Annotated in this window: 51 protein-coding genes (1 of these 51 cut by a window edge); 27 read left to right on the top strand and 24 right to left on the bottom strand. The window is 70.8% G+C overall.

The window, feature by feature from the left end:
* Positions 1 to 184, bottom strand: partial view of a hypothetical protein gene (locus tag BMY97_RS28100; RefSeq protein ID WP_177231586.1) — the start only. It extends 206 nt beyond the left edge of the window; only the first 184 of its 390 coding nucleotides appear in the window; the start codon lies at positions 182 to 184; its stop codon lies beyond the left edge, outside the window.
* 135 nt (positions 185 to 319) lie between these two features.
* Here BMY97_RS28100 and BMY97_RS28095 point away from each other — a divergent pair, with 135 nt between their 5' ends.
* Entirely contained in the window at positions 320 to 1,291 is a 972-nt protein-coding gene (locus BMY97_RS28095) for a tetratricopeptide repeat protein (RefSeq protein ID WP_091622099.1), read from the top strand.
* Between the two features lie 173 nt (positions 1,292 to 1,464).
* On the opposite strand, the gene BMY97_RS28090 is transcribed toward BMY97_RS28095, so the two are convergent.
* Positions 1,465 to 2,919: a neutral zinc metallopeptidase gene (locus BMY97_RS28090; protein ID WP_091622524.1), complete on the bottom strand. Its 1,455-nt coding sequence runs from the start codon at positions 2,917 to 2,919 to the stop codon at positions 1,465 to 1,467.
* Between the two features lie 190 nt (positions 2,920 to 3,109).
* On the opposite strand from BMY97_RS28090, the gene glgP reads away from it, so the two are divergent.
* Positions 3,110 to 5,653 carry an alpha-glucan family phosphorylase gene (glgP, locus tag BMY97_RS28085; RefSeq protein ID WP_091622096.1) on the top strand — a complete coding sequence of 848 codons (2,544 nt, stop codon included), beginning with the start codon at positions 3,110 to 3,112 and terminating at the stop codon, positions 5,651 to 5,653.
* Between the two features lie 21 nt (positions 5,654 to 5,674).
* Here the strand turns inward: glgP and BMY97_RS28080 are convergent, their stop codons facing one another.
* Entirely contained in the window at positions 5,675 to 6,070 is a 396-nt protein-coding gene (locus BMY97_RS28080) for a rhodanese-like domain-containing protein (protein WP_091622093.1), read from the bottom strand.
* Complete coding sequence (locus tag BMY97_RS28075; RefSeq protein ID WP_091622090.1) at positions 6,067 to 6,609, bottom strand: cysteine dioxygenase; 543 nt, start codon at positions 6,607 to 6,609, stop codon at positions 6,067 to 6,069. Before BMY97_RS28075 ends, BMY97_RS28080 begins: the two co-directional genes overlap by 4 nt.
* A 317-nt stretch (positions 6,610 to 6,926) precedes the next feature.
* Between BMY97_RS28075 and BMY97_RS28070 the strand changes: the two genes are divergently transcribed.
* The 4 genes from BMY97_RS28070 to BMY97_RS28055 are packed head-to-tail and all read left to right on the top strand — an operon-like array spanning position 6,927 to position 10,713.
* The gene (locus BMY97_RS28070) at positions 6,927 to 7,739 is read left to right on the top strand and encodes an ABC transporter ATP-binding protein (RefSeq protein ID WP_091622088.1); all 813 of its coding nucleotides are present in this window, start codon (positions 6,927 to 6,929) and stop codon (positions 7,737 to 7,739) included.
* Between the two features lie 52 nt (positions 7,740 to 7,791).
* The gene (locus BMY97_RS28065) at positions 7,792 to 8,571 is read left to right on the top strand and encodes an enoyl-CoA hydratase/isomerase family protein (RefSeq protein WP_091622086.1); all 780 of its coding nucleotides are present in this window, start codon (positions 7,792 to 7,794) and stop codon (positions 8,569 to 8,571) included.
* The gene (locus BMY97_RS28060) at positions 8,568 to 9,533 is read left to right on the top strand and encodes a class I SAM-dependent methyltransferase (protein WP_091622084.1); all 966 of its coding nucleotides are present in this window, start codon (positions 8,568 to 8,570) and stop codon (positions 9,531 to 9,533) included. The genes BMY97_RS28065 and BMY97_RS28060 overlap by 4 nt, the downstream gene beginning before the upstream one ends.
* A 1-nt stretch (position 9,534) precedes the next feature.
* Positions 9,535 to 10,713 carry a class I SAM-dependent methyltransferase gene (locus BMY97_RS28055; protein ID WP_091622081.1) on the top strand — a complete coding sequence of 393 codons (1,179 nt, stop codon included), beginning with the start codon at positions 9,535 to 9,537 and terminating at the stop codon, positions 10,711 to 10,713.
* A gap of 169 nt (positions 10,714 to 10,882) precedes the next feature.
* On the opposite strand, the gene BMY97_RS28050 is transcribed toward BMY97_RS28055, so the two are convergent.
* From BMY97_RS28050 to BMY97_RS48665, 4 genes are all read right to left on the bottom strand, one after another.
* On the bottom strand, positions 10,883 to 11,875 hold the full coding sequence (locus BMY97_RS28050) for a chitinase (protein ID WP_091622078.1): 993 nt from the start codon (positions 11,873 to 11,875) through the stop codon (positions 10,883 to 10,885).
* Positions 11,876 to 12,146: 271 nt separating this feature from the next.
* Entirely contained in the window at positions 12,147 to 12,938 is a 792-nt protein-coding gene (locus tag BMY97_RS28045; protein ID WP_091622076.1) for a hypothetical protein, read from the bottom strand.
* Positions 12,939 to 13,603: 665 nt separating this feature from the next.
* A complete protein-coding gene (locus BMY97_RS48670) occupies positions 13,604 to 14,233 on the bottom strand; it encodes an SAM-dependent methyltransferase (protein WP_245787528.1) in 630 nt (209 codons plus the stop codon).
* A 1-nt stretch (position 14,234) separates the two neighbouring features.
* Positions 14,235 to 15,251 (bottom strand): NAD(P)/FAD-dependent oxidoreductase, encoded by a 1,017-nt coding sequence (locus BMY97_RS48665; protein ID WP_091622073.1) that lies wholly within the window; start codon positions 15,249 to 15,251, stop codon positions 14,235 to 14,237.
* A gap of 91 nt (positions 15,252 to 15,342) precedes the next feature.
* Between BMY97_RS48665 and BMY97_RS28030 the strand changes: the two genes are divergently transcribed.
* Positions 15,343 to 15,939: a helix-turn-helix domain-containing protein gene (locus tag BMY97_RS28030; RefSeq protein WP_091622071.1), complete on the top strand. Its 597-nt coding sequence runs from the start codon at positions 15,343 to 15,345 to the stop codon at positions 15,937 to 15,939.
* Positions 15,940 to 16,116: 177 nt separating this feature from the next.
* Positions 16,117 to 16,857, top strand: coding sequence for an SDR family oxidoreductase (locus BMY97_RS28025; RefSeq protein ID WP_091622068.1), 741 nt, complete (start codon positions 16,117 to 16,119; stop codon positions 16,855 to 16,857).
* Between the two features lie 55 nt (positions 16,858 to 16,912).
* On the opposite strand, the gene BMY97_RS28020 is transcribed toward BMY97_RS28025, so the two are convergent.
* Positions 16,913 to 17,779 carry a TIGR03564 family F420-dependent LLM class oxidoreductase gene (locus BMY97_RS28020; RefSeq protein ID WP_091622065.1) on the bottom strand — a complete coding sequence of 289 codons (867 nt, stop codon included), beginning with the start codon at positions 17,777 to 17,779 and terminating at the stop codon, positions 16,913 to 16,915.
* 94 nt (positions 17,780 to 17,873) lie between these two features.
* On the opposite strand from BMY97_RS28020, the gene BMY97_RS28015 reads away from it, so the two are divergent.
* The gene (locus tag BMY97_RS28015; protein ID WP_091622062.1) at positions 17,874 to 18,749 is read left to right on the top strand and encodes a LysR family transcriptional regulator; all 876 of its coding nucleotides are present in this window, start codon (positions 17,874 to 17,876) and stop codon (positions 18,747 to 18,749) included.
* A 47-nt stretch (positions 18,750 to 18,796) separates the two neighbouring features.
* On the opposite strand, the gene BMY97_RS28010 is transcribed toward BMY97_RS28015, so the two are convergent.
* On the bottom strand, positions 18,797 to 19,510 hold the full coding sequence (locus BMY97_RS28010) for an MBL fold metallo-hydrolase (protein WP_091622059.1): 714 nt from the start codon (positions 19,508 to 19,510) through the stop codon (positions 18,797 to 18,799).
* Positions 19,511 to 19,600: 90 nt separating this feature from the next.
* Between BMY97_RS28010 and BMY97_RS28005 the strand changes: the two genes are divergently transcribed.
* Positions 19,601 to 20,152, top strand: a complete 552-nt coding sequence (locus tag BMY97_RS28005; protein WP_091622056.1) for a TetR/AcrR family transcriptional regulator — start codon at positions 19,601 to 19,603, stop codon at positions 20,150 to 20,152.
* A 10-nt stretch (positions 20,153 to 20,162) separates the two neighbouring features.
* On the opposite strand, the gene BMY97_RS28000 is transcribed toward BMY97_RS28005, so the two are convergent.
* Positions 20,163 to 20,996, bottom strand: a complete 834-nt coding sequence (locus BMY97_RS28000; protein WP_091622052.1) for a helix-turn-helix transcriptional regulator — start codon at positions 20,994 to 20,996, stop codon at positions 20,163 to 20,165.
* A gap of 122 nt (positions 20,997 to 21,118) precedes the next feature.
* Here BMY97_RS28000 and BMY97_RS27995 point away from each other — a divergent pair, with 122 nt between their 5' ends.
* The 3 genes from BMY97_RS27995 to BMY97_RS27985 are packed head-to-tail and all read left to right on the top strand — an operon-like array spanning position 21,119 to position 22,925.
* Positions 21,119 to 21,379, top strand: a complete 261-nt coding sequence (locus tag BMY97_RS27995; protein WP_091622049.1) for an Atu4866 domain-containing protein — start codon at positions 21,119 to 21,121, stop codon at positions 21,377 to 21,379.
* On the top strand, positions 21,376 to 22,143 hold the full coding sequence (locus tag BMY97_RS27990; protein ID WP_091622046.1) for an SDR family NAD(P)-dependent oxidoreductase: 768 nt from the start codon (positions 21,376 to 21,378) through the stop codon (positions 22,141 to 22,143). The genes BMY97_RS27995 and BMY97_RS27990 overlap by 4 nt, the downstream gene beginning before the upstream one ends.
* A gap of 26 nt (positions 22,144 to 22,169) precedes the next feature.
* On the top strand, positions 22,170 to 22,925 hold the full coding sequence (locus tag BMY97_RS27985) for an SDR family NAD(P)-dependent oxidoreductase (RefSeq protein ID WP_091622044.1): 756 nt from the start codon (positions 22,170 to 22,172) through the stop codon (positions 22,923 to 22,925).
* A gap of 153 nt (positions 22,926 to 23,078) precedes the next feature.
* Here the strand turns inward: BMY97_RS27985 and rox are convergent, their stop codons facing one another.
* The 3 genes from rox to BMY97_RS27970 form a co-directional block, all read right to left on the bottom strand.
* The gene (gene rox / locus BMY97_RS27980; RefSeq protein WP_091622041.1) at positions 23,079 to 24,542 is read right to left on the bottom strand and encodes a rifampin monooxygenase; all 1,464 of its coding nucleotides are present in this window, start codon (positions 24,540 to 24,542) and stop codon (positions 23,079 to 23,081) included.
* Positions 24,543 to 24,923: 381 nt separating this feature from the next.
* Entirely contained in the window at positions 24,924 to 26,009 is a 1,086-nt protein-coding gene (locus tag BMY97_RS27975) for a C40 family peptidase (RefSeq protein ID WP_091622518.1), read from the bottom strand.
* A gap of 941 nt (positions 26,010 to 26,950) precedes the next feature.
* Complete coding sequence (locus BMY97_RS27970) at positions 26,951 to 27,904, bottom strand: nucleoside hydrolase (protein ID WP_091622038.1); 954 nt, start codon at positions 27,902 to 27,904, stop codon at positions 26,951 to 26,953.
* Between the two features lie 53 nt (positions 27,905 to 27,957).
* On the opposite strand from BMY97_RS27970, the gene BMY97_RS27965 reads away from it, so the two are divergent.
* Entirely contained in the window at positions 27,958 to 28,713 is a 756-nt protein-coding gene (locus BMY97_RS27965) for an acyltransferase (protein ID WP_091622035.1), read from the top strand.
* Positions 28,714 to 28,829: 116 nt separating this feature from the next.
* On the opposite strand, the gene BMY97_RS27960 is transcribed toward BMY97_RS27965, so the two are convergent.
* Together BMY97_RS27960 and BMY97_RS27955 are read right to left on the bottom strand one after the other, a co-directional pair.
* Entirely contained in the window at positions 28,830 to 30,164 is a 1,335-nt protein-coding gene (locus BMY97_RS27960; RefSeq protein WP_091622033.1) for an APC family permease, read from the bottom strand.
* Positions 30,161 to 31,042 carry a carbon-nitrogen hydrolase family protein gene (locus tag BMY97_RS27955; protein WP_091622516.1) on the bottom strand — a complete coding sequence of 294 codons (882 nt, stop codon included), beginning with the start codon at positions 31,040 to 31,042 and terminating at the stop codon, positions 30,161 to 30,163. Before BMY97_RS27955 ends, BMY97_RS27960 begins: the two co-directional genes overlap by 4 nt.
* Before the next feature lie 76 nt (positions 31,043 to 31,118).
* Here BMY97_RS27955 and BMY97_RS27950 point away from each other — a divergent pair, with 76 nt between their 5' ends.
* From BMY97_RS27950 to BMY97_RS27940, 3 genes are all read left to right on the top strand, one after another.
* Positions 31,119 to 31,832: a FadR/GntR family transcriptional regulator gene (locus BMY97_RS27950; protein WP_091622030.1), complete on the top strand. Its 714-nt coding sequence runs from the start codon at positions 31,119 to 31,121 to the stop codon at positions 31,830 to 31,832.
* A gap of 847 nt (positions 31,833 to 32,679) precedes the next feature.
* Positions 32,680 to 34,134: an alpha/beta fold hydrolase gene (locus BMY97_RS27945; protein ID WP_091622028.1), complete on the top strand. Its 1,455-nt coding sequence runs from the start codon at positions 32,680 to 32,682 to the stop codon at positions 34,132 to 34,134.
* A gap of 36 nt (positions 34,135 to 34,170) precedes the next feature.
* Positions 34,171 to 34,515 carry a nuclear transport factor 2 family protein gene (locus tag BMY97_RS27940; RefSeq protein WP_091622025.1) on the top strand — a complete coding sequence of 115 codons (345 nt, stop codon included), beginning with the start codon at positions 34,171 to 34,173 and terminating at the stop codon, positions 34,513 to 34,515.
* 107 nt (positions 34,516 to 34,622) lie between these two features.
* On the opposite strand, the gene ilvA is transcribed toward BMY97_RS27940, so the two are convergent.
* Together ilvA and BMY97_RS27930 are read right to left on the bottom strand one after the other, a co-directional pair.
* Positions 34,623 to 35,879 (bottom strand): threonine ammonia-lyase IlvA, encoded by a 1,257-nt coding sequence (gene ilvA / locus BMY97_RS27935; RefSeq protein WP_091622023.1) that lies wholly within the window; start codon positions 35,877 to 35,879, stop codon positions 34,623 to 34,625.
* Positions 35,880 to 35,931: 52 nt separating this feature from the next.
* Positions 35,932 to 37,356, bottom strand: coding sequence for a short-chain fatty acyl-CoA regulator family protein (locus BMY97_RS27930; protein WP_091622019.1), 1,425 nt, complete (start codon positions 37,354 to 37,356; stop codon positions 35,932 to 35,934).
* A 228-nt stretch (positions 37,357 to 37,584) separates the two neighbouring features.
* Between BMY97_RS27930 and aceA the strand changes: the two genes are divergently transcribed.
* Together aceA and aceB are read left to right on the top strand one after the other, a co-directional pair.
* Positions 37,585 to 38,871: an isocitrate lyase gene (gene aceA / locus BMY97_RS27925; RefSeq protein ID WP_091622016.1), complete on the top strand. Its 1,287-nt coding sequence runs from the start codon at positions 37,585 to 37,587 to the stop codon at positions 38,869 to 38,871.
* Positions 38,872 to 38,950: 79 nt separating this feature from the next.
* Complete coding sequence (aceB, locus tag BMY97_RS27920) at positions 38,951 to 40,558, top strand: malate synthase A (protein WP_091622013.1); 1,608 nt, start codon at positions 38,951 to 38,953, stop codon at positions 40,556 to 40,558.
* Positions 40,559 to 41,139: 581 nt separating this feature from the next.
* Here the strand turns inward: aceB and BMY97_RS27915 are convergent.
* Positions 41,140 to 41,673, bottom strand: a complete 534-nt coding sequence (locus BMY97_RS27915; RefSeq protein ID WP_091622011.1) for a TetR/AcrR family transcriptional regulator — start codon at positions 41,671 to 41,673, stop codon at positions 41,140 to 41,142.
* 91 nt (positions 41,674 to 41,764) lie between these two features.
* On the opposite strand from BMY97_RS27915, the gene BMY97_RS27910 reads away from it, so the two are divergent.
* Together BMY97_RS27910 and BMY97_RS27905 are read left to right on the top strand one after the other, a co-directional pair.
* Positions 41,765 to 42,223, top strand: a complete 459-nt coding sequence (locus BMY97_RS27910; RefSeq protein WP_091622008.1) for a nuclear transport factor 2 family protein — start codon at positions 41,765 to 41,767, stop codon at positions 42,221 to 42,223.
* A gap of 71 nt (positions 42,224 to 42,294) precedes the next feature.
* Positions 42,295 to 43,080, top strand: coding sequence for a class I SAM-dependent methyltransferase (locus tag BMY97_RS27905; protein ID WP_091622005.1), 786 nt, complete (start codon positions 42,295 to 42,297; stop codon positions 43,078 to 43,080).
* An 809-nt stretch (positions 43,081 to 43,889) separates the two neighbouring features.
* Here the strand turns inward: BMY97_RS27905 and BMY97_RS27900 are convergent.
* A complete protein-coding gene (locus BMY97_RS27900) occupies positions 43,890 to 45,143 on the bottom strand; it encodes a glycosyltransferase family 4 protein (protein ID WP_091622002.1) in 1,254 nt (417 codons plus the stop codon).
* Positions 45,144 to 45,222: 79 nt separating this feature from the next.
* On the opposite strand from BMY97_RS27900, the gene BMY97_RS27895 reads away from it, so the two are divergent.
* Positions 45,223 to 47,055, top strand: coding sequence for a glycoside hydrolase family 2 protein (locus tag BMY97_RS27895; protein ID WP_091622513.1), 1,833 nt, complete (start codon positions 45,223 to 45,225; stop codon positions 47,053 to 47,055).
* A 436-nt stretch (positions 47,056 to 47,491) separates the two neighbouring features.
* Here the strand turns inward: BMY97_RS27895 and BMY97_RS27890 are convergent, their stop codons facing one another.
* From BMY97_RS27890 to BMY97_RS27880, 3 genes are read right to left on the bottom strand one after another with little or no spacing between them, the layout of a single operon-like run.
* Positions 47,492 to 47,986 (bottom strand): glutathione peroxidase, encoded by a 495-nt coding sequence (locus BMY97_RS27890; protein ID WP_091622000.1) that lies wholly within the window; start codon positions 47,984 to 47,986, stop codon positions 47,492 to 47,494.
* Between the two features lie 32 nt (positions 47,987 to 48,018).
* A complete protein-coding gene (locus tag BMY97_RS27885) occupies positions 48,019 to 49,545 on the bottom strand; it encodes a 1,4-alpha-glucan branching protein domain-containing protein (RefSeq protein ID WP_091621997.1) in 1,527 nt (508 codons plus the stop codon).
* Positions 49,542 to 50,312: a class I SAM-dependent methyltransferase gene (locus tag BMY97_RS27880; RefSeq protein WP_091621994.1), complete on the bottom strand. Its 771-nt coding sequence runs from the start codon at positions 50,310 to 50,312 to the stop codon at positions 49,542 to 49,544. The genes BMY97_RS27885 and BMY97_RS27880 overlap by 4 nt, the downstream gene beginning before the upstream one ends.
* Before the next feature lie 53 nt (positions 50,313 to 50,365).
* On the opposite strand from BMY97_RS27880, the gene BMY97_RS27875 reads away from it, so the two are divergent.
* Complete coding sequence (locus BMY97_RS27875) at positions 50,366 to 50,791, top strand: hypothetical protein (RefSeq protein ID WP_091621990.1); 426 nt, start codon at positions 50,366 to 50,368, stop codon at positions 50,789 to 50,791.
* Here the strand turns inward: BMY97_RS27875 and BMY97_RS27870 are convergent.
* Positions 50,769 to 51,608, bottom strand: coding sequence for a DegV family protein (locus BMY97_RS27870; RefSeq protein WP_091621987.1), 840 nt, complete (start codon positions 51,606 to 51,608; stop codon positions 50,769 to 50,771). The genes BMY97_RS27875 and BMY97_RS27870 overlap by 23 nt on opposite strands.
* 243 nt (positions 51,609 to 51,851) lie before the next feature.
* On the opposite strand from BMY97_RS27870, the gene BMY97_RS27865 reads away from it, so the two are divergent.
* The 4 genes from BMY97_RS27865 to BMY97_RS27850 form a co-directional block, all read left to right on the top strand.
* The gene (locus BMY97_RS27865) at positions 51,852 to 52,637 is read left to right on the top strand and encodes an electron transfer flavoprotein subunit beta/FixA family protein (protein ID WP_091621984.1); all 786 of its coding nucleotides are present in this window, start codon (positions 51,852 to 51,854) and stop codon (positions 52,635 to 52,637) included.
* Positions 52,638 to 52,664: 27 nt separating this feature from the next.
* Positions 52,665 to 53,624 (top strand): electron transfer flavoprotein subunit alpha/FixB family protein, encoded by a 960-nt coding sequence (locus tag BMY97_RS27860; RefSeq protein WP_091621981.1) that lies wholly within the window; start codon positions 52,665 to 52,667, stop codon positions 53,622 to 53,624.
* Positions 53,625 to 53,775: 151 nt separating this feature from the next.
* Positions 53,776 to 54,558: a GNAT family N-acetyltransferase gene (locus BMY97_RS27855; protein ID WP_091621979.1), complete on the top strand. Its 783-nt coding sequence runs from the start codon at positions 53,776 to 53,778 to the stop codon at positions 54,556 to 54,558.
* Positions 54,555 to 55,549, top strand: a 995-nt coding sequence (locus tag BMY97_RS27850; protein WP_143086313.1) for a lysophospholipid acyltransferase family protein, incomplete at its 3' end; no start/stop codon positions are given. The genes BMY97_RS27855 and BMY97_RS27850, both read left to right, overlap by 4 nt.

Below are 55,549 nucleotides of genomic sequence, written 5' to 3'. Positions count from 1 at the left end.
CGCCCGAGCCGGGGTAGTTCAGCAGGTCGCCGAGTGCGTTCGCGTCGTGGGCGGTCAGGGCCGAGGCCAGCTCGTCGCGCAGGGCGGCGGGGGAGGGGGCGCCGGGGTCGGGCTGGCGGGCGATGAGGATGGTGACCGTCCCCATCCACACGACCACCGCGGCGACCGCCAGGGTCACCGTCATCCTTCGCCGGCTCATCACGTCCGCCGCCACCTCCTGCCCATTCCCGGCTGAGCTTGCCCGAGCCGGGTGCGCCGTGCCGGGCCGGGGCGGGCACCGGCGGTGAAATGCCGAGGGCAGACGTGCCAGGATGGCAGGGTGACACACCCACGCGGATCTGCAGCGAACTCGGCGGCGATGTCCGCCGCACTGTCCGGCGCGGTCGACCTGTCCGCGCTCAAGGCCCGGGCCGAATCGTCCCGGAACCAGCCCCCGGCGCCGCCCGCGGGCGCGCCCCCGGCGAGTGGCTCGGCGCCGCCGTCCGGCGCGGTCTTCGAAGTCACCGAGGCCACCTTCCAGGCCGAGGTCGTCGAGCGCTCGCTGAACCAGCTCGTCGTGGTGGACCTGTGGGCCGAATGGTGCGGTCCGTGCAAGCAGCTCAGCCCGGTGCTGGAGCGCCTGGCCGCCGAGGCCGGCGGCGCCTGGGTGCTCGCGAAGGTCGACGTGGACGCGAACCCGCGCATCGCGCAGCTGTTCGGCGCCCAGTCGATCCCGACCGTCGTCGCGATCGGCGGCGGCCAGCCCGTGGACGCGTTCTCCGGCGCCCTGCCGGAGCCCGAGATCCGCAAGTGGCTCAGCGCCCTGCTCGACGCGTTGCGCGACCGCCTGCCCGGCATCAGCGCCGCGGAGCAGGAGAACGGCGGCCCGGTCGAGGAGCCGGAGGACCCGCGTTTCACCGAGGCGGAGGACGCCTTCGAGCAGGGTGACTTCGCCGCCGCGCAGGCCGCCTACGAGCGCATCCTCGACGCCGAGCCGGCCAACGAGCTGGCCAAGAACGCGTTGGCCCAGGTCAAGTTCACCGCCCGCGCCGAAGCGGCCGACCCGAACGCCCGCGCGAAGGCCGACGCCGACCCCACGGACCTCGAAGCCCAGCTCGCCGCCGCGGACCTGGACATCGCCGAACAGGACGTGGACGCCGCCTTCACCCGCCTCGTCGACGCGGTCCGCCGCACGGCGGGCGACGAGCGCAACCGCGTCCGGGAGCACCTGGTGGCGCTGTTCGAGCTGTTCGACCCGGCTGACGAGCGGGTCATGAAGGCCCGCCGCAATCTGGCGAGTGCCTTGTTCTGAGCCGTTCCACCGGCGAAAGCCCCCGTCCGCAGGCATTCGCGGACGGGGGCTTTCGTCGTTCCCGGATCAGCCCAGCGTCAGGAAGCCGACGCTGATCCAGCCGGACACGCCATGGTGCGTAACGAAAAGCGGCCACGCGGTCAATCGCCTTTCGGCGGTCCGGAGGACCAGCGTCACGGGTACCTCTGCGAACACGAAGACGAGCCCTGGAGGTAGCCGCTCTGCATCGCCTGGATCCGGTCGAAACCGACGGCCGGGGCGGTGCCGTTGACGTCCGTCGTGATCACGCTGCCCTGGCGCAGCACCTCGGCGATGGCCTCGTCGAGGTCGCCCGCGGACAGCCGCAGCTGCGGTCCCGGGGCCGCGTCGGCCTGCTTCTGGCTGGCGACTTTCGCCCAGGCGCCCACCAGGCAGGTGGTCCGCAGCCCGGCGTTCGCGTTGTCCAGCGAGGCGCCGACACCCTTCTGAATCCCCATCGCGTAACGCGAGGCCACCTCGGCGAACGCCGCGAAGTCGCCGAGGCCGCCGCTGTCCTTGCCGGCCTGCTCGGCCTGCGGGTCGGACGGCTGGGCCAGCTGGGTGAGCCGGTTCAGGTCGATGTTCACGGTGTTGTCGGCCGGGCAGTACGAAGCGGGCGGGGTGCTCGGCCCGCCGGAGCAGCTCCCGTTGCCCGGCACGATCTCCGGCGCGGCCACCCCCGCGCCCTTGAACGCCGAGTCGAGGCTTTCCTTGAGCAGCTTCAGCGTGCTGTCGTTGAGCTTCGCGTCGCCCTTGCCGGTGTCCTTCTGGTCGAACGGCCGCTCGGTGAGCCGCGCCTGCACGTTCTGCGTGTTCATCCCGGCGCACTCCGTCGGGCCCTTCTCGAACCCGGACTGGAAGGCGAAGGTGCGGTCGAACGCCGTGCCGTGCGCCTGCCGGTCGGTGGCGCTGGTGCCCGCCTGGTCGCGGATGAAGAACATCGCGGCCATGACCTGGTCGAGGCCCTCGGCGGTGGACACCTGGTAGAACTTGCTCTTGCCCTCGGCCACCCAGCGGAAGTAGCTGCCGGCGAAGCAGTCGGCCTGCTGCTCCTTCACGACGGTCGGGGTGCTCTTGGTGATGCCCGCCTTGTCACCGAGCCGGTACTGGATCGCGTGGCCGAACTCGTGCGCCAGCACGGTGACCACCGACATCGGCCCGAAGCGCTGGCGCAGCATCGGCAGCAGCACGCCGCGGTCCCACGCCACCGAGTCGTCCTCCGCGCAGTAGAACGCGTTCACCAGCTTCTTGACGCTGCCGCAGGCGGTGTCCTCGGTGTCGGAGTTCGAGTCGTAGGACAGCAGCGACGTGACGGGCTTGAACTTCAGGCCGCCGAAGTCCGCGGGCAGGGTGGCGTCCCAGTACGCCTCCACGTCGGCGATCGCGGCGGTGGCGAGCTGGTCGTCCTGGCCGCCGTCGGCGTTCTTGACGTCCAGCCCCGGCGCGGGCGCGCCGGGCTTGAGCCCGCTCTCGAAGTGCGTCACCGGCAGGCCCGCGACGTTGCCCGCCCCGGCCGTGACCGGTGCCGAAGACCCGTTGCCGCACGCGGCCACCCCGAGCGCCGCCACCAGCGCGAGCGCCACCAGCGCCCGGCCTCCCCCTTGGCTCATCTTCACTCGTTCCACTCTTCGGCCCACCGGACCGGGTCGACAACGGCCAGGCAGGACCCTACTAAGCGGTTACGCCGGATGCGCGGGTTATCCCCGAAGCCGCGCGATGCCGTCGGAGAAGCGGCCGCGTCACGGTGCCGGCGGAACTGGCCCGCGCGCCCGCCGCCGCGGCCCGATATGGTCGCTGGTCATGCGCGCAGTCCGCCGGTTCACCGTTCGCGCCAGCCTGCCCGAGTCGCTCGCCGGGCTCGGGGCGCTGGCCACCAACCTCCGCTGGACCTGGCATCCGCCGACCCGCGACCTGTTCGCGTCGATGGACGCGGAGCTGTTCAACGCCATCCGCGACCCGCTGCGGATGCTCACCGCGCTGCCGCCGGAACGGCTGTCCGAGCTGGCCGTGGACGAGGACTTCCTGCGCCGCACCCGGGAAGCGGCCGCCGACCTGGAGCGTTACCTCACGGAGCCGCGCTGGTACCAGCGGCGCACGGACGAGGGCCTGCCCGGCGCCGTCGCGTACTTCTCGATGGAATTCGGCGTCACGGAGGCGCTGCCGAACTACTCCGGCGGTCTCGGCGTGCTGGCGGGCGACCACCTCAAGGCGGCGTCCGACCTCGGCGTGCCGATGATCGGCGCGGGCCTGCTGTACCGGTCCGGCTACTTCCGCCAGGCGCTCTCGCTGGACGGCTGGCAGGTCGAGCACTACCCGGTGATCGACCCGAACGCGTTCCCGCTGGAGCTGGTCACCGACGGCGGCCGCCCGGTGCTGGTCGAGGTCGCCATGCCCGGCGGGCGCGAGCTGCGCGCGCAGATCTGGCGGGCCCGCGTCGGGCGGATCCCGTTGCTGCTGCTCGACTCCGACATCGAGGACAACGACGAGGACCTGCGCCCGGTCACCGACCGGCTCTACGGCGGCGACGCCGACCACCGCATCCGCCAGGAGATCCTGGCCGGCATCGGCGGCTTCCGCGCGGTCCGGAAGTTCTGCGAGCTCACCGGGCACCCGCAGCCGCTGGTGTTCCACACCAACGAAGGCCACGCCGGCTTCCTCGGCCTGGAGCGGGCGCGCGAGATCATCCAGGCCGACGGGCTGGCCTTCGACGAGGCGCTGCCCGCCGTCCGCGCGGGCACGGTGTTCACCACGCACACGCCGGTCAGCGCGGGCATCGACCGGTTCCCGGTGGACCTCGTGCAGCGGTACTTCACCGACGGCAGGCTGGTCCCCGACGTCGACCCGCGGCGCGTGCTGGCGCTCGGCGCCGAGGACAACCCCGGCCTGTTCAACATGGCGCACATGGGTTTGCGGCTCGCCCAGCGCGCGAACGGCGTCTCGCAGCTGCACGGCCGCGTCACCCGCCGGATGTTCTCCCGGCTGTGGCCCGGTTTCGACGAGGACGAGGTGCCGATCTCGTCCATCACCAACGGCGTGCACGGGCCCACGTGGGTCGCGCGCGAGCTGAGCGCGCTGCTGGGCGGCAACCACGACGAGTTCGGCCACGAGGGCCGGACGCCGGGCAGCTCGCTGCGTGACGGCGTCACGGACGAGCAGCTGTGGGGCTTGCGCCGCGAGCTGCGCGAGAAGCTCGTCGGCGAGGTCCGGCGACGCGTGCGCGCGGCGTGGGTGCAGCGCGGCGCCTCGGCGCTGGAGCTGGGCTGGACCGATCGTGTTTTCGACCCGGACGTGCTGACGGTCGGCTTCGCCCGCCGCGTGCCGACGTACAAGCGGCTGACGCTGATGCTGCGCGACCCGGACCGGCTGCGCGCGCTGCTGCTCGACGAGCGGCGGCCCATCCAGATCGTGATCGGCGGCAAGTCCCACCCGGCCGACGACAACGGCAAGCAGCTGATCCAGCAGATCGTGCGGTTCGTCGACGACCCGGCCGTGCGGCACCGGATCGTCTTCCTGCCGGACTACGACATGTCCATGGCCCGCTACCTCTACCGCGGCTGCGACGTGTGGCTGAACAACCCCGTGCGGCCGCTGGAGGCGTGCGGCACGTCGGGCATGAAGTCGGCGCTCAACGGCGGCCTCAACCTGTCCATTCGCGACGGCTGGTGGGAGGAGTGCTACGACGGCAGCAACGGCTGGGCCATCCCGACCGCCGACGGCATCACCGACCCGCTGCGCCGCGACGACCTCGAGGCCGCCGCGCTGTACGACCTGCTGGGCCAGCAGATCGCGCCGCTGTACTACGACAACGACGCGGCGGGAGTGCCGTCCGGCTGGCTGTCGATGGTGTGGCACACGCTGGAGACGCTGGGCCCGTTCGTGCAGGCGTCGCGGATGGTGCGGGAGTACGTGGACTCCGGCTACCTGCCCGCGTCGCGCACCGTCGCCGCCGCGACCGGCGACGGCTACCGCGGCGCCCTGTCGCTGGCCGACTACCGCACCAAGCTCGAGGTCGCGTGGCCGCGTGTGCGGATCTTCGACTCGGAGCTGCTCTACGACCACGCCGAACGGCTGGTGGTCGGCACCGAGGTCACCGTGCGCGCCCGCATCGACCTGGCCGGGCTCGATCCGTCCGAAGTGGACGTTCAGGCCGTCGTCGGCCAGGTGGGCGACGCCGACGAGCTCACCGAAACCAGCACGGTCCCGATGCGCGGCGACGGCATCGGCGCGTTCGCCGCTTCGCTCACCCTGCCGCGCGCGGGCTCGGTCGGCTACACCGTGCGCGTGCTGCCGAAACACGACCTGCTGGCCAGCCCGGCCGAGCTGGCCCGCGTCGTCCTCGCCTGACCCTGCGCTTGACCGCAGGGGTCAGGGAACCGCGGGCGACCCACCCGGCGTGACGGGCAGCCCGGCCGCCGCCCAAGCGCGAAACCCGCCCGCCAGGTCGGTCGCGCCAGGCAGCCCGAGGCGCTGGAGATCGGCAGCGGCGAGACTCGACGAGTAACCCTCGTTGCACACCACGATCGCGACAGTCCCCGTCGTGACGCCCGGCAGTTTCCACTCGCTGTCCGGCGCCAGGCGCCATTCCAGGTGGATCCGCTCGACGATCACCGAGCCGGGGATCTCGCCCTCGTCGAGCCGGTTCGCGTGCGGCCGGATGTCCACGATCAGCGCGCCGTCGGACTGCAGCCGCTGCGCGCGCACCGGGTCCACGCGGTCCAGCGAGGACCGGGCGCCGTCCAGGAGTTCGTCGATCGCGCTCATCGGCCGAGTATGGCCGGGAGCGGCGGGATCTCCGCGGGCACGTCCGCGAGGGTCCGGTAGTCCCGGGTCGCCACCAGCGGCGGCGAGTACGCGTGGACGCTGGCCGCCGGCCGCTCGCCGAGGCCGGTGACCTGGTGCGCGCGCCCGGCGCCGAAGCCGATGCCCTCGCCCGCGGAGTGCGTGCGGCGGCGGATCGGCCCGCCGGGATAGCGGTACTCCTCGCCGATTTCGCCCTGCAGCACCGTGAACGAGCCGGACGCGCCCCCGTGGTCGTGCGGCTTCGTCCGCTGGCCGGGCAGCCACGAAAGCAGCCACAGCTCGACGCCGTCGGTCAGCGCGAGCCGCGCCCACCACCGGGAGTCCTCGTCGAAGTGCAGCAGCCCGCGCAGGCCGGCGGTCAGCTCGGTGGTGACGGTCCTGGTCAGCTCGGCCAGCTCGCGCGGCGTCCACAGCAGCCTCGACGGGTGCAGCAGCTGCGGCAGCAGCGGGTCGGTCAGCTGGGGGTGGATCTCGACGTCAGGGGTGATCGACGTGGTCAACGGGGGCGCTCCTCGTTCGAAGGTGACGGCTGGGGTGACACAGCGCGGCACGCGAGAACGCGGGGCGTCCTCGGCTTTCAGCGGGCGTGCCGCGCGGGCGTACACCCGGCGGAAGCCACGAGGAGCAGGTCGATCGCGCGACGTCGCCAGAACGATCCCCGGGTGACGGGGGCGACGGCGGGCGCGGGCCTGGACATGCCTCGATCCTGCCACAGTCCGGCGGGTCCGCTGTGGTCCGTCCCACCGGCTGGACGTCCACGGGGCGAACAAACCCGGGCGGGTGCGAACGCGCGCGCGAGGGCGGCCACAATGGGCTTGTGAGCGAGCCGACCCTGCCCAGCGACCTTGACGATCTCGTGGTGCGGATGGCCGGTGTCGGCGTCCGACGGAGCGGAAACGACCTGCTCGCCGGCCTCGACTGGAGTGTCGAGCTGGACGAGCGCTGGGTCGTGCTCGGCCCGAACGGCGCCGGCAAGACCACCCTCCTGCGGCTGGCCGCCGCCGAGCTGCACCCGACCGCCGGCACCGTCGACCTGCTCGGCGACCGCATCGGCCGGGTCAACGTCTTCGAACTGCGCCCCCGCATCGGGTTCACCTCCGCCGCGATCGCCCAGCGCGTCCCCGGCGACGAGCTGGTGCGAGACGTCGTGGTGAGCGCCGGCTACGCGGTGATGGGCCGCTGGCGCGAGGCGTACGACGCGCTGGACACCAACCGCGCCGCCGAGCTGCTGGGCACGCTCGGCATCGCGCACCTGGCCGAGCGCACGTTCGGCACGCTGTCCGAGGGCGAGCGCAAGCGCGTGCTGATCGCGCGCTCGCTGATGACCGATCCCGAGCTGCTGCTGCTCGACGAGCCGGCGGCCGGCCTGGACCTGGGCGGGCGCGAGGACCTCGTCGCGCGGCTGTCGGACCTCGCGCTGGACCCGGACGCGCCGGCCATGGTGCTCGTCACGCACCACGTGGAGGAGATCCCGCCCGGCTTCACCCACGCGTTGCTGCTCAAGGACGGCCACGCCGTGGTCTCCGGGCTGGTGGACGACGTGATCACCGGCGAGAACCTGTCGAAGACGTTCGACCAGGACCTGGTCCTGCAGCGGTCGGGCGAGCGGTTCTTCGCCCGTCGGCGGTAGCTTGTCCTTACCGGTCGGTAGCCTGGTTTTCCGTGAACGAGGAGGAAGTCGCGTGGGAGAGTTCGTAAGCCTCGAGGTCGAGGACGGGGTCGGCACGATCCGGCTCGACCGGCCGCCGGTCAACGCGCTGAACAACCAGGTGCAGGCCGAGCTCGCCGAGGCGGCGCGCGAGGCTTCGGACCGCGAAGACGTCCGCGCGGTGATCCTGTACGGCGGCGAGAAGACCTTCGCCGGCGGCGCGGACATCAAGGAGATGGCCAGCCGCACGTACCCGGAGATCGCCAAGTTCGGCGCCGAGCTGACCGCTTCGCTCGCGCGCCTCGCGAACATCCCGAAGCCGGTCGTCGCGGCCATCACCGGCTACGCCCTGGGCGGCGGCCTGGAGCTGGCGCTGACCGCGGACTGGCGGGTCGCGGGCGACAACGTCAAGGTCGGCCAGCCGGAGATCCAGCTCGGCATCATCCCCGGCGCCGGCGGCACGCAGCGGCTGTCGCGGCTGATCGGCCCGAGCAAGGCCAAGGACCTGATCTTCACCGGCCGGTTCGTGAAGGCCGAAGAAGCACTCAAGCTGGGCATCCTCGACGAGGTCGTGGCCCCGGACGACGTGTATGCCGCCGCTCGCAAGTGGGCCGCGCAGTTCGCGAACGGTCCCGCCGTGGCGTTGCGCGCCGCCAAGACCGCGATCGATTCGGGCCTCGACGTCGACCTCGCCACGGGCCTCAAGATCGAGACCCAGCTGTTCACCGCCCTGTGGGCGACCGAGGACCAGGCGAACGGCATGAAGTCGTTCATCGAGAACGGCCCGGGCAAGGCCGCTTTCGAGGGGAAGTGACCAGCGTGACCGATCCCGCGCCGAACCCGCACGCCACCGCCGAAGAGGTCCAGGCGGCCTACGGCGACCCGAAGCTCGCGAACGTCCTCTACCACGACTGGGAAGCCGGGACGTACGACGAGAAGTGGTCGATCTCCTACGACGAGCGCTGCATCTCCTACGCCACCGACGTGTTCAACGCCGTCGCGGGCGAGGACGGCCAGCCGTACCAGCACGCCATGGAGCTGGGCAGCGGCACCGGTTTCTTCCTGCTGAACCTGATGCAGGGCGGCGTCGCCAAGAAGGGCTCGGTCACCGACCTCTCGCCCGGCATGGTGCAGGTCGCGCTGCGCAACGCCGAGGGCCTCGGCCTCGACGTGGACGGCCGGGTCGCCGACGCCGAGCGGATCCCGTACGAGGACAACACGTTCGACCTCGTGGTCGGGCACGCGGTGCTGCACCACATCCCGGACGTCCGCGCGGCGTTCGCCGAGGTGCTGCGGGTGCTCAAGCCCGGCGGCCGGTTCGTCTTCGCCGGCGAGCCGACGAAGGTGGGCGACTTCTACGCCCGCAAGCTCGGCCAGTTCACCTGGTTCCTGACCACGCGGGTGACCAAGCTGTCCGCGCTGAGCGGCTGGCGCCGTCCGCAGGAAGAGCTGGACGAGTCCTCGCGCGCCGCGGCGCTGGAGGCCGTGGTGGACATCCACACCTTCGACCCGTCGGAGCTGGAGGCCATGGCTCGTGGCGCCGGCGCCCAGGACGTGCGCGCGGTCACCGAGGAGTTCTCGGCGGCGCTGGCGGGCTGGCCGATCCGGACGTTCGAAGCCGCTGTGCCGCAGGAGAAGCTGACGGTGCGGTGGCGGCTGTTCGCCTACCACCTGTGGCTGCGACTGTCCGCTTTGGACAAGAAGGTGCTCTCGAAGGTGCTGCCGCGCGAGCTGTTCTACAACGTGATGATCACCGGGACCAAGCGGCCGTCCTGAATTGGCCTACGGTTTCACGTCCGAAGACGTCGCCTTCCTGCGCTCCGGCGCGGGACGGGCGGCGTTGCTCGCGGCGTCCGCGCTGCCGCTGACCGACGCCACCCGGATCTCCGACGTCGGCGCCGTGCGGCGTTCGGCGGGTGAGCCGCACGCCGCCGCGGTGCTGGAAACCGTGGTGCTGCGCCGGAAATCGGCCGCGAAGCTGGCGGGCGCGGACGAGTGGCTGTTCACCGGCGACGCGCTCCAGCAGGCGAGCGCGACGCCGGTGGCCCGGCACCGCGCCACCCGGCTGGCCGGTCTCGACGTGCATGACGTCACGTGTTCGGTGGGCGCGGACCTGGTGGAGCTGGCCAGGGTGGCGCGCCGGGCGTTGGGGTCCGATGTGGACGCCGTACGACTGGAGATGGCGCGGCACAACGCTTCCGTCGCCGGGGTCTCGCCCGGCATCGTCCGGGCGGACGCGCTGGCGCCGGTCAGCCGCGGCACCGTGGTGGTCGCGGACCCGGCCCGGCGCGACTCGGCGGGCCGCCGCACCTGGAAGCCCGCCGACTTCCTGCCCCCGCTCGACGGCCTGGTGGACGCCTACCCCGGCCGCCCGCTGTCGATCAAATGCGCGCCCGGCCTGGACTTCGCGATCGCGCCGTGGGCCGAAGAGGTGGAGCTGGTCTCGCTCGACGGCGCGGTCCGCGAAGCCTGCCTCTGGCGAGGCCTCTCCGAAGGTGTCTCCCGGCGGGCGACCGTGCTGCGTTCGGGCGGTACACAGTGGACGCTCACGGACGCCGCGCCGGACGAGATTCCGGTGCGGGAGCCGGGAAAGTGGATCATCGACCCGGACGGTGCGGTCGTCCGCGCCGGACTGGTGCGGCATTACGCGGCGCGGCACGGCCTGTGGCAGCTGGACGAGCGCATCGCCTACCTCACCGGGGACACCCCGCCGTCCGGCGTGCGGGCCTTCCGGGTGCTGGAACACGGTCCGTACAACGAGAAGTCGCTGCGTTCCGTCCTCAAGCGACTCGAAGTCGGGCGGCTGGAGATCCTGGTGCGCGGCCTGGACATCGACCCGGACGCGTTGCGCCGCCGGCTGAAACCGCGCGGCCCCGCGGAGTCCACTGTGGTGCTCACCCGGATCGGCCGGTCACCCGCGGTTTTCGTCTGTCGGGCCGAGCGCATCCCTTCGTAGGGTGGAAACCCGGGCGGCGGCAGCGTGGGTTCTTCAGGTTTCTGCTCGGCACCGTGAGGAACCTGGCGAACGAGAGCTACCCGGCCCCGGCCGACGCGTTCGCACATCCAGGCGACCCCGGCGCCACTCCAGCCATCCACAATGGACGACCGGAGCGGCTTCCGGCGGTTCAGCCGTTGTAGCCCGCGAAGATCTTCGCGAACTCGTAAGGCTGCTGCGGGACGTTGGTGCACTTGTAGAGCGCGCCGGTGCAGGCATTCGCGTCGCGTCCGGCCTCCCACATCGACAGCATGCCGAGGTGCACGGTCTTCGCGAAGTCGACCAGCGCGGTGGCGTCCTTCTGGTAGAAGATCTCGTTCTGCGAGTCGTTGACGCCGATCATCGGGGTGACACCAATCTTCTGCCAGGCGTCCGCGTCCGACAGCCCGAAGATGGACTTGACCTGGGCCTGCGTGGCCTTGGCCGCGGAGATCGCCTTCGCGCCCTGGTCGCCGGCGCCCTGGTAGTAGTCCATCGCCATCACGTTGACCATGTCCACGTCGACGCCCGCGGACTTGGCCGAGTTGACCACGTTGAGGCCGTCCGAGGTGAGGCCGTCCGGCAGCACGGGCAGGGTCAGCGAAATCTTGAGGCCGGGGTTGTCGGCCTGCACGGTCTTCAGTGCCTGCGAGCGGCGCTGGATCGTCGCCGTGTCGGCCACGGCGGCACCCTCGATGTCCAGGTCGATGTACTTGAGGCCGTACGCCTTCACGACCGCGTCGTACTCCGCGACCAGTGCCGAGGTGTCCGTACACGCCTGGGCCAGCTCGATGCCCGACGCGCCGCCGAACGACACCTTGACGTCACCGCCGCCCGAGCGGATCTTGGCGATTTCGTCGGACTGCCAGCCGGCGCGCGGGTCGTACGCGTTGAACCAGCTCGCCTTGCAGCCGGCCGAGGTGACGAAGCCGAGGGTGAAGCTCTTCACGCCGCCGCTCGCCGACATGGTGGACAAGACCGGCGTCGGCCAGGCGCCCATGTCCACATAGGGCGCGACGGGGACCGCCGAGGCGGCGACGGCGGGAGCGGCGCCGGCCGTGGCCGCCGGCGCGGCCAGCCCGGCGGCGATCGCCACCAGCCCGCCGAGCGCGATGGCCAGTTTCCGGGGAGAGGGGAGTCGCATCGGTGAAACCTCCACAGCGGGGACCTGGAGAAGGGGAAACCTTGTCCAAATGGTATAGACCAATAATGCGGCCCAAGCCATAGCCCATTCGGATGCAGTGGCGTCCCGATCAGCGGGATCGGCGGAGGTTCGCCGGTTTGGTCAGCTTTCTGGGCACGGCAGGTCGCCACTTGCCGAGCGCCTTCACCGTCGAGCCGGGCTTCGTCTCCACGCGTCGACGGCACCCGCGTTGTCAACTACGCCCAGTGGCCAACCCCGGAGTGGGCTCGACTCAGCCCACAGCGAGCGCGGTGACTCCCGAGACGTAGCGCCCGCCCTTCAGATCACCCAACGGCACCAGGCGCGGCAGCGCGAGCGGCTCCCCGTCCTCGACCGTGGACAGCAGCAGTGGCCGTCCGCCGGCGGATTCCTCGGCGAGTGTCACGGCGGCCCCGTAACCGTCGGAGCCCACGGCGACCACCGGTTCGCCCGACGTCGGCAACACCCCGGCCAGCAGCAGGACCAGTGCGAGCGGCGGCCCGGACTCGGTGTGCGTCTGCGGTCCGGCGTCGGAGTTGAACTTCGCCGTCACGGTCCGGCGCGGCAGCCGGGCGAGCAACGCCGGCGGCAGCGTGACGGCCCGTCGCCCCTGCGTGACGCGCACGGCCCGGTCGGCCGCCCCGGCGTCGGAGACGGCGACGGTGACCGTCCGCACGTCGGCCACGGTGCGGCTCGCATTCCGGTCGCCCGGCACAGTCAGGTCGACCCCATGCCGCCCGGCCCGGAACACCGCTGGCTGGTCGCCGATCGACGGATCGATCTCGGCCAGCGCGAACGTCACGGACCGGTGCTCACTCCCCGTCACCCGCACCGTCACGCGCAACGCAGTGTTCTTCCCCGGCGGCAACACCGGCGCCGCCGCGGCGACAACCTGCCGCAGCCCGTCCCCGGCAAGCTCCCCAGCCGAGTAAGACGTGGGCGCCGCCACGGCCCCACCGACGGAAACAACTTCGGCCCCGGTGGCCACCCCACCACCGACCCCCAGCCCGACGACCACCGCCAGCCCCACGACGATCCCGCGCATCCGCGCCTCCTCCGGCCGATCCCTCCCGCAACCGCGGACGATCGGGGCGGAGTTTAGCCGTTTCCCCGGAGATCGTGTGCCTGCCGCCGCCCGGCTCGACCTCCATCTCGCCGATAACCGGCGAGGCTTTGTCCACCCGTCACAGCCGGCAGTCGTGCCTCGCCAGTCAAAGCGCCTGGCGACGGTATTTAGCCGAAAGCGCGCCGCACGCCCGCCGTTGCCGAAACCCGACGACGACCCCCACGGCCGGGGTGCGCCGGGTCCTCGGCAACGCCTGCGCCCCGCCCAGGCCCCGGCACCCGAACCCCGCCGAAATCCGGCCACTCCGCTCATCCGGACTTCGCCGAAATCCGGCGATGCCTGTTCACCGGGGTTCGCCGGAATCTGGCCATGCCTGTTCACTGGGCTTCGCCGAAATCTGGCCATGCCTGTTCACCGGGCTTCGCCGAACGTCGGCCATGCCTGTTCACTCCGACCGTCGCTGAAGCCCGGGCCACCTCAGCCCACCCGGCCGGAAACCCTGCCGGTCGCGCAGGCCGCGCCATCGCCTCTGCCCGTCGTCGGCATCCGGCGACACCCGCGCTACCTCGAGCCGACACTCGCCCGAGAGCCCGTGCCCCGCACCAAACCCCGATCACCAAACCCCGATCAACCGCTGCCCGCACTCACCCCCGGCGCCGCGCCACCAGCACAGCGTCGCGAACGGTCACCTCGTGCCCGTCCGGGAGGGCGGCCGTCCGCGGGCGCGCGTCGGTGACAACCGCGTCCCAGCCGTCGTCGAGGGTCTCGGCGATGGACTCGGCCGTGAAGAACAGGTCGGGCACCTGCGGCCGGGGCACTCCCTGCTCCAGGTCCGACGGGTGGTGCCCGACGATGAGCAGCGTCCCGCCCGGCGCGACAGCCGCTGCCAGCCGTTCGAACAGCGCCGTGCGCTCGGGCGTCGGCAGGTGCATGAACTGGGCCGACACCAGGTCGAACTGTTCCTCCGGCGCCCACGACGTCAGATCGGCCCGCAGCCACGAAATCCGCTCGTCCAGGCCCTGCGCCGCGGTCTCCTTGGCGCCGCGAGCCAGCGCCGTGGCCGAAAAGTCGACGGCCGTCACATGCCAGCCGGAGGCGGCGAGCCACAGCGCGTCGCCGCCTTCGCCGCAGCCCGCGTCCAGCGCGCGGCGCGGGCGCAGGTCCGCCGCCTCGGTCACCAGCTGCGGGTTGGGCCGGCCGGTCCAGAGTGAGGTCTGCGAACCGTAGAGCTCTTCCCAGAATCCCCGGTCGAACACCGGCATCTGCTCCGTCATGTCAGATCCCGTGCCTACGCGCGCCGGCCACCAGCTCGCTGACCCGCTGTTCGGTTTCGGGCGTGAATGGCCCGTTCGCGTCCAACGCCAGCCGCACATCCTCGTCGACGAGGTCGAAGTTCAGCGCGGCGGCGGCGTTCAGCCCGGCGCCCGCGGAGATGATCACCTGGGACTTCAGATCCGTCACGTTCCCCGCCAGCCACACCCCGGGGACGGCCGTCGCGCCATTCGCGTCCGACGGCACCGCCGAGCCGAAGACGTACCCGCCCATCTCCTGCTCCACCGCTGACAGACCGAGCGACGCCAGCACGCCCACCCGCGCGGTGAACCGCGGCGCGACCACCATCGCCTCCCGCGCGACGACCTCGCCCGAGCGCAGCCGGACCCCGGTCAGCGCGTCGTCGGCCACTTCCAGCGCGGCGACTTCGCCTTCCACGACGCGGATCCCGCGCGCGGCCAGCTGCTTGAGCTGGTCGGCGTCGAGCGGCGGCGCGGTGTGGCGGAACAGCGTGACGTCGCTCGTCCACTGCCGCCACAGCAACGCCTGGTGCGCGGACATCGGGTTGGTCGCGAGGATGCCGACGGCCTGGTCGCGCACCTCCCAGCCGTGGCAGTAAGGGCAGTGCAGCACGTCACGGCCCCACCGCTCGGCCACTCCGGGCACGTCCGGCAGCTCGTCGACCAGGCCCGTCGCCACCAGGAGGCGACGGGCGCGCACCGAGCGGCCGTCGGCCAGCTCCAGGGCGAAGTCGCCGTCTTCGCGTCGACGCGCGGTCGTGACGGTCCCGTTCACGACTTGGCCGCCGTAGCCCTCGACCTCCGCGCGTCCGGCGGCCAGCAGGTCGGCGGGCGTGCTGCCCTCGCGGCCCAGGTAGTTGTGCACGTGCCCGGCCGGCGCGTTCCGCGGCTCGCCGGCGTCGACGACCAGCACCGAACGGCGCGCCCGCGACAGCGCCACCGCGCCGCTCAGGCCGGCCGGCCCGCCGCCGACGACCACCACGTCGTATCTCTCGTCCACTGGGTTCCTCCCGTTGTTCGCCTGTCCCTTCGGACTATCCGCACGGACGCGAGACTTGACAAATATGTTTGCCAAAGCAGCAAATGGAGGGATGACCGACGAACAGCCCGACTTCGGCGAGGTACTCCAGACCATCGGCCCGCGGCTGCGTGGCCTGCGGCGGCAGCGAAACGCGACGTTGACGCAGCTCTCGGCGACCACCGGGATCTCGGTCAGCACCCTTTCGCGGCTGGAGTCCGGACAGCGGAAGCCGACCCTGGAGCTGTTGCTGCCGCTGGCCCGCGCCCACCAGGTGCCGCTCGACGAGCTCGTCGACGCGCCGCCGACGGGCGATCCGCGGCTGCACCCGCGCCCGGTCGTGCGCAACGGCATCACGATGCTGCCGCTCACCCGCCGCCCCGGCGGTTTGCGCGCGTACAAGCAGATCTTCCCGCCGCACTGGCCGGACCAGGAGCCGGACCTGCGAGTGCACGACGGGTACGAATGGGCCTACGTCCTATCCGGACAGTTACGCCTCATCCTCGGCGAGCACGACTTCATCCTCCGGCCGGGTGAGGTGGTGGAGTTCGACACGCACGTTCCGCACTGGTTCGGCAATCCCGGGCCGGAGCCGTGCGAGGTGCTCGCGCTGTTCGGGCCACAGGGCGAGCGGTTCCACGTGCGCGCGCGTCCGGCGTCAGGATCCTGACCCGCGCCGGTCCGGTCAGGCGCGCCGCGAATCAGCACCGCGACGCCGACGATGCCCGGTGGGCATCGGTCCTCGGTGATGTCCTCGGGGTATCACAGAGGTGCGAACAGGTCTTGGACGCCGCCCCGTCGCCGACCGCAGGATGGAAGAGAACCACCACCGCGGAAGGGATTTCTCATGACAACGGCAACTGCGCAGCTCGACGGCCGGCACGTGGTCGTCCTGGGTGGCACGTCGGGGATCGGCTTCGCGACGGCGGCCGCCGCCGTCGCCGAGGGAGCGAAAGTGACTGTCGTGTCGAGTCGGCAGTCCAGTGTGGACAGGGCGCTCGCGCAGCTTCCGGCGACGGCCACCGCGACGGGCCGGGCGCTCGACCTCGCCGACGCCGCGAAGGTCCGCGCCTTCTTCGACGAGCTGGGCGAATTCGACCACCTGGTGTTCACCGCGGGCGAGCCGCTTGCGCTGATGCCGCTGGACACCCTCGACGTCGAGGCCGCCCGCCGCTTCTTCGGGCTGCGCTACTTCGGCGCGCTCACGGCCGCGCAGGCCGCGGTCCCGCACCTGCGTGAGGGCGGTTCGATCACCCTGACCAGCGGGACGGCGGCCGCTCGCGGCGGCGCCGGCTGGGGCATTGCGTCGAGCATCTGCGCGGCCATCGAGGGCCTGACCCGCTCGCTCGCCGTCGAGCTCGCGCCGCTGCGGGTCAACGCCGTCGCCCCCGGTGTCGTGCGCTCGCCGCTCTGGCAGAGCATGGCCGACGCCGACCGTGAGCGGATGTTCGAGGAGACGGGTGCCGGTCTGCCCGCGGGCCGGGTCGGCGAGCCCGAGGACGTCGCGCGCGCCTACGTCTACTGCATGACCCAGCCCTGGGCGACCGGCACCGTCCAGCTGATCGACGGCGGCACGGTCCTGGCCTGAGCGGCACGACTGTCCCCTTCGCGACGTCGCCGGAATCCGGGCCGATGCGCCCAGCTCAGCGGTCCAGCTGCGCGACCACGTCCAACGTCCGGCCTTGCTCCGCGCGTGAACCCAGCGGCGTGACGATCAGATCGGTGACGCCGGCATCGCGGTACTCGGCCAGCTCGCGCAGGACCGTTGCTTCGTCACCGGCGACGACGGTGTCCGCCGGGCCCGAAAGGCCGCCGCGGTCGAGCATGGCGCGGTACGCGGGCAGGTCGTTGATGATGCCGTAGTCGCGGGCGATCGCCTCGCGGACGCCGTCCGGGTCGCTGCTGACCGACGTCATCACCGCTGCGACCACTCGCGCGCCCTCGGCCAGCCGTGGGATCAGGTAGCCGGCCACGGTCGCGGGCCGGGTCCAGACCGCGATCGTGCCGTCGGCCAGGTCGCGGGCCACTTCCAGCATCCGTGGCCCCAGCGCGGAGACGAGCACGGGCGGCGGCGTGGTGACGTCGATGGCCAGCTGGGCGTCGACGGTGAAGAAATCGCCCGCGTACTTCACGTGCTCGCCACGCAGAAGCGGCCGAAGCACCTCCAGGTACTCGCGCGTGTGGCGCGCGGGGGAGGCGTACGGGAGGCCGAGCTGGCCGGTGATGAACGTGGCGTGGCTGGGCCCGATGCCGAGCGTGAGCCGTCCGCCGGTGAGGGACTGGACGGTCAGCGCCGACGTCGCCATCACCACCGGGTGCTGCGGGTACGTCGGCACGATCGCGGTGCCGAGCTCCGCCGGGCCGTCGCCGAGGGCGAGCAGCACGCCGAATGGGTCCATGCCGCCGGGCTGCTGATTGGCCCAGAGGCTGTCGAGCCCGCGTGCGGCCGCTTCGTCCTGGAGTTCGCCGAGGGGCACGCCGCCGCCGGCGAGGTGAGTTCCGATGCGCATATCCCCAGCTCAGCGCGGAAACGTCCGGACTGCGAGAAGCAGTTGGCCCGCGCAGCGATCAGGTAATGTGATCGTCGCAGGTCGAGGGGGTGCGATGGAGCTTCGGGCGCTGCAGTATTTCGTCACGGTGGCCGAGGAGCTGCACTTCGGACGGGCGGCCGAGCGGTTGCGGATCGTCCAGCCCGCGGTCAGCCAGCAGATCGCGCGGCTGGAGCGGGAGCTGGGCGTGCGGCTGCTGGACCGTTCGCCGCGCGCGGTCCGGCTCACCGACGCCGGCCGGCGAGTCCTGGCCGCGGCGCGCGAAACCCTGTCGGCGGCCGAACAGGTCCGCGTCGCCGCCGGGGAGCCGGCGGGACAGTGGCGAATCGGCACGGCGGCGGGGCTCACCGGCCGGCTGGAGCGCGGGATCGACGCGCTGCGCGAGCGGAACCCGTCGTTCGAAGTGATCCTCGTGGACCTGCCCGTCACCGAGCGGCTGGACGCGGTCCGCCGCGGTGAGCTCGACCTCGCGCTGGTCCGCGGACCCGTCGCCGCTCCGGGGCTACGGGTGCTGCCGGCCTGGTCGGAGCCGTTGCGCGCCGTCGTATCCGCGCGTCACGCGGCCGCCGACGGGGAGGCCGTGACGCTCGATGACCTGTCCGCCGACGTCCTGCGCCTGCCCGACCGCCGGCGCGACCCGTCCCTTCACGACGCCGTCATCGAGGCGTTGAGCGACGCCGGCGTGTCCCCGCCGCTGGGCCGTCCCACCGGCACCACGCAGGACACCGTCGTCGAGGTCGGCTCCGATCCGCACAGCTGGGCCCTGCTCCCGGCCGACCAGATCGCCGGTTCGGGCACGAACCGCGTGCGCGCCCTGCCGCTCAAGCCGGACCTCTCGGTCACCGGTTACGTCCTCACCGCGGACGACGACGCCTCGGCGCCTTGTGTGGACCTCGTCGTCTCGGTCTTCCGCGACCCGGTGGCCGGCTGAAGCTCGGTATCTCCCGGCGGCCGGAAGGTGGCCGCCCCGACGACCGTTTACGCGCCGGCCTGCCTGACCGCCTCGGCCACCTGGGCGGGGGACGTGTGCGAGGGCGCCCCGTGGCCGGGAAGGACCCACGACGCCGACAGCCGGGCGAGCCGTTCCAGCGACGCGCGCGACTCGTCCGGGTCGTCCGTGAACGGAGCGGGCTGCGGGCCGGTGCGCCCGGTCAGCACGTGGCGGGTGGTCAGGGCGTCTCCGACGAAGACGGCGTCCGCGAGCGGCACGTGCACGGCGACGCTTCCCGGCGAGTGTCCCGGCATCTGCACGATCACGGGGCTCCCCGGCAGGTCCAGGACGTCACCGTCGGCGACCTCGACCACCTCGTTCACGTACTGGGTGCGCAGCCCGTTCTTCCGCAGGGAGTACCAGAAGAAGCCGAGCGTGGCGCCGATTTTCATGGGCCCCATCGGGGTTTTCGGCTTCTCGCCCGTGCGCGCGCGGACGGCGTCGGCGGCGTGCACGTAGACCGGCACTCCGTGGTCGCGCCGCAGGCGTTCGGCGAAGCCGAGGTGATCGGAGTCCCCGTGGGTCAGCACGAGCCCGCGGATGTCGTCGGCCGACTTGCCGATTGATCGCAGCTCGTCCTGCAGGTCGTGCCAGTGGCCGGGCAGGCCCGCGTCGATGAGCGTGATGCCCTCGTCGGTGTTGATCAGGTAACACGCCACCACGTCGTTGCCGAGGCGGTGGAGGTGGGGAGCGAGCTTCATGGGGTTGCCCTTCGGGAGTGGCGTCCGGCTACGATAGCTACGGTACATAGCCTTGATGGCTACGGTCAATAGCTTTGGAAGGGACGAACCGTGCCGACTCCTGAGAAGACTTCGCTGAGCGCGATCGTCGCGGCGGGCCGGGAACTCCTGGAGTCGGGCGGTCAGGACCGGTTGACGATGCAGAGCGTCGCCGGCCGCGTCGGGGTCCGCGCCCCGTCGCTGTACAAGCACGTCCGTGACCGCGCGGCGCTGCTGGCCGCCGTGGCCGGGTCCGCGGTCGACGACCTCGTCGCCCGGCTCGAAAAAACCGACGGCTCGCTCGAAGGGCTGGTGCGCGCCTACCGCGGCTTCGCCCAGGACTGCCCCGAGGGGTTTCGGCTGATGATGCTGTCCACACTGGCGCCGGAGGAGGCCCTCGACCGCGCCGTCGCCCCGATCCTGCAGGTGTCCCGTGACCTCGTCGGAGACGAAGGCGCCCTCGAAGCCGCGCGCCTGCTGACCGCGTGGGCCACCGGTTTCATCCAGATGGAACTCGTCGGCGCCTTCCGGCTCGGGGGAGACGTCGACCGCGCCTTCGAGTACGGCCTCACCCGTCTTCGCCGCGCGCTCACCGCCGAGGCGCAACCGTCCTCTGTGGACTGATCTGCCGCGGTCAGCTGTCCGCGTGGTGTGCCGGAGCGTGAAAGCTGCCCAGCAACGCGAGGGCGTCGGCGCTCGGCGTGCCGGGTTCGGCGTGGTAGATGACCAGCTGCTGGCCGGGGGCGCTGCGCACGTCGAACGCCTGGTAGGTGAGGGTGAGCGGGCCGACATCGGGGTGCACGAGCTGCTTGGGCTCCCGGCTCTTGCCGCGCACCTGGTGGGTATCCCACAGCGCGCGGAACTGTTCGCTGCCTTCGCTCAGCTCGGCGACCAGGTGTCGCAGGCCCGGGTCGTGCGGATCGAAGCCCGCGGCCACCCGCAAGTTGGCCACGGTGGCCTGCGCCGTCCAGTCCCAACGGGCGTAGAACTGCCGGCCGGCGGGGTCGAGGAAGGTCATGCGGGCCAGGTTGTCCGGTGCGCGGAACGGTGAGAACAGCGCGTCGGCCAGTGCGTTGGTGGCCAGCACGTCCAGGGTGCGGCTGAGCACGAAGGCCGGGGTGTGCGGGTAGCCGTCCATGAGCTGGCGCAGTTCGGGGCTCACGGTCTGCGCCACCGGCGCGGGCACGCGGTCCGGGGTGGCTCCGGCCAGCCGGTACAGGTGCTCGCGAGCGTCCTCGTCGAGGTCCAGCGCACGGCACAGGGCTTCGAGGACCTGCGCGGACGGCCGGGTCTCGCGGCCCTGTTCGAGGCGGGTGTAGTAGTCGGCGTTCACGCCGGCCAGCACGGCGACCTCCTCGCGTCGCAGCCCGGCCACCTTGCGCCGTCCGGAATAGAGCAGGCCCGCGTCCTCCGGAGACCGCTGTGCGCGGCGGGCCCGCAGGAACTCACCCAGCTCGTTGCCGCTCATGACCCCAGGCTAGATCGCCGTCCGCCGGGTTGGCTGGGTGTGGCGCACCCGGTCACCGCGCGTCCTGCCGCGCCCTTCGGCTGTCGTCGAGCCTGGGAGGCACAACAGGACTGAGGTGAGTGATGACAGAACGTGAGACCGCCGAAGTGGTCGGCATGTGGGTGACCGCGGACGGCCACATCCGGCAAGAACTGCGCGCCGACGGACGCTACGACGAAGCGCGCGGCGACCGACGTAGCGCGTACACCGGCCGGTATACCGTGACCGGGACCCATCTGGATTACGTGGACGACACCGGGTTCACCGCGACCGGGGACATTCGCGACGGCGTGCTCTACCACGAGCACCTGGTCCTCTACCGCGAACGGCCGGTGCGGCGATGAGCGCGACGGCCGCCGATCGCCCGTCCGACGGCGAACTGGCCGGGAAGGTCGCGCTGGTCACCGGAGCCGCCCGCGGGGTCGGCGCGGCCACCGTCGGCTGGCTGCACGCCCGGGGCGCGCGGGTGCTGGCCACCGACATCCGGCCCGAGGTGGCGGACCTGACGGCTCGGTTCGACCGGGTGTCGACCCTGATCGGCGACGTCTCGCGGGAGGAAACCGCGGTGCGTTCGGTGGCCACGGCGCTGGACCGGTTCGGCGGCCTGGACATCCTGGTCAGCAACGCCGGCCGATCGGTCAACAAGCCGATCGTCGAGACCACGGCGTCCGACTGGGACGAGCTGATGGCCATCAACGCCCGCGCGGCGTTCCTGCACTCCCGCGAAGCGTTCCGGGCCATGCGTGAACGCGGCGGCGCGATCGTCACGGTCGGCTCGTTCACCTGCACGGTCGGGCTGCCCGAGGCCGCCGTGTACAGCGCGTCCAAGGGGGCTCTGGCGCAGCTGACCAAGGTGCTCGCGCTGGAGGGCGGCCCGCACGGCATCCGGGCCAACGTCGTCGCCCCCGGCGTGATCGAGACCGACCTGCTGGACGACTTCCGGGACGACAGCCGCGCCTACCTGCGCTCTTTCGGCGAAGCCCACCCGCTGGGCCGCGTTGCTCAGCCGGACGAGATCGCCGAGGTGATCGGGTTCCTGGCCTCGCCTCGGTCCGGCTTCATCACCGGCGCCGTCGTCGCCGCCGACGGCGGTTACACCGCGGCGTGACCACCACGACAAAGAGGGAGAACACCATGCCTGGACGGCTCACCGGCAAGGTCGCGCTGATCACCGGCGCGACCGGGGGCATCGGATCGGCCACCGCGGACCTGTTCGCCCGCGAAGGCGCCTGCCTGGTCATCGCCGACCTCGACGCGGAAGCGTTGCGTGCGCTGGCCGTGCGTTTGGAGGCCAAGGGCGCCGACGTGCTCGCGGCCCGCTTGGACGTCTCGTCGTCCGAAAGCTGGGACGAGGCCATCGAGCTGACCCGCCGGCGCTTCGGGCGGCTGGACGTGCTGGTCAACGTCGCCGGCATCGTCGACTGGCCCGGCATCGAGGGCACCACGCGGGAATCCTGGGACCGGGTGATCGCGGTCAACCAGACCGGCACCTGGCTCGGCATGAAAGCCGCCATGCCCCTGCTGCGCGCCTCCGGCAACGCCTCGATCGTCAATACCTCCTCGGTCCTGGGCCTCGTCGGCAGCGGGGCCGCCGCCGCGTACCAGGCGTCCAAGGGAGCGGTGCGGCTGCTGACCAAGACCGCGGCCGTCGAGTACGCCACCCAGGGCGTCCGGGTCAATTCGGTGCACCCCGGCGTCATCGCCACCCCGATGATCCAGGACCTCCTCGACGAGCAGGGCGACGGGCAGCCCGACATCGTGCGCACGCCCATGCGCCGCGCGGGCCGTCCCGCCGAAATCGCTCCCGCGATGCTCTTCCTGGCCGGTGACGAATCCTCGTTCGTCACCGGAACCGAGCTCGTCGTCGACGGCGGGCTCACCGCGTACTGAACGGCACGTCCCCGCGCCGGCCTCGGACTCAGCCGAGTTCGGCCCGGCGTCGCCGCTGTTCGGCGATGGTCGCGTCGACCGTGTCGCGGTGCTGCTGGATCTGCCCGACGAGCACCCGCGCGGCCTGGTCGACGGCCTGCCGTGGTGACGTGATCAGCCGGCGGGCGTGCCGAACCAGCGGGACAGGTGGTCGTCGAGGCTCTGCTGATCGTCGCCGATCCAGGCGACGTGGCCGTCGGGGCGGAGCAGGACGGCCGGAACATCCAGTGCCGCGGTGGGATCCGCGAGGTGATCGACCCGGTCCGACCAATCGCCGACGGTGAGGCGTTCGGTGCGGTCCAGCAGCAGGCCACGGCCGCCATGCAGCAGACCGTAGAGGCGGCCGGGCTTCACGTCGATGTCGCGCAGACGTCGGCCCAGCAGTTCGGGGCCTTCGCCGAAGTCGTAACGGATGTCGATCGCGGTGATCTTCTCGATCAGGTAGCGGTTCACCTCGTCGAAGTCCATCAGCTCGGTGAGCAGCCGCCGCACGGCCTGCGGGCCCGGTTCGGTGGAGTGCAATTCCATCTGGGCGCGAGTGTTGTCCAGCACGTCCTCGGCGACCGGATGGCGTTCGGCCTGATAGGTGTCCAGCAGTGTTTCCGGCGCCCACCCGCGGATTTGCGCGGCCAATTTCCAGCCGAGGTTGAAAGCGTCCTGAAGGCCCAGGTTGAGGCCTTGCCCGCCGGTGGGCGGATGGATGTGCGCCGCGTCGCCGGCCAGCAGCACCCGCCCGACCCGATAACGTTCGGCCAACCGGGTGGCATCCCCGAAACGGGACAGCCAGCGCGGGGAATGCACGCCGAAATCGGTTCCGGAAATGGCGCGCAGCTGTTGTTTGAAATCCTCCAAGGTGGGCGGTTCAGCGCTGATTCCCGCGGCGGGGACCACGACGCTGTAGGCCCCGTTGCCGAACGGCCGGAGCCAGAATCGCTGCTGGGTCTTGCCGATTTCGGTCACCTTGGCGGCGATCTCCTCTTGCGGCGCCCCCACCTGCATCTCGCCCATCAGCGTCTCGGCCCGTGAGGGCTCGCCGGGGAAGCCGACGCCGAGCAGTTTGCGCACCGTGCTGCGCCCGCCGTCACAGCCGACGAGATAGCGCGAACGCAGCTGTTCGCCATCGGCCAGCTCGACGGTCACCCCCTCGTCGTCCTGCTCGAAGCCGGTCACCGCGCAACCGTGCCGGACCTGCGCACCCGACTGGATCGCATGTTCTTCGAGGAGGCGGACGATGACCGGCTGCGGAATACCGAGCAGATAAGCGTGCGCCGAATCCAGGTCCGGGGGCGCGGGTTTGGGGATGGCGGCGAAGAAACCGCCGGCCGGACGTTTTCTGCCATGCTGGAGAAGGCTGTCCAGCAGTCCACGCATCGCCATCAGCTCAAGGCTGCGAATATGCAGACCGACAATGCGGACGAACGAAACGGGCTCGGTTTCCTTTTCCAGAACGAGTACCCGCACATCGTGCAACCGCAATTCGGCGGCCAGCATTATGCCGGCCGGCCCGCACCCGGAAATGATTACGTCGAGGGGTGCATCGTTCGACGATGGTTCGGTGGTGAGCTGTGGAGAGTCCATGGGTGTTGCCTTTCGGGAGTGCCTGGTTATCGGGCGCTCCCGGCGACACCTAAATCAATCGCCCGACCGTGGGAGCACCCACATCGATACTGCGTTCATGGGTCTCACCTCCTCGGGCAGTGTCGCGGTCCGATCCAAGCTACAAGGCCGACCGTCACCCCGTCCAATTTTTTCCCGGCCACGGCGGGCCTTACCGGCGGAGCGCCGGGGCCAGCAGCGCGGGCGCCTGTCTCCGAGCAGGGTGCACACTGCGCGTATCAGTGCGGCGTGACCTTGTCGAGCGTCGCGACAGGTCGGTTCATCCCGCTCGGTTCTGCTGGAGGGCATGCCCGGCAATCACAGTGTCAACGTGCAAGGTCGCAGAGACTGCAATGGGGGCGGTCAGGCGGTCGGCCGCCCCGCGCCCGCGTAGTCGTCGCCCGGCTTGCGGTAGGGGTGGACCTGCACGGCCTGGCCCGTTTGCGGCGCGTCGATCATCTGCTGGTTGCCGATGTAGAGGCCGACGTGGTGGATTTTCGTGGCGGGCTCGCCGTAGAAGATCAGGTCGCCCAGCTGTGGTTCGTCCACGTGCGGGACGCTGCGGAACTGCGTGTCGGCCGTGCGCATGAGCTTGACGCCCGCGCTGCTGTACGCCGCGGTGGTCAGGCCGGAGCAGTCGAAGCCCGGGTCGGCGTCGCCGGTGCCGTTGCCGCCCCAGACGTAGGGCAGCCCGATCTGGTCGATGGCGAAGTCGACCGCGCTCAGCACCGCGGGGTTGGGGGCCTGGCTGCCCTGGCCGACGGTGCCGTAGACGTTGGTCGTCGCCAGTGTGCGGTGCAGGAAGAGCGGCGCTGTCTGCAGGGAGCTGACGGCGTTCCACCAGTCCTTCGACAGGTCGCGCCCGTCGGCGCAGAGGGCGCGCCCGGCGGTGAGGGCGGCGTCGTCGACGTTCTGCGGGTCGGGCTTCCCACCGGACGCGCTGCGCTGCCACTTCGCCCAGATCGCCGGCGAAAGCTGCATCGGGCCGGACGCGTTCGCCGTCGAGACGACGCGGTTGTAGAAGTCGCGCACCTCGACGGTGCCCAGGGGATTCGCGAGAGTGCCGTTGGGGTTGAGATGGTCACCCTGCGCGCGACCGTGATCGCTGGTCACCTTGCCGACGGCGGCGAGGGTGATCCACGAAAGGTGACAACCGGGCTGTTCCTTGCCGAGCGTGACGGTCGCCTCCGCGTAACCGGTCATCGCCCGCAGAGGAATGTCGAGCCACTGACTGGTCTGCGAAGCCCACGCGTCGAACTCGCTCGCCTTCGGCACGTTCGGCTGCGTGGGCACGGCGCTACTCGCTGGCGGCGTCGGCTGTGGCTGCGGCGATGTCGGCGCCGTGGAGGCGACGGCCGCGGTATCGGCCGCCTGCTGGCCACCGGGCGCGAACTGCACGGCGACGACCAGCGCCGCGACGGCCACAACAACCGCGGCGAGCACGACCACGGTGCGCCGTCGCCTGGGCCGCTGCCCCGTGGCGAGCCCACCGTCGCCGTTGGCTGGCGACGCCGCGCCACTGACCGCCGGTGCCTCGCCAGTGACTGGCGACGCTTCGCTGGTGGCAAACGACGTCTCGCCGCTGACTGGCGACGCCTCGCCGGTGGCAAACGACGTCTCGCCGCCTACCACCCACGTCTCGCCGTTGGCTGGCGACGTCTCGCCGTTGGTTGGCGACGTCTCGCCACTGACTGGCGACGCCTCCTGCCCGGCCGTCTGACCAGCGGACACCTCACCCCGCAACGGCGCCAGTGCCAGCGATTCCCCCACCACAGACTGCTCCGCCCGCGTGGGCGGCTCCGAGCCGAACAGCGGTTCCATGCCGAGGCCCGTGCCAGATTCCTGACTTGCCGCCGCGGGCGACGCGGATATGACCGAGCGCTCCGTGTCAGGTTCCTGACGCGGCCGCGCTGCCCCGGCGTCTGGCTGGGTGTCAGCGCCTGGCTTCGCCGTCGTGGCCGAGTGGGCGGCTTCGGAATCCGTTTCCGTCAGGCCGGCTCCGGTCGAGCCGGCGTCCGGGTGAAGCTCCGCCGAGCTGGCTTCAGTCAAGGCAGCGTCTTCCGCACTGGCCTCCGCTGAGCGGGCCTCTGTCGTGCTGCCTTCCGATGAGCCGACGTCCTCCGGACTGCCTTCGGTCGAGCCGTCGTTGCCCGCGCGAGTTTCCCTCGGGTTGCCTTCAGCCAGAGCAGCGTCGTGCGCGCTGACCTCCGCGGTACCGGCTCCAGTCGTGCTGGCTTCCGCCGTGCCGCGGTCACTCGAGCTGGCTCCCGCCGCCCTGCGTCCGACCGAGTCAGTCCCCGCCGAGCCGGCGTCGCCCGAACCAGTCACGTTCGAGTCAGGCCCTTCCGAACCGCCCTCGCCCTCTGGCGGCGAAACCGCTCCCGTCGCCATCATCGGCTCCCGGTGAGCCTCGAAAGGACGAACTCGCGCAGGCCGTCCAGGTCGGTGTCCGTGGCGACTTCGATCCGGCGTCCCGGCGCCGCTTCGGGGTCGTCGAGGGCGATGCGGCGGTCGACCAGGGTCATGCCGCGGGCCGGGCCGTCGGTGGTGTCGACGTTCACCGCGTACGTCTCCGTCTGCAGGATGCCCGGGCTGATCGCCTCCGCGACGGCGACGGCGTCGTGCATCACAATGCCGTCGTAACCCAGCACTCGCCGGTAATAGGCGAGGTAATCAGGGGTGAAGGACTCCAGCGTCTGGCCGAGTGGCCCCGAAGCGGCGAGTTTCGCCAGCCAAGCACCGTCGACGGCGCATCGGTGGGTGAGGTCGAGGGGGACCATCACGCACGGCACCTCGTCCTCGGCGATCACGCGCCGCGCGGCCTCCGGGTCGGCCCAGATGTTGAACTCGGCGGCGGCCGTGATGTTGCCGCGGGCCACACCGCCGCCCATCAGCACGATGCGCGCGATCTTGTCGCGGACCCCCGGGTGCGCGGCCAGCAGCGCGGCGATGTTCGTGAGCGGCCCGATCGGCGCGATCGTCACCGGCTCGTCGGAGGCTTCGAGCAGGGAGACCAGCAGGCTGACGGCGTCCTGCGATTCCAGCGGTCGCGTCGCCTCGGGCAGGGAGCCGGCGCGCCCGGACAGCCCGTCGGCGCCGTGGACGTTGCCGTTGCGCTCCCCGCCGTAGACCAGCCGCCGCGCCGCGCCGGCCGCGACCGGGACGTCCGGGCGATCGCACAGCTGCAGGAGACGGCGGGCGTTGGCGGTGGTCATGGCCAGCGGGACGTTGCCGAAGACGGTCGTCACCCCCAGCAGGTCGACGTCGGCCGACATCGCCGCCAGCGCGATCGCGAAAGCGTCGTCGACACCCGGGTCGGTGTCGATGATCAGCTTGGTCCCCATCAGTGCTCCCCTTGCCTGTGGCGGGCGTCCTCGCACAGGTTACGGTCAATGGCATGACGTCGATGTGGGGTGCGCCCGCGCTGTCCCGCGTGCGCGCCTGGGGGCGGGCCCGGCGCGACCCGCACCAGGCGAAGTTCCTGACGGGCGACTCGCTGCGCTGGATCGTGCGCAACCGCGCGTACACGCCGTGGTACCTCGTGCGGTACTACCGGCTGCTGAAGTTCCGCCTGGCCAACCCGCACATCATCCTGCGCGGCATGGTGTTCCTCGGCAAGGACGTCGAGATCCACTGCCGGCCCGGTTACGGGCGGCTGGAGATCGGCCGCTGGGTGCACATCGGCGACGGGAACGCGATCCGCTGTCACGAGGGGTCCCTTCGCATCGGCGACAAGTCGGTGTTCGGCAGGCAGAACGTGATCAACTGCTACCTGGACATCGAGCTCGGCGCGGCCACGCTGGTCGCCGACTGGGTGTACATCTGCGACTTCGACCACGTGACCGCCGACATCCACGTGCCGATCAAGGACCAGGGCATCGTGAAGTCGCCGGTGCGCATCGGGCCGGACACCTGGCTCGGCACGAAGGTGAGCGTGCTCAAGGGCACGCGCATCGGCCGCGGCTGTGTGATGGGCGCGCACGCCGTGGTCCGCGGCGACATCCCGGAGTACTCGATCGCTGTCGGCTCGCCGGCCCGCGTGGTGCGTAACCGCCAGGACGACTACGCCGCCGACGCCGCCCGCCGCGAGGCCGTCGCGGACATGGCCCGCAAGGCGAACAAGGCCCTGCAGAAGACCCTCGGCGAGAGCTGACGGGCGTCGTCGCCCAGTGGCGAACGGCGTCGCCGGCTCGTGGCGAATCCGCATTCGCGCTGGTCAGGCGACCCGTGCCGCCGACGGGGGATGGGCGTCGGCGGCACGGGGAGACCTCAGTCCTCGAACGTGATCTCCGGCGGCGGCCGGCGGAAGCCGTGGGTCAGGAACGTCAGGTAGACGATCCCGATCCCCAGCCACACCAGGCCGAACACCAGCGCGATGCCGTCGAGGTTGATCAGTAGCCACAGGTCGACGACGGCGCCGATCGCGGGGGCGACCAGCCAGGTCAGCACGTTGCGCCGGTTCGTGTTCCGCTCGCGGATCCACGTGGCGATCACGCTGACGTTGACCATCGTGAAGGCCGTGAACGCGCCGAAGTTGATGAACGACGTCGAGGTGGTCACGTCCAGGGCCAGCGCGATCAGCCCCACCAGCCCGGTCAGCCCGATGGCGAACGTCGGCGTGTGCAGCTTCGGCTGGAGCCGGCCGAAGATCCGGGGCAGCACGCCGTCCCGGCCCATCGCGAACATCAGCCGTGACGCGCTGGCCTGCGCGGCGATGCCGGACGCGAACTGCGCGACGACGAGGCCGGCCAGGAAGAAGCTGGCGAAGAGGTTGCCGCCGATGTGCGTCGCGATCTCGAACGCCGCGGACGACTCGTCGTTGAAGACGCTGCCCGGGTGCACCAGCTGGGTGAAGTAGGCGAGCACGACGAAGATGCCGCCGCCGATCAGCGCGGTCAGCAGGATCGCGCGCGGGATGGTGCGCCGCGGCTCGATGGTTTCCTCGGTGAGCGTCGTGACGGCGTCGAAGCCGAGGAACGAGTACGTCGCCAGTGCGGCGCCGCCCGAGATCGTCGCGAACGTGCTGCCCGAGTGGAAAAACGGGTCGCCGCTGGCGAGCGAATGCCCGTCGGAGACCACCTGCGAAATCGAAAGCACCACGAAGAACGCGATCACCAGGATCTGGAAGGCCATCAGGACGAAGTTGGCCTTCTCGGCGATCTTGATGCCGAGCACGTTCAGCACGGTGGTCAGCAGGATGAACGCGATCAGCCACAGCCAGCTCGGCACGGCCGGGAACTGCGCGGACAGGTAGGCGCCGCCGATCAGCCAGATCACCATCGGCAGGAAGAAGTAGTCGAGCAGCACGGCCCAGCCCACGAGGAAGCCGAGCCGGGAGTCGACGGCCTTGCGCACGTACGTGTAAGCGGACCCGGCGACCGGATGGGTGGCGGCCATCTTGCCGTAGCTCGCGGCGGTGAAGAGCATCGCGACCAGCGCCAGGACGTAAGCCGAGGGGACGGTGCCCCCGGTTGTCGTCGCGACGACGCCGAACGTGCCGAGCACGATCAGCGGCGCCATGTACGCGAGTCCGAAGAGGACAACGCCGGGCAGGCCCAGCCGTCGTTCCAAAGTGGCCCTGGGGGCCGTGCTCGCCGTGCTCATCGGGCTCCTTCTTGTCGCGGACGCCACCGGTCCGGCTCGATCCGGCCTTGGTAGAGCGGCAGTTCCAGCGGCGCGTCGGCCGCCGTGAACTGGTCCCACATCCGGTTGACGCCCGCCGTGCCCTCTCGCCGGACGCGGGCGACTTCGGCCAGGTCGATCGTGCGCGCGAGCACGCCGGACTCGTCGCCCGGCAGCTCGTCGAGCACGGTGCCCTCGGGGTCGACCAGGATGCTGTCTCCTACCCCCACGGGGCCGGCGGTATTCACGCTCGCGACGAAGACCTGGTTGGTGATCGCGTTCGCCCGCGCGAGCACGAGTTCCTGCGCGCGGTCGCGCGTCGTGGTCTGCACGGGGTTGAGCACGAGCTCCGCGCCGAGCCACGCGAGATGGCGGGCGACCTCGGGGAACCAGGCGTCGTAGCAAATGGAGAAGCCCAGCCGCCCGACGCCGGCGAGGTCGGCGACCACGAAGCGGTCACCCGGGTCGTACGGCTCGTACGGCCGCCACGGGAAGATCTTGCGGTAGCTGCCGGCCAGCTCGCCGCCGGGGGAGAAGACGAGGGCGGTGTTGAACAGTTCGCCGTTATCGCCGCGTTCGCAGACGCTGCCGGGGGCGAGCCAGACGCCGAGGTCGCCGGCCAGCTGCGCCAGCTCGCGGGTGCGTGGTCCGTCCAACGGCTGCGCGGCGGCGTTCAGCTGCTCTGTGCGTTCTTCGGCCGTGCCCTCGACGCCGCAGAGGTGCAGCTCCGGGAACGCGACCAGGCGGGTTGCGGGATGGTCGGCCAGCAGAGCGCGAACTTCGCTCGCGTACGCCTGCACGGTGTCGGTGTACGGGCGCGGCGGCAGCTGGGCCAGCGCGATCGGCAGCGGGCGGGACATGGGCGAAAAGTAGTCCATCTCGCACCCGCAAACAAGAGTGTTCATTTTGAGCAGTTTTTTGGGCTATCGTCGAGCCATGGCTGCCGACCTGCGCGCGCCCGCGTTGACGGGCATCCGGCGCCTGTCCGCGCTCGACACCGTCCGGGCCCGCATCGCGCTGGCTATCGAACTCGGCCTGCTCATGCCGGGGGAGCGGTTGCCGCCGAACGGCGAAATCGCGCGGGCACTGGGCGTCGGTGACATCACCGTGCGGCGGGCTCTGGTGTCGCTGTGCGAAGACGGCCTGCTCGAACGCCGTCGCGGCCGCAACGGCGGCACCCTCGTCGCCGTTGACGCGCCCGCGGGCCGAGTCGGCGAGATCAAGGCGTACGAGGAGTCGACGGCCGAGGTACGGGAGCTGATCGACCACCGCATGGTGCTGGAGTCGGGTCTGGTCCAGCTGGTCGCCCTGCGCCGCCCGGACGAGTCGATCGACCGGCTCCGCGACCTCGTCCACCGCATGGACGCCGCGACGGGCTGGGCCGAGTTCCACGACCTGGACGCCGAGTTCCACCTGGCCGTGGCCGCCGCTGGAGCGCCGGCTCCGGCGGTGAAGCAGTACAAGCAGGTGCTGCGCGAGCTGTACCGCTTCTACCTGCCCTACCCGATGTCCGCGCTGCGGACGTCCAACCGCGAACACGAGTTGCTGGTCCAGTCCCTCGCCGATCAGGAGCCGGAGACCGCCGCACTCGTGACACGCGCCCACGTCGGCGAGCTCCACCGGACGATGTTTGTCGGGCTGGGGCGCTGAAACCGGTGGCGGGTCAGGTTCCTGTCGCTTGAGTTCGCCCGGCCCAGGCACGGGGGCGGAGCCGAGGCTGGGAGCCAGGGCTGGTGCTGGGACTGGGAGCCGAGGCCGGGAGGCACGTTGGGACTGGGCGCCGGTGCTTGTGCCGAGGCGGGGGGCCAAAGAGCCGGGAGCCGGTGCCGGGAGTTGGCGTCGAAGTCGGGAAGCAGACTTGGTGGGGCGCCGGGGTCGGGAAGCAGACTTGGTGGGGCGTCGGGGTCGGGAAGCAGACTTGGGGTGGGGCGTCGGGGCCGGGAACCAGGCCTGGGTGAGGCGCCGAGGCGGAGAACCGGGCCTGGAGGTTGGGCGCCGGGGTCGGGAACCCGGCCTGGAGCTGGGAGCTGATGCTCAGGTCGCGAGCCAGAGCTGGACCTGGGAGCCGGGGTTGAGGCCAGGCCAGGCCAGGCCAGGGCACGGAGCGGTGCCGGGGCCGGAGATCGGGGAGCCGGGTGCCCGTCGCTCGGCTCGGCTCGGCTCGCGAGCGTCAGAGAGTGTCGGTGTCGGGCGTTGGGCGCTGGGGCCGGATGCCGGATGGCAAACGCTGGATGGCGGGCGTCGGACGTTGGCGCTCGGTTGCCGGGCATTGGGTTTCGGATCCAAAGCGTTGAGTTTCGCTTCGGGTCGGTGAGCTTCGAGCCACCGCTGCCCGCCCACCGTCGGTCTCCGGATTCCCGGCCAATGAAGCAGAATCCGGTCTGCCAGGGCGCCCGAAGAAGGTTCGCCGCGTACCAGTGGGGTCCGGCTCTTCGGCGGTGATCATCGGCTGATTGGCCGATCTCGCCACCCGCCGTTGAGCGCGAAGCTGGGGCGCATGCCGAAGTTCCGATATCTCGCTCCGTTCGTCGCGGCCGCGGCGATGGTCCCCCTCGTGCCGGCGGTGGCCATGGCCGATGGGCCGGACTGGAAGCCCTGCGCCTCCGTCGCGAAGGATTGGGACGCGGCTGACCAGCGGACCGAGTGCGCGATGGTCCCCGTCCCGCTCGACTACGCCGATCCCGGCGGCCGGACGATCGACATCGCCGTCAGCCGGATCCGCGCGACCGGCGAGCGCACCGGCGCGATCCTGTTCAACCCTGGCGGGCCCGGCCAGTCCGGGATGGCCATGCCGCGCGACATCGCCGGAAGCAAGGCCGCCGGGTTGCTCGTCCACCACGACCTCATCGGCTTCGACCCGCGCGGCGTCGACTACAGCGCGAGCCTCCCTTGTCCCGGCAACGAGACCCAGCCCGACCCGTCGTTGTCCGAAAAGGACCAGGCCCGGTTCATCGCCGAGCGGGACGCCAAAGCCAACGCGCGGTGCATCGCGCAGGACCCGGCGCTCGTCCATTCGTTCACCACACCGGACGTCGCCCGTGACATGGACCGGATCCGTGAGGCGCTGGGCGAGCAGAAGATCGGCTACTACGGCATTTCCTGGGGCACCGCGCTGGGCGCGCAGTACCGGACCCTCTTCGACGGGCACGTCGACAAGATGCTGCTCGACTCCGTCATGCCGCCGGACCTCGACGTCACCGCCATGGACGACGGCCAGGCGACCGCGGGCGAGAACACCTTCCACGAGTTCTCCGCCTGGATCGCCCGTTACGACGTCGTCTACCACTTCGGCCCCGACGAGGCCACGGTGGCGAAGGCCCTGCTCGACCTGCGCGCGGAGCTCACCACGCACCCGCGCACGGCCGCGGACGGTTCGCCGATCAACGGCGACACCGTCAACGCCATGTATGCCGACCCTCGTCGCCAGTGGGCGGATCTCGCCGCGCAGCTCGTGACCATCCGCGACGGCGGCACCCCGGCGCCGCCGTCGTCCGCGGCCAAAACAGGCGGGCTCGGCTGGGACACCACGCCGACCGGCTTCGACCATTTCCAGCAGACGGCCCTGCTCTGCAACGAGTCCCCGAGCCCGCGCGATTTCGACACCGTCTGGCAGCACCGCCTCGACCGCATGCGGCGGGATCCGGTCGCCGGCGGATTCGGGCTCTACGAACAACTGTGCGTGGGCTGGCCGGAGCCGGCGCGACCGTGGCAGCTGGGTCCCGGCACCAGCCCGTTGCAACTCGTCGGCCACACCTACGAGCCGGTGACGCCGATCGGCTGGGCCGTCGCCATGCAGCGGCGAATCGGCGGCACCCTCATGACGATCGAGGACGACGTGCACGGTTCGCTTTCGTCACTGCCCTGCGCCGACGCCGCCGTGACGTTCTTCGACACCGGCCGCACCACCACGCAGTCGTGCCCCGGCGCACCAATCCCGGCCCCGCGGACGTGACGGAAATCGGCTCGACGCCGTCGCTACGTTCGCGAGATGAGCGAAGCACTGCGGCGGCACGTCGACGCCTTCAACGCCCGTGACCTGGACGCGCTCCTTGCCGGCTTCACCGAGGACGCCGTCTGGGTCACGGGCACCACGACCGTCCGCGGGATCGAGGAGCTGGCCGACCTCTTCTCCGACGCCATGACCCAGCTCCTCCCGACTCTGACGATCGGCGACGTCCTCACCGACGGCGACCGCATCGCCGCCCAGCTGACAGAAACGCTCACCCACGACGGCGAGGAGCGCACGTTCGCCATCGCGGGCTTCTACCGACTCCGCGACGGCCGCATCACCTCGGCGAAGATCTACCGCGAGGGCAGCGCCGAACTGGCCTGACCCCGACGGCGGTGCTGGACCTGGTGACACACAAGGGTTTCACGCGTCGCGAGAGGGACTTTCGTGCGCGACACGCCGACCGTTCGCGTCGATGACGAGGCCCGGCGTCAGAGCAGGTAGTGAAACAGCGGACTCCCCGACTCGACCCGTTCCACCTGCAATGGGCTGGAGTCCAGGCGCGCCAGCAGACCGGGCAGGTCCGCCGGCCGGGCGATCTCGATGCCGATCAGGGCGGGGCCCGTCTCGCGGCTGTTGCGCTTGACGTACTCGAAGCGCGTGATGTCGTCCTCCGGGCCGAGGATTTCGTCCAGGAAACGGCGAAGCGCGCCCGGCTCCTGCGGGAAGCCGACCAGGAAGTAGTGCTTCAAACCCTCGTGCACCAGGGAACGTTCGAGGATCTCGCTGTAGCGGCTGACGTCGTTGTTGCCACCGGAGACGATGCAGACCACCGTCTGCCCGGGCTCCACCTGCACGGCGGTCCCCAGCGCGGCCGTCGCGAGGGCGCCCGCGGGCTCCGCGATCACGCCGTCTGACTGGTACATCGCGAGCATTTCCGTGCAGACCGCGCCTTCGGGCACCGACGTCAGCTCGGCGCCGCTGTCACGCACGATGGGGTAAGTCACGGAGCCCGCGAGGCGGACCGCCGCGCCGTCGACGAACGGGTCCACCTCCGGAATCCGCACCGGCTCGCCCGCTTCGATCGCGGCCGCCATGCACCTCGCGCCCGCCGGCTCGACGCCGACGATCCGGATCTCCGGGTGTCGCTCGCGCACCCACGTCGCGACGCCGGCCAGCAGTCCGCCGCCGCCCACCGGCACCACCAGCACGTCCGGCACGAAACCGAGCTGTTCGACGACTTCCAACGCCACCGTGCCCTGCCCGGCGACGGTGCGGATGTCGTCGAACGCCGGCACCAGCGTCGCGCCGGTGCGCTGCGCGTCGTCGTTCGCCGCGGCGAAGGCGTCTTCGTACGTTTCGCCGACGACGATCACTTCGATGTGCGCCCCGCCGAGCGTCGCGATGCGCTCGCGCTTCTGCCGCGGGGTGGTGCCCGGCACGTACACGCGGCCGTTCGCCCCTAAACGGCGACAGGCGTACGCGAGCCCCTGCGCGTGGTTTCCCGCGCTCGCGCAGACGACGCCACGGGCGCGCGTCGCGTCGTCGAGCTGGACGATGAAGTTGTAGGCGCCGCGGATCTTGTACGAGCGGACGGTCTGCTGGTCCTCGCGCTTGAGCCAGACCCGCGCGTCGACCCGCGACGACAGCCGGGCGTTGGGCTCCAGCGGCGTCCGGGTGACCACGCCCGCCAGCCGCCCGGCGGCCTGCTCGACCAGTTCCGCGTTCACCGTTTCGATGTCGTGCACCCGGCTGAATGTACTTCTCGTCCCGTGGCCACGTCCGGGGCACCGCCGCGTCTCAGACTTTGGGCACCGCCGGGTACGGGACGAACGTGCTGGTGTTCTCGTCCACGGTCAGCGGTTTGCCGATCGCCGGAAACGCGCGCTGCGAGCAGGCCGGGCGTTCGCAGACTTTGCAACCCATGCCGATCGGCGTCGCGGCGGCGGGCTCGTCCAGGTCGAGGCCGGTGGAGTAGACGAGCCGCCCGGCGTGGCGCAGCTCGCAGCCGAGGCCGACGGTGAACGTCTTGCCCGGGCTGCCGTAGCCGCCGATGTTGCGGGAGACGGTCCGCGCGACCCAGAAGTACCGCTTCCCGTCGGGCAGCGCGGCGATCTGCGTCAGGATCTTGCCAGGCGAGGTGAACGCCTCGTAGATGTTCCACAGGGGACACGCGCCGCCCACGCGCGAGAAGTGGAAGCCGGCCGCCGACTGCCGCTTGGACATGTTCCCCGCCCGGTCCACGCGCACGAACGAGAACGGCACGCCACGCTGCTTCGGCCGTTGCAGCGTCGAAAGCCGGTGGCACGCTGTCTCGAAGCCGACGCCGTAATGGTCGCAAAGGCGTTCGATGTCGTAGCGGAACTTCTCGGCCGTCGCCAGAAAAGGGCCATAGGGCAGGATCAGCGCGCCGGCGAAGTAGTTCGCCAGGCCGACGCGGGCGAGTGTCCGCGCCGCCGGCCCGGAGAATGCCCACGAGTCGGCCAGCTCCGTGATCAGGTCGTCGTACTCGAGCAGGGCGATCTGCGACGCCATCCGGAACGCCTGCTGCCCGACGCGCAGGCTCGGCGCGAGCCGCAGCACGCGCGTCGCCGGCTCGTAACGGTGCTGTTCACCTGCGGATTCGTCGATGCCCTCGGCGGTGACGTCCACGCCGTAGCGCTGCCAGAGGCGTTCCTTCAGCGAGCCGAGGACGGCGCCGCGGCGCAGCGGGATCTCGGCGGCCATGCGTTCGGCGCGCTCGTCCAGCTCGGCGACGTAGTTCTCGCGCTCGTAGAAGAAGTCGCGCACCTCTTCGTGCGGCAACGCCGCGGCCGCGCTGCCGTGCAGGCCCAGACCGTTTTCCGTGGTCAGCGCCGCGGTGCTCTCCACGGCGTTGCGATAGCTGCGGTGCAGCTTGACCAGCGCCTGGGCGATGGACGGCAAATTCGTGGCGAGGTCGTTCAGCTCGCCGGTGGTGACGTCCACGCCGAGCACTTCGTCGAGCAGGGCCTCCTTGACGTCGGCGACCAGGCGCGAGGTGTCGTTGTTGGCGAAGAACTCCGTGTCGACGCCGAACGCCTGGGTGATCCGCATCAGCACGGGCACGGTCAGCGGCCGTGAGTTGTGCTCGATCTGGTTGAGGTAGCTGGGTGAGATCTCCAGCACACGGGCGAGGTCGGCCTGGCTCATCGAGCGGCTCTCGCGCAGATGCCGTAGCCGCGCCCCGGCGAAAGTTTTGTCCATGGGTGCTCCGTCCGGCCGGAAGGTTTCCGGGCCTGAACGATTACGTGAACGATCAAGCCCGTGGATTTTCGCCCAGTTGCGAATCCGTGATTCGCAACCTTTGCAAGATGCTACGGAAGCTTCACACAAATTGGCAAATTGGAGCTATGGCCCTTCGTTTCCTGCTCGTGTGAGGGTCGTGACCAGGCAAGGCGAGCAATCGCAAACTTCGCAACACAGGAGAGCCCGATGACCGAGCAGGCCAAGCAGCTCGAGCAGGCGGCGGCCGGACTGGCCGAGCAGTGGAAGACCGACCCCCGCTGGGCGGGCGTTCAGCGGACCTACTCCGCCGCCGACGTGGTGAAGCTGCGCGGCAGCGTCGTCGAGGAGCACACGCTCGCCCGCCGCGGCGCGGAGAAGCTGTGGAACCTCCTGCACACCGAGGACTACGTCCACTCGCTCGGCGCCCTCACCGGCAACCAGGCCGTGCAGCAGGTGCGCGCCGGCTTGAAGGCCATCTACCTGTCCGGCTGGCAGGTCGCGGCCGACGCCAACCTGTCCGGCCAGACCTACCCGGACCAGAGCCTCTACCCGGCCAACTCGGTGCCCGCGGTCGTCCGCCGCATCAACAACGCGCTGGGCCGCGCCGACCAGATCACCTGGGCCGAGGGCAATACCGACATCGACTGGTTCGCGCCGATCGTCGCCGACGCCGAGGCCGGCTTCGGCGGTCCGCTCAACGCGTTCGAGCTGATGAAGGGCATGATCGCGGCCGGCGCCGCGGGCGTGCACTGGGAGGACCAGCTCGCGTCCGAGAAGAAGTGCGGCCACCTCGGCGGCAAGGTGCTGATCCCGACCAAGCAGCACGAGCGCACGCTGAACGCCGCCCGCCTCGCCGCGGACGTGTTCGACGTGCCGTCGCTGATCGTCGCCCGCACCGACGCGCAGGCCGCGACGCTGCTGACCAGCGACGTCGACGAGCGCGACCGCCAGTTCCTCACCGGCGGCCGCACCGCGGAGGGCTTCTACGAGGTCACCAACGGCATCGAGCCGTGCATCGAGCGCGGTCTGGCCTACGCGCAGTACGCCGACCTGCTCTGGATGGAGACCTCGAAGCCGGACCTCGAGGTGGCGCGCAAGTACGCCGAGGCCATCAAGGCGAAGTTCCCGGACCAGATGCTGGCCTACAACTGCTCGCCGTCGTTCAACTGGAAGAAGCACCTGGACGACGCGACCATCGCCAAGTTCCAGCGCGAGCTCGGCCACATGGGCTACAAGTTCCAGTTCATCACGCTGGCCGGCTTCCACGCGCTGAACTACTCGATGTTCGACCTGGCCCACGGCTACGCCCGCGACGGCATGACCGCCTACGTCGACCTGCAGGAGCGCGAGTTCGCCTCCGAGGAGCGCGGTTACACCGCCACGAAGCACCAGCGTGAGGTCGGCACCGGCTGGTTCGACCTGGTCGCCACGGCGCTGAACCCGGAGAGCTCGACCACGGCGCTCAAGGGCTCCACCGAAGAAGCCCAGTTCTGAGCCCTGCTCCCCACCGGCGGGCCGGCGGCCTCCCGTCGCCGGCCCGCCCCACCCCCCTTGCAGCTCGCGGAGGTACGAGATGGCCGACAAGCTGAACTACCGCATCGAGGTCACCGGGCCTGCCGGCGACCGGTTCGCCGAGATCCTGACCCCGGCCGCGCTGGACTTCGTGGCCAAGCTCGACAACACTTTCGCCGGCCGGCGGCGAGAGCTGCTCGACGAACGCCGCCGCCGTCGCGAGCGCTTGCAGGCGGGCGAGGAGCAGCTGGACTTCCTGCCGGAGACCCGCCGCATCCGCGACGACGAGAGCTGGCAGATCGCGCCGCCCGCCCCCGGGCTCGAGGACCGCCGCGTCGAAATCACCGGCCCGACCGACCGTAAGATGACGGTGAACGCGCTCAACTCCGGCGCGAAGGTGTGGCTCGCCGACTTCGAGGACGCGACGTCGCCCACGTGGCACAACGTCGTCGACGGTCAGCTGAACCTGTTCGACGCCATCCGCCGCAACATCGACTTCACCACCGAGGCCGGCAAGCGCTACGCGATCGGCGACGAGCCGGCCACGATCGTCGCCCGCCCGCGCGGCTGGCACCTGGTGGAAAAGCACATTCGCATCGACGGTCGCCCCGTTTCGGCGAGCCTCGTCGACTTCGGGCTGTACTTCTTCCACAACGCGCGCCAGCTGCTCGCCCGCGGCAGCGGCCCGTACTTCTACCTGCCGAAGCTCGAGAGCCACCTCGAGGCGCGGCTGTGGAACGACGTTTTCCTGCTGGCGCAGCAGGAACTGGGCATCCCGCGCGGCACGATCCGCGCCACCGTGCTGATCGAGACGATCACCGCGGCGTTCGAGATGGACGAGATCCTCTACGAGCTGCGCGAGCACGTGGCCGGGCTGAACGCCGGCCGCTGGGACTACATCTTCAGCGTCATCAAGAACTTCTCCTCGCACGGCGCCGACTTCGTGCTGCCGGACCGCGCGCAGGTGACGATGACGGTCCCCTTCATGCGCGCCTACACCGAACTCCTCGTGCGCACCTGCCACCGTCGCGGCGCTCACGCGATCGGTGGAATGGCGGCGTTCATCCCGAGTAAGGACCCTGACACCAACGAGCTCGCGCTGCGGAAGGTCCGCCAGGACAAGGAACGCGAGGCCGGCGACGGTTTCGACGGCTCCTGGGTCGCGCACCCCGGCCTGGTCCCCGTCTGCCGCGAGGTGTTCGACGGCGTGCTCGGCGGCTGGCCCAACCAGCTCGGCAAGCTGCGCGAGGACGTTTCCGTGGCTGCCGAAGACCTGCTGGACGTCGCCAGCGCCGGCGGCGAGGTGACCGAGACGGGTGTGCGCGCGAACATCAACGTCGCGCTGCGCTACGTCGACTCGTGGCTGCGCGGCACCGGCGCCGTGGCGATCCACAACCTCATGGAGGACGCCGCGACGGCCGAGATCGCGCGTTGCCAGGTGTGGCAGTGGATCCGCAACGGCACGAAGCTCGAGGACGGCACCGCGCTCACCCGGGAGCTGGCCGCCGAGTTCCTGGAAGACGAGCTGGCGAAGGTCCGCGCGGACCTCGGCCCGGCCAGCCGGCTCGCCGACGCCCACGCGATCTTCACCGAGACCGCCTTGGGCGAGAAGCTGCCGAGCTTCCTCACGACGGGCGCGTACGCCCGCTACCTCACCGACGCCCGGTGAGCAGTCTCCGGCCGCCCCCGACCTGACCGGGGGCGGCCGGGTTTCCGCACCGAATGGGATGGTGTGGTGACGGGTCCGGTGGCGGAGGCTCCCCGCCGCCGGACCCGAGTTTTTCTGCCGGCACCCAGGTCCGGCGCTGGTCGCCGAGTCGTTTGCCGTTGAGTGGCGAGCCTTGTTGTTCGGTCGGTTCGCCGAGCCGTTTGCCGCTGAGCGGCCAACCCTGTCCTTCGGCCCGGTCGCCGAGCCGTTTGCCGCTGAGTGGCCAGTCGTGTCTTCGACCAGGTCGCCGAGTCATTTGCCGCTCAGTGGCCAACTCTGTCCTTTGCCCAGGTCGCCGAGCTATTTGCCGCTCAGTGGCTAACCTTGTCCTTCGGCCGGGTCGCCGAGCTATTTGCCGTTGAGTGGCCAACCGCGCCTTCGCGCAGGCCGCGCCGATCCCGTCCGGGTCGGGCGGGCTGATTTCCTGGCCGAGCTTCGTCCGACCGGCAACGACCAGCGTCGCCTCCGCTGGTCATCCCACGGCGATCCGCCTGTCCGCCCCGGCCCGCTCTCGTCGATTGGCCGGAGCGAGGCGAATCCGTTCAGCTCTGGCTGTTCACCAGCGTTTCCGCAGCGCCGCGGGCGGTGCGCGCCTCGCTGGCATCGCCCGTGATCGCGGCGAGGACCGTGGCGCCTTCCATGAGCGAGAAGAGCTGGTCGGCGAGCGTCGGCGATGGGACGAGGCCGCGCAGGTACGCCCGCACCTCGTCCTTGTGCTTCCGGATGGCCGCCGCGACGCCGGGGGCCGGTTCGCCGAATTCGCCGAACGAGTTGACGAACGCGCAGCCCCGGAAACCCGGCTCGCTGAACCAGTCGTACAACCAGTCGAAGACGGCCAGCGGGTCGTCGCCGCGGGCGCGGACGAAGTCGCTCAAGGAGCGTCGCCAGCGTTCGTCGCGCTTGAGCAAATAGGCGGTGACCAGGTCGTCCTTCGAGGGGAACACCTGGTATAGCCGCTTGAGCGAGACGCCGGACCGCGTGCGCACGGCGTCCATGCCCACGGTCTGCACGCCGTGGGCGTAGAAGAGGTCTTCGGCTGCCGCGAGCAGTCTTTCGGTGGCTTCCGCCGTGTCCACGTCACGTTCCTCTGGTGTGGAGAATAAGCGTTCTCTACAGTACCCGACAGGAGGGGAACGCACGTTCTCCGCTGATCCGGGAGGAGCCCCGATGGCACCGCGTCCGCCGTTTCCGCCGTTCGACGAAAACACCGCCCTACAGAAGGTCCAGGCCGCCGAAGACGCCTGGAACACGCGTGACCCCGAGAAGGTCTCGCTTGCGTACACCGAAGACTCCGTGTGGCGAAACCGCGACCAGCACGTCGTCGGCCGAGCGCAGATCGTCGGGTTCCTCAGCGCGAAGTGGGCACGCGAGCTGGACTACGCGCTGCGCAAGGAGCTGTGGGGTTTCCGCGGCAACCGCATCGCCGTGCGTTTCCAGTACGAGTCGCACGACGCGTCGGGGCAGTGGTTCCGCAGCTACGGCAACGAGCTGTGGGAGTTCAGCGACGAGGGCCTGATGCGCCGGCGTGAGGCGAGCATCAACGACCGCCCGATCGCGGAGAGCGAACGGCGGATATTCGGCCCCCGCCCGGAATCCGAGCACGGCCTGGAGTTCCCCGTTTTCTGAGCCGCTTCCGCGTGCTCGGCTCTGGGCGAAACGGGGTGCTTTCCCGGCGCTGGAGAGTCAGGCTCGGGCGCATGAGCCTGGGATTCAGCGGGGAAGTGACCGAGTTCTATCACCGTTATCGCCGCGGCTACCCGCCCGCGGTGCTGGACGCGCTCGCCGCCGAGTTCGCCCTGGCCGGGGACGACGTGGTCCTCGACCTCGGCTGCGGCACCGGGCAGCTGACCCTCCCGCTGGCCGCACGGGTCGGGACGGCGATCGGCATGGACCCCTCGCCGGACATGCTGACGCTCGCCCGGCAGGCCGCGCTCGAGTCCGGCGTCTCGAACACCGCGTGGCTCCTGGGCGGCGACACGGAGGTGCCCGCGCTCGGCGGTCTCGTCGGCAACCGGCTGGCTGCGGTCACCATCGGCCATGCCCTGCACTGGATGGACCACCCACCCCTTTTCGCCGCTCTGCGACCACTGTTCCGTCCGGGCGGTGGCATCGCGGTGGTCACCAACGGCCTACCCCTGTGGCTGCAGGACAGCGACTGGAGCCGCGCTTTACGCGCGACGCTCGCCGACTGGCTGGGCCAGCCGCTCACCTCCCCGTGCGGTACGGACGAAGCCAGCCACGACCGTTACCGGACTTCGCTCGCCGAGGTCGGCTACGTCGTCGGCACCCAGACCGTGGACTACCACAGCACTCTGACCTCGGACGACATCATCGGCGGCGTGTACTCCGCACTCAGCGAGGACAGCTTGCCGCCCAGCGGCGAACGCCAGGCTTTCGAGTCTCGCCTGCACACGGCGATCGAGCCGCACGCGCCCTACGTCGAACCGGTCCGGGTCACCTTGCTGACTGGCCGGATCTCCTGACCCGCCAGGGGTTGCCGCTTGGCGGCGAATCGGTTTCGCAGGAGCCGGGTGCGATGGTCCCGTTCGCTCCAGTGTGGATGGAGATTGGCAACGCTGCTGCGCGGTGTTGGCGGCCAGGCCTGAGCCGAGAGCTGCGATGCGGGATTGCGGACCTGGCGTGCGCGGTGGCGTGGCCCTGGGCAGGAAATTGCCGCGCGGCGGCGAATCCACTACGACGAACCACCACGGCGAACCCACAGCAGACCGGACCGCTGCTGCGGACCTGCTCCGGCGAACCCGCTGCTGCGGCGGCGAACTGGATGTAGCGAACCGGCTGAGGTGGACCACAGCGGCGAATCGGCGGCGGTGAACTGCCTGCGGCGAATCGGCTGTGCTGGACCGGTTCTGCTGGACGCGAGGTGATCGGTTGTGACGGATCGGCTGCGCTGGACCGGCGGCGATCCGCTGTGACGGACCACGGCGGCGATCGATTGTGGCGGACCGGCCGCGACGAATCCGCGGCGGCGCCGAGCAACCGAAGCCAGCCCGTCACCGAGCGCGTTCAGGTAGCCCTACCTGTTGTTCCCCTTATTGTTTCGCGCCTGCCCCGGACGGATGCTCGGCAACCACGTCCCGTCCCCGAGGAGCCGTCATGACCAGCAGGTTCAGGTCCGTCGTCGCTGCTGTGCTCGCTGTTGTCGCGGTGGGGTCGGCCGTCGCGCCGACGGCTGAGGTGTCCGCTGCGGCCGGGCAGGCGCGACCGGACTGTGTCCGGCCCTGCCACTTCTGACGCGTCGCCGACTGGCGGCAACACCCATCGGCGGCAACACCTACAGTTCGAAGGCGTTGCCCGTGGCGATCTTCGGGCGGCCCAGCTCGACCGGTTCGGCCGGCCGCGCGCGGCGGTAGACCTCCACCGTCGCCTCGGCGATGCGGCCCCAGTCGAAGTCCGCTGCGAGGCGTGACTGGGCCACTCGCGCCCGTCGGGTCGCGGCCGTGGCGTCGCTGAGGACTGTGGTCACGGCGGTGGTCAAGCCCGTGACGTCGCCGGGCTCGAACGCCAGTCCTGTCTCGCCGTCGACGACCACCTCGCCGAGGCCGCCCGCGGTCGAGGCCACCAGCGGCGCCTTCGCGGCGGCGGCTTCCAGCGCGACGATCCCGAACGGCTCGTACCGGCTCGGCAGCACCACAGCGTCGGCCGCGGCGAGCAAGGCGCGCAGCTCGCGGTCGGGCAAGTGCCCGGCGAAGTCCACCGCGCGCCGGATCCGCAGCCGGCGCGCCTGCTCCACCAGCTCTTCGTAATGTCGCCCCTTGCCGGCGACGACCAAGCGCGTGCCCGGAAAACGACGACGGATCCGGGGCAGCGCGGCGAGCAGGTCCTGCACGCCCTTCTCCCATTCGAGCCGGCCGAAGAACAACAGGAACGGCGTCCCGTCCGGACTGTGCCGCTCGCGCACCCGCGCGACCTCGGCCGAGGACACGCGCCAGCTGCGTTCCTCGATGCCGTTGTGGATGACGGTGACGTCGGCGTCATCGATCTCGAAGAGGTGCGAGACCTCCTTGCGCATCGCCTGCGAGCAGGTGATCACCGCGTCCGCGCGGTTCGCCAGCCACCATTCGACGGAGTGCACCTGCTGGTTCAGGGGGTGCGAGAGCCAGCCCGAGTGCCGGCCGGCCTCGGTCGCGTGGACGGTGCCGACCAGCGGCACCCGCGCCGCCTCCGCGATGGCGATGGCGGGGTGCGTGACCAGCCAGTCGTGCGCGTGGACGACGTCGGGCTGCCAGGTCCGCAACAGGTCCTGCGCCGCCCGGACCATCGCGTGGCCCATGGCGAGCGTCCAGGCGACGAGGTCGCGCTCGAACGTCAGGTGCATCGGGTCCTCGGCCACGCGGATCACGCGCACGCCCTCGGTCACGCGGTCGCTGCGCGGGTGTGTCGAAGCGTCGGTGCCGGCCGTGTGGCGGCAGAGAACCACCACGTCATGACCTTGTTCTGAGAGGTGCCGAGCCAGCGCGTGCACGTGCCGGGCGAGCCCGCCGATGACCACGGGCGGGTACTCCCAGGACAGCATCAGCACGCGCATGGGCAGAGGTTACTCGCCAGTTGGTTCCGGTGGGCTGCCTGGCTGCCGCCGTCGTCGATCTCTGCCACCATCGGTGGTGATGACTTCCGGTCAGCCCGAGTGGCAGCGCAAGGACCCGCCCCTGACGACGCCGTGGACCGGCCTCGTCGACCCCGCCGCGGTGCTCCCCGAGCACCCGCGGCCACAGCTGAGGAGGCCGCGGTGGCTGAACCTCAACGGCCTATGGGACTACGCCGGGTGGCCGTTTTCGCCGGATGAGCCGCGGCCCGTCGGCTACGGCGAGCGCATCCTGGTCCCCTTCGCTCCGGAATCGGCACTCTCCGGCATCGCGCGGCGCGACGAGGTCCTTTGGTACCGGCGGCTGTTCGAGATCCCGGACGACTGGCGGGGCGAACGCGTTCTACTGCACTTCGGTGCGGTCGACCAGACCGCGAAGGTGTGGGTGAACAACCAGCTGGTGGTCACCCACGAGGGCGGTTACACGGCGTTCTCGGCGGACATCACCGACGTCCTGCGCGCGTCTGGGCCGCAGGAGTTGACGGTCCGCGCTGAGGACCGCACCGACATCGCGCCGTTCCCGGTCGGCAAGCAGCGCAACGAACCTGGCGGGATCTGCTACACGCCGGCGTCCGGAATCTGGCAGACGGTGTGGGCCGAGCCGGTGCCCGCCGCCCGGGTTTCGGCGCTCGAGATCACCCCGGACCTCACCGGATTCACGGTGTTGCCCCAGGTCACCGGCGGTGCTCGGGCTGAGCTGGTGGTGTCGTCGCCGAATGGCGACGAGGCCGCGCGGGTCCGCGGCGTCGCCGGCCAGCGGCTACGGGTGGAGGTGCCGGACCCGCGCTTGTGGACGCCGGACGACCCGTATCTGTACGACCTGACGCTCCGGGTTCTGGACAATCGTGGTGATGTCCTCGACGAGGTCGAGAGCTATGGCGGGCTACGCACGGTGGGCGTCGCGCCGGACGAAGCCGGACGGCCGCGGATAACGCTCAACGGCCGCGTCACCTTCCTCCACGGCCCGCTCGACCAGGGCTATTGGCCGGACGGCGTTTACACGGCGCCCACGGACGAGGCGCTCCGGTTCGACCTCGAGAAGACGAAGGAGCTGGGGTTCAACTTCGTCCGGAAGCACGTGAAGGTCGAGCCGGCGCGCTGGTACTACTGGGCGGACGTGCTGGGTCTGGTCGTCTGGCAGGACATGCCGTCGCTGATGGTGTCGTTCGACGGGCCGCCGGGGCCCGCGCCCGACCCGGTGCCGGAGGGACAGCAGCGGTTCGAGGCGGAGCTGCGGGAACTCATCACGCAACTGCGGAGCGTGACGTCGATCGTCGCGTGGGTCCCGTTCAATGAGGGCTGGGGCGAGTTCGACACCGCGCGCATCGCATCGCTGGTGAAGAGCCTGGACCCGACGCGGCTGGTGGTCGCGAACAGCGGGGTGAACTGTTGCTTCTCCCGTCCGGACGCGGGCGCCGGCGACGTCTACGACGACCACACGTACGTCGGCCCCGGTGAGCCGCGCGAAAGGGACCATCGCGCCCTGGTGGACGGCGAGTACGGCGGCATCGGCCTGGTCCTGGACGGTCACTGCTGGCCCGGCCCGCCGCAGGCCTACGAGATGGCGCCCTCCTCGGCGCGGTTGACCGAGCGGTACGCCGAGGTCAGTGAACGGCTGGAGCAGTTGGTCGGTGAGCTGGGCCTGTCCGGCGCCGTTTACACGCAGACGACGGATGTCGAGAACGAGGTCAACGGGCTGCTGACCTACGACCGCCGGATCATGAAACTCGACGCGACCGTCGCGGCGGCCCACAACCGGGCGGTCATCAGGCGTGGCTCGGCCGGGGCCGGGGCGGCCGAGGGGGAGTTGCCGGAAAGCGGCGAACCGGAGGTCGGCGCTGCTTCGAGCCACTGATCACCGGGAAGCGTTGCCCGGAGACGGCGACGGCCACGAGATGCGCCGAAGCGGCCGCGACGGCGCGTTGTCGGTGAGTGGCGACAGGCCTGGATGCGGCGCCGAAGCGGGTCGCGATGGCGCGTTGTCGGTGAGTGGCGACAGGCCTGGATGCGGCGCCGAAAACGGGTGACGACGGCGCGTTGCCGGTGAGTGGCGACGGGTCAGGATACGGCGCCGAATCGGGTCGCCATGGCGCGTCGCCGAGGCATGGCGACGACCCGAACACAGCTCAGAAGCGGGTGGTCACGGGTGCGTAGCCGACGAGCGGCGAGGGCCTGAACACCGCCAGGAAACGGCGAAGGGCGAGAACGCATCCAACCAGCGTCCCCGCCCTTCGCGGCAAGAAATCGGCGACAAACCCGACGGCAGGCTCGGCGCCGAACCCAGCCCGGGCTCAGGCGGAGGCGGGCAACGCGGCCTCGATCGCCTTCACCACGGCCTCGTCCTCGGGCTCGGTCCGGGGCCGGAACCGGCCCACGACCTCGCCGGCCGGGTTGATCAGGAACTTTTCGAAGTTCCACTGCACGTCGCCCGCGGCGCCCTCGGCGTCGGGGGTTTCCGTGAGCGAGGAGTAGAGCGGGTGGCGGCCTTCGCCGTTGACGTCGATCTTCTCGAACAGCGGGAAGGAGACGCCGTAGGTGGTGGAGCAGAACGTCTGGATCTCCTCCGCCGTGCCCGGCTCCTGGCCCGCGAACTGGTTGCACGGGAAGCCGACCACGGAGAAGCCACGGTCGCCGTACTGCTCCTGCAGCCGCTCCAGCCCGGTGTACTGCGGGGTCAGGCCGCATTTCGACGCGACGTTGACCACCAGCAGCGCCTTGCCGGCGAGCGCGCCGAGGGTGGTGTCCTCACCCGAAAGCGTCTTCAGCGGAATCTCGTTGATACCCATTGCCTTGGTGCCCTTTCACTCATTCGGTGATGTCACTGGTGCGGCTGAGTCAGCAGTGCCCGCGCGTCCAGATGTCCGAACGGCCCGTCGTCGCGCCGGTATTCCGCGGCCAGCGAGGCCGCGCGCGTCCGGTTGCCCGCGCGGAGCAAGCCGGCGAGCGTGTCGAAGCGTTCGGTGTGCACGTGGGCGCGGCGTCGCGCGTAGTCGGCGGCGGAGTCCTTCGTGACCATGAAGGCCCAGTCGCTCGACAGCGCCAGCATCGCCTCCGCGACGGCTTGGTCGGCGACCGTGTCGCGAGCGGACCGGTCGAGCCCCGAGGCCAGGTCCAGCAGCCGGGTCTGCAGCGCGGTGTTGTCCTGCACCATGTCCGCGACCTGCTCGCCGTCCCAGACTCGCCAGTCCTTGCCCGAACCCCACGACGAAGCAGGCAGGTCGATCGGCGCGCCCAGGTGGCCCGCGTCCAGCGCGCCCTTCAACGTCGTCACGCGCACGCCCGCCTCGGGCAACGCGCGCAGCACGCCCTCCAGCCAGGCCGGACCCTCGTGCCACCAGTGCCCGAACAGCTCCGTGTCGTACGCCGCGACGACCAGCGACTCCCGGCCGTGCTCCGCGCGCAGCGAACGCAGCCGCGTGACGACCGTGTCCACGAAGTCCTTGACGTGCAGCCCGAGCACGTCCGCGGCCAGGGCCGGGTCGTACGGCGCCTTGTCCTGCGGCTCCACCTGCTTGCCCGTGACGCGCGACGCCTTCAGCCCGACCTCGTGCGCCCACGTGTGGAAGTCGCGGTACGCGGCGTGACCGGGGTAGCCCGCCTTCGGCGACCAGACGCGGTAGGTCACCTCGAGGTCGCGGCCGAAGCAGACGACGTCGGAGTCGCCGACCGGGCGGGCCGCCGAGGTGTCGCCGCGCAGCGACGGGCCGTCGACCAGGAAACGGCGAACGCCGGCGGCGTCGTAGTCCCGCTCCATTCCGGGCGCGTAGCCGCATTCGGGCGCCCAGATGCCCTCCGGCCTGCGCCCGATGCGCAACGCCGTGTCGTCGAGGCCGCCGCGCAACGCGAAGCGGCGGACGCGCTCGTCGAGCAGCGGCTGGAACGGGTGCGCCAGCGGGCCACCCAGCAGTTCGACCGTGTCACTGTCCACAAGGGACCGCAGAATCGGCGAGAACCCGTGCCGCCAGTGGGATTCCAGGTCTTCGGTCGCGCGAACGGCAGTGCGGTACTCCGCGGCGGCCAGCTCGCGCAGCAGCGGATCGCCGCCCCACAACGTCGACGCGTGTTGTGCGCGCAGTTGCCAGTGGCCGAGCCAGTCGTGGCAGGCGCTGATCGCGTACGGGTCGTCCAGCTGGGCCGCGAGCACCGGCGTCATGCCGAGGGTCAGCACGTCGGTTCGCCCCTCATCGGCGAATCGGCGCAGCAGGTCGATCATCGGCAGGTACGAGTGCGCCCACGCCTGGTAGAGCCATTCCTCACCGACCGGCCAGCTGCCGTGGTGCGGCAGCCAGGGCAGGTGGCTGTGCAGGACCAGGCAGAACGTGCCCTCGTGTTCGGTCGAGGTCATGCGCGCACCGCCACGGCGACCAGGTCGAGACTGACGTCGAGGTCACCGGCGTGGACGCTGAAGTCCTCCGCCCGGATCGCGGCGACGTCCGAGAGCAGCGCCTCGGGCCAGACGGCCTGGCCGGGCAGCTCGCCCATCACGACGTCCAGCTGCGCGTCGATGATCGAACCGCCGTGACGCCGTTCCACCGCGCTCAGGCTCGCGCCGTGGTGCAGCCCGAGCAGCTCGACGCCGAAACCCGCGGCCCGCAGCAGACTGTCCAGTTCGGACGGTGCCAGCTCCCGCGTGTGGTACGGGTTCAGCGGGGTGTCGCTGTCCGGCGTGAAGGTGAGCCGGTTGGGGGTCGTGACCAGCAGCTTTCCGCCCGGCCGCAGCACACGGCGGCATTCGGCGAGGAACCCGGCCTGGTCCCAGAGGTGCTCGATCACCTGGAAGTTCGCGATCACGTCGACCGAGCCGTCGCGCAGCGGCAGGTACGCCAGGTTCGCGCGCGCCACCGTGACGTCCGGGTAGCGGCGGGCGACGTGCTCCGTCGTCGGAACGTCGTAGTCCAGCGCCAGCACCCGGCGCGCCCGCGTGGCGATCAGACCCGCCCCGTAACCCTCGCCGCAGCCCGCCTCCAGCACCGTCGCGCCGGCGCAGTGGGGGAGCAGCGCGGCATAGGCGGCTTCATGGCGGCGGAACCAGTAGTTCTCCTCGGGGATCCCGGGGACGGTCCGTTCGCCGGTGAGGTGGAGTGCCTCGGCCCGGGTGGCTGGGGTGGTCACCTGCGCGACCCTAGCGCGTGTCACGTTCCGCGCGGCCGTCTCGTTCCCCGGCCATGCAACGAACCCTCACTCGCGTACTGCTGCTCCTGCTCGGCGTCCTCGAAGGGGTGCCGGGGCTCTGGCCACTGATCACGCCAATCGGCTTCTACCAGGACTTTCCCGGCTTCCGCGCAGGCTGGGTCTCGATGGACGGCCCGTTCAACGAGCACCTGATCCGCGACTTCGGCGGGCTCAACCTCGCGCTTGCGGCGACGCTGATCGGCGCCGCCGTGATCGGCACCACAGCCGTCGCGCGGCTGGCCTCGGTGGCGACGCTGCTGTTCGCCGTGCCGCACCTGGTCTACCACCTGGGCCACTTGTCGCACTTCGGGCAGCTCGATCGGGTGCTGATCATCGCAACCCTCTCGGCGAGCCTGGTGCTCCCGGTCGTGACGCTGCTCCTGCCGGGCCGGCGGGTCAGTTCACCGGCGACACCGTGATGCTCATCGCGCCGGGGCCGACGTGTGCCCCGATCACCGTGCTGGCGTCGCCGACGACCACGTCGGCCACGTCCGGGATCTGCGCCTTGAGACGCTGGACGACCTCGCGCTCGTCGGAGCCGAACCGCGTGATCGCGAGGTCCACCTTCCGGTCGCCGGCGGCCTTCACCGCGAGTTCGACGAGCCGGTTCATGGCCCTTTTCGCGCCCGGGACCCGGGCGAGCGGGCTGATCTCGCCGTTGCGGACAGTGAGCAGGGGCTTGATCGAGAACGCGTTGCCCAGCAGCGACTGGGCGGCTCCGACACGTCCGGTGCGACGCAGGTATTCGAGGGTGTCGACGTAGATCAGTTCGGTGGAGCCGCGGACGCGTCGTTCGGCGGCTTCGAGCACGCGCTCCAGCTGGCCGCCGGCGCCGGAGACGCGCGCGGCGGACACCGCGGCGAAGCCCAGGCTCATGCTGGCCGTGCCGCTGTCGATGATGTGGACGGGGATGCGGACCTGCTGCGCGGCCTCGCGGGCAGCTTGGACGGTCTCGGAGAGGCGGCCGGAGATGTGCATGCTCACGATCGCCGATGCGCCACTGGACGCGGCGTCCTGGTAGGTCCAGAAGAAGGCGCCCGGATCGGGTGGTGACGTGCTGACCGGCCGGCCGGCCTTCATGGCGTCGATGAGCTGACTGCGATCGAACCGGTGCTCGTCGTCCGTGACGTCCCCGGCGTGCAGCTGGACCTGCACGACTCCGATGCCCCAGCGGGCGGCGAGTTGATCGGGCAGGCACGAGGTCGAGTCGGTGACTACGGCGATGTGCGCGGACATGGTGGGGGAGGTTAATGCCTGTCGGCCTACTGCCCGTAGCCCGCCGTTGCTCCGATCGGGCGAGCGGTGTGCTGTGCGGGTTAATCGACCGACTACCGGGACTATGGTCCCAATAGATTGCTCATCCAGGTGAATGCCGTCACCTCAGCGGGTCCAGCCGCTCGAATGGCCCTAATCTACCGGCCAGTAGAGCACTGTCCCGCGGCCGAAAGCCGGCCCCTACCGGGAGGTCGAAGAAGACCTATGACGAACATCGTTGTCCTGGTCAAGCAGGTACCGGACACCTACTCGGAGCGGAAGCTCTCCGGTGCCGACAACACCCTTGACCGTGAATCAGCCGACGCCGTGCTCGACGAGATCAACGAGAAGGCCGTCGAAGAGGCCCTGAAGATCAAGGAGGCGGGCGAGGGCGAGGTCACAGTGATCTCCGTCGGCCCCGACCGCGCCACCGACGCGATCCGCAAGGCGCTGTCCATGGGCGCCGACAAGGCCGTCCACGTCTCCGACGAGGCGCTGCACGGCTCCGACGCCATCGCCACCGCCAAGGTGCTGGCCGCTGCGATCGGCCAGGTCGAGGGCTACGACCTGATCATCGCCGGCAACGAGGCCTCCGACGGCCGCGGCGCCGCCGTGCCGGCGATCGTCGCCGAGCTGCTCGGCCTGCCGCAGCTGACCTACGTGCGCCAGCTGAGCGTCGAGGGCACCACTGTGAAGGCCGACCGCGAGACCGAGGACGGCATCACCCACCTCGAGGCGAGCCTGCCCGCGCTGGTGAGCGTCGGCGAGAAGATCAACGAGCCGCGCTACCCGTCCTTCAAGGGCATCATGGCCGCGAAGAAGAAGCCGGTGCAGACGCTGACCATCGCCGACCTTGGCATCGACGCGGGCGAGGTCGGCCTCGCCAACGCGTGGTCCACCGTCGTCGAATCCTCCCCGAAGCCGCCGCGCACCGCGGGCGAGAAGGCCGAGGACGAGGGTGACGGCGGCACGAAGGTCGCCGAGTACCTGGTCGCGCAGAAGCTCATCTGAGACACGGTTTCGAGGAGGATTCTAGAAATGGCTGAAGTACTCGTCCTCGTCGACCACGTCGACGGTGATGTCAAGAAGGTCACGCTCGAGCTGCTGACCGCGGCGCGCGCGCTGGGCGAGCCCTCCGCCGTGGTGGTGGGCCCGACCGGCACCGCGGCCAAGGCCAAGGCGGCGCTGGCCGGCCACGGCGCCGCGAAGGTGTACGCCGCTGAAGGCGACGCGGCCACCGGCTTCCTGGTGACCCCGAAGGTGGACGTGCTGGCGAAGCTCGCCGAGCAGGTCTCGCCGGCGGCTGTGCTCGTCGCGGCCAGCGCCGAGGGCAAGGAGGTGGCCGCTCGCGTCGCCGTCCGGCTCGGCTCCGGCCTGCTGTACGACGCTGTGGGCGTGAACGCCGACGGCTCCGTGGACCAGTCCATCTTCGGTGGCGCGTTCTCGGTGAAGTCCAAGTCTGCCAAGGGTTCCCCGGTGATCTCGGTGCGCCCGGGCGCCATCGAGGCCGAGGCGGCGGAGGGCGCGGCGGCGGAGGAGACCGTCGAGCTGCCGGCGCAGGACCCGGCGAAGTCCGCCAAGGTGACCGGCGTCGAGCCGATCGTCGGCGGCGACCGGCCGGAGCTCACCGAGGCGTCGATCGTCGTCTCCGGTGGCCGTGGCGTCGGCTCGGCGGAGAAGTTCGACGTCGTCGAGAAGCTGGCCGACTCGCTCGGCGCGGCCGTGGGCGCCTCGCGCGCGGCGGTCGACTCCGGCTACTACCCGGCGCAGTTCCAGGTGGGCCAGACCGGCAAGACGGTGTCGCCGCAGCTGTACATCGCGCTGGGCATCTCCGGCGCGATCCAGCACCGCGCCGGCATGCAGACGTCGAAGACGATCATCGCCGTCAACAAGGACGCCGAGGCCCCGATCTTCGAGATCGCCGATTTCGGCATCGTGGGCGACCTGTTCAACGTCGCGCCGCAGCTGACCGAGGCCGTCGACAAGCGCAAGGGCTGACGTTTTCCCGCTCCGAAGGCCGCCAGGGTCCGCCCTGGCGGCCTTCGGCGTTTCCGGGCCGGGGGAGAAAACCCTCAATTAACTCAACGTGCACTGATCGGTCATCGATTCGCACTCTCCGCGGTTTCCGGGTGACGGGTACACCTTGACCATGACGTCGTCACAGCTCCTCGTCAGCACTGATCAGGCCGGTGCCGAGCTTCCGGCAGACGCGCCGCGCTACTCCCTCCTCGTCGCCCACGGGAACCAAGAAGTGGTCGCCGCGCAGAAGTTGCGGTACGAGGTCTTCGCCGAGGAGATGGGCGCGCACCTCAATTCCCCGGAACCCGGTCTGGACGTCGACCACTTCGACGAGTTCTGCGACCACCTCGTGGTGCGCGACGACCGGACCGGCGAGATCGTCGGCTGTTACCGGATGCTGCCGCCCGAGCGCGCCGTGCAGGCCGGAAGCCTTTACTCCGACAGCGAATTCGACTTGACGGCGCTCACCGGCCTGCGCCCGTCGCTCGTCGAAACCGGCCGCTCGTGCGTGCACCCGGACCACCGCAGCGGCGCCGTCGTCGGGCTGGTGTGGGCCGGCATCGCGCGTTACATGCTGCTTTCGGGCCACCGTTACCTCGCCGGCTGCGCGTCGGTCCCGCTGACCGGCGGCGGCAGCTACGCCGCCGGCGTCTGGGATCTGGTGCGCGCCAAGCACTATTCGGACGAGGCCACCCGCGTTTCGCCGCTGCACCCGTGGCAGGTCGACAACGTCGAGCGCCCGGACCGCGCGGTGCTGCCGCCGCTGATCAAGGGCTACCTGCGGCTGGGCGCGAAGGTCTGCGGCCCGCCGGCGCTCGACGCGGACTTCGGCGTCGCGGATTTCTTCGTGCTGCTCGACCTGCACCAGGTGGACGAGCGGTACCTCAAGTTCTTCCTCGGAGTCCAGTCGTGAGCCACGCCTGGATGCCGAACTCGCCGTGTGGCGACGGCTGCCTCACCGAGGACGGCCCGACGGTCGGCCTCTCGCGTCGGGTGCTGCGCTTCAGTTGCGCGATTTCCGTTGTCCTGGCGGCATTGCTGACCGCGCCGCTGCTGCTCGTGCTGCGCGGACGGGGCCGGGAACGGTTGGTGCGCACCATCTTCCGCGCCGTGCTGCGGTCCTTCGGGGTGAAGCTTGCGGTGCACGGCGGCGCGGACTTCCTGGCCGCGCCCGCCGGCCGTGGCGCGCTGGTGGTGAACAACCACATCTCGTGGCTGGACATCGTCGCGATCAACGCGCTGCGCCCGATGCGTGCCCTCGCGAAGGTCGAGATCGGCGGCTGGCCGGTCCTCGGCACGCTGGTCCGCCGCGGCGGCAGCATCTTCCTGGACCGGACTCGCCTGCGGGCGCTGCCGGGCACGATGACGGAACTCGCGGACGCGCTGCGCTCCGGCTCACTCGTCAACGTCACCCCGGAAGGCACCACGTGGTGCGGCCTGGCCTCCGGCCGCTTCACGACGGCCACCTTCCAGGCCGCCATCGACGGCGGCGTGCCCGTCCGTCCGATCGCGTTGCGCTACCGCCTGGCGGACGGCCGCGAGACCAGCCGCCCGTCGTTCGTCGGGCCGGAGTCGCTGATCGCGTCGCTGCGCCGCGTGGCCGCGCTCCGCGGGCTGGTACTGGAAGTCCACGTCTGCCCGGAGATCGCCCCTGGCCGCGCGGAGGACCGACGGTCACTTGCCGCACTGGCGGACGCTTCGGTCCATTCGGCACTCGGGACGGTCCGGATCCCGCCGCAACGCCGTCGCCGCGCAACGACCACGCCGGCAGCCGGTGCCGTCCCTGCGGCTGGCGCCCGTCCCGCGGTTGGCCCTGTGGTTGGCGCCCGTCCCGCGGTTGGCCCTGCGGCTGGCCCTCGTCCCGTGGCCGGCCCTGTGGTTGGCGCCCGTCCCGCGGTTGGCCC

Origin of the sequence: Amycolatopsis saalfeldensis (assembly GCF_900110575.1) — a bacterium.
Lineage (GTDB): Bacteria > Actinomycetota > Actinomycetes > Mycobacteriales > Pseudonocardiaceae > Amycolatopsis > Amycolatopsis saalfeldensis.
The sequence above is the reverse complement of the archived record's forward strand: the minus strand, read 5'-3'. Positions and strand labels throughout refer to the sequence as shown.

What these genes read in the sequence shown, in the direction of transcription:
- BMY97_RS27955 (WP_091622516.1), bottom strand. Translation starts at nt 31,042, where the DNA reads ATGTCCCGCCCGCTGCCGATCGCGCTGGCCCAGCTGCCGCCGCGCCCG.
- BMY97_RS28015 (WP_091622062.1), top strand. Translation starts at nt 17,874, where the DNA reads ATGGAGCTTCGGGCGCTGCAGTATTTCGTCACGGTGGCCGAGGAGCTG.
- BMY97_RS27995 (WP_091622049.1), top strand. Translation starts at nt 21,119, where the DNA reads ATGACAGAACGTGAGACCGCCGAAGTGGTCGGCATGTGGGTGACCGCG.
- BMY97_RS27930 (WP_091622019.1), bottom strand. Translation starts at nt 37,356, where the DNA reads ATGGACAAAACTTTCGCCGGGGCGCGGCTACGGCATCTGCGCGAGAGC.
- BMY97_RS28090 (WP_091622524.1), bottom strand. Translation starts at nt 2,919, where the DNA reads ATGAGCCAAGGGGGAGGCCGGGCGCTGGTGGCGCTCGCGCTGGTGGCG.
- BMY97_RS28050 (WP_091622078.1), bottom strand. Translation starts at nt 11,875, where the DNA reads ATGCGACTCCCCTCTCCCCGGAAACTGGCCATCGCGCTCGGCGGGCTG.
- BMY97_RS27900 (WP_091622002.1), bottom strand. Translation starts at nt 45,143, where the DNA reads ATGCGCGTGCTGATGCTGTCCTGGGAGTACCCGCCCGTGGTCATCGGC.
- BMY97_RS27870 (WP_091621987.1), bottom strand. Translation starts at nt 51,608, where the DNA reads ATGTCCGCGCACATCGCCGTAGTCACCGACTCGACCTCGTGCCTGCCC.
- BMY97_RS27990 (WP_091622046.1), top strand. Translation starts at nt 21,376, where the DNA reads ATGAGCGCGACGGCCGCCGATCGCCCGTCCGACGGCGAACTGGCCGGG.
- BMY97_RS27960 (WP_091622033.1), bottom strand. Translation starts at nt 30,164, where the DNA reads ATGAGCACGGCGAGCACGGCCCCCAGGGCCACTTTGGAACGACGGCTG.
- BMY97_RS27950 (WP_091622030.1), top strand. Translation starts at nt 31,119, where the DNA reads ATGGCTGCCGACCTGCGCGCGCCCGCGTTGACGGGCATCCGGCGCCTG.
- BMY97_RS28045 (WP_091622076.1), bottom strand. Translation starts at nt 12,938, where the DNA reads ATGCGCGGGATCGTCGTGGGGCTGGCGGTGGTCGTCGGGCTGGGGGTC.
- BMY97_RS28080 (WP_091622093.1), bottom strand. Translation starts at nt 6,070, where the DNA reads ATGAGCGCGATCGACGAACTCCTGGACGGCGCCCGGTCCTCGCTGGAC.
- BMY97_RS27875 (WP_091621990.1), top strand. Translation starts at nt 50,366, where the DNA reads ATGCAACGAACCCTCACTCGCGTACTGCTGCTCCTGCTCGGCGTCCTC.
- BMY97_RS28025 (WP_091622068.1), top strand. Translation starts at nt 16,117, where the DNA reads ATGACAACGGCAACTGCGCAGCTCGACGGCCGGCACGTGGTCGTCCTG.
- aceA (WP_091622016.1), top strand. Translation starts at nt 37,585, where the DNA reads ATGACCGAGCAGGCCAAGCAGCTCGAGCAGGCGGCGGCCGGACTGGCC.
- aceB (WP_091622013.1), top strand. Translation starts at nt 38,951, where the DNA reads ATGGCCGACAAGCTGAACTACCGCATCGAGGTCACCGGGCCTGCCGGC.
- BMY97_RS27855 (WP_091621979.1), top strand. Translation starts at nt 53,776, where the DNA reads ATGACGTCGTCACAGCTCCTCGTCAGCACTGATCAGGCCGGTGCCGAG.
- BMY97_RS27895 (WP_091622513.1), top strand. Translation starts at nt 45,223, where the DNA reads ATGACTTCCGGTCAGCCCGAGTGGCAGCGCAAGGACCCGCCCCTGACG.
- BMY97_RS27910 (WP_091622008.1), top strand. Translation starts at nt 41,765, where the DNA reads ATGGCACCGCGTCCGCCGTTTCCGCCGTTCGACGAAAACACCGCCCTA.
- BMY97_RS27860 (WP_091621981.1), top strand. Translation starts at nt 52,665, where the DNA reads ATGGCTGAAGTACTCGTCCTCGTCGACCACGTCGACGGTGATGTCAAG.
- BMY97_RS28000 (WP_091622052.1), bottom strand. Translation starts at nt 20,996, where the DNA reads ATGAGCGGCAACGAGCTGGGTGAGTTCCTGCGGGCCCGCCGCGCACAG.
- BMY97_RS27985 (WP_091622044.1), top strand. Translation starts at nt 22,170, where the DNA reads ATGCCTGGACGGCTCACCGGCAAGGTCGCGCTGATCACCGGCGCGACC.
- BMY97_RS27905 (WP_091622005.1), top strand. Translation starts at nt 42,295, where the DNA reads ATGAGCCTGGGATTCAGCGGGGAAGTGACCGAGTTCTATCACCGTTAT.
- BMY97_RS28010 (WP_091622059.1), bottom strand. Translation starts at nt 19,510, where the DNA reads ATGAAGCTCGCTCCCCACCTCCACCGCCTCGGCAACGACGTGGTGGCG.
- BMY97_RS27865 (WP_091621984.1), top strand. Translation starts at nt 51,852, where the DNA reads ATGACGAACATCGTTGTCCTGGTCAAGCAGGTACCGGACACCTACTCG.
- BMY97_RS28030 (WP_091622071.1), top strand. Translation starts at nt 15,343, where the DNA reads ATGACCGACGAACAGCCCGACTTCGGCGAGGTACTCCAGACCATCGGC.
- BMY97_RS27970 (WP_091622038.1), bottom strand. Translation starts at nt 27,904, where the DNA reads ATGGGGACCAAGCTGATCATCGACACCGACCCGGGTGTCGACGACGCT.
- BMY97_RS48670 (WP_245787528.1), bottom strand. Translation starts at nt 14,233, where the DNA reads ATGACGGAGCAGATGCCGGTGTTCGACCGGGGATTCTGGGAAGAGCTC.
- glgP (WP_091622096.1), top strand. Translation starts at nt 3,110, where the DNA reads ATGCGCGCAGTCCGCCGGTTCACCGTTCGCGCCAGCCTGCCCGAGTCG.
- BMY97_RS28020 (WP_091622065.1), bottom strand. Translation starts at nt 17,779, where the DNA reads ATGCGCATCGGAACTCACCTCGCCGGCGGCGGCGTGCCCCTCGGCGAA.
- BMY97_RS27890 (WP_091622000.1), bottom strand. Translation starts at nt 47,986, where the DNA reads ATGGGTATCAACGAGATTCCGCTGAAGACGCTTTCGGGTGAGGACACC.
- BMY97_RS27965 (WP_091622035.1), top strand. Translation starts at nt 27,958, where the DNA reads ATGACGTCGATGTGGGGTGCGCCCGCGCTGTCCCGCGTGCGCGCCTGG.
- rox (WP_091622041.1), bottom strand. Translation starts at nt 24,542, where the DNA reads ATGGACTCTCCACAGCTCACCACCGAACCATCGTCGAACGATGCACCC.
- BMY97_RS27940 (WP_091622025.1), top strand. Translation starts at nt 34,171, where the DNA reads ATGAGCGAAGCACTGCGGCGGCACGTCGACGCCTTCAACGCCCGTGAC.
- BMY97_RS27885 (WP_091621997.1), bottom strand. Translation starts at nt 49,545, where the DNA reads ATGACCTCGACCGAACACGAGGGCACGTTCTGCCTGGTCCTGCACAGC.
- BMY97_RS27945 (WP_091622028.1), top strand. Translation starts at nt 32,680, where the DNA reads ATGCCGAAGTTCCGATATCTCGCTCCGTTCGTCGCGGCCGCGGCGATG.